This is a genomic window from Bacillus sp. Root131, from assembly GCF_001429475.1.
GTDB classification, from domain to species: Bacteria; Bacillota; Bacilli; order Bacillales; family Bacillaceae_G; genus Bacillus_A; species Bacillus_A thuringiensis_S.
In genome coordinates, this window is record NZ_LMJQ01000012.1 from 64254 (window position 1) to 120950 (window position 56697).

The following is a 56697-nucleotide window of genomic DNA, read 5'->3' on the forward strand; positions in this document are numbered from 1 at the left end:
ATGGAGCCGAAAACAAAGGTTTTGCTAGATGGGAATATAAATTCAAAGGATATAATGAATCTGGTCAAGAGCAAAAGATTGCGATGACTGCTTCAAAACATTTAAGAATAGGAGCATATTTAAAGATTAGATCTAAAGGAAGTTATGGTATGGAATGGGAAGAAGTGCAAGGTGATGAAATACCAGCTAAAGTGAAAGAAAAAGTAACAATAAAACATATTTAGTTATAGAAATGATAAGTTGAACGATCAAAATTTGAATGCAATGGCAGTATATGATAATTTCTAAATTTTTTATAAAGAAAATAAAGTTTATCTGAACTTTATCTAAACTGCATTTATTCTGTATACAATCACTAGTATCCTATAGTGTGTGGATAAAAATTGATAAGGAGTAGCAGGATAATTATGCAGGTTTCTAAGAAGAAAATATTATTATTTCTTTCAATTATTCTTTTGGCTTTATTGGCGGTGTATGTATGTACAAATAATAAGCATGTCCAAAATATTGTTCATAATATAGAAGACATTTATAAAGTATATAAAGAGAATCAAGCATTGAAAGGGAAAATTGAACATCAAGAATCATTAAAGGGTAAAGTGCAAATGTTAAGTGAGGAGAAAGAAAATCTTACTAAACTTATCAATAAAACGAAAGAATTAAAGGAACAAGGAAAATACAATCTAATTCAAGCTACAGTAGTAAGGCGTGAAGCAGAAGATTGGTATGGAAAAATCTCTCTTGAGAGAGGGGCACAACATGGTGTAAAGGTTGGTATGGCTGCTATTACAGTGAACGGTTTTATTGGAAAGGTAGATAGTGTAGATCAATATACATCTGTTGTGAAATTAATTACGAGTGATGAACGAACGAATCGTTTAGCAATCACCCTTCAAAATAATTCATCCATTTTAGGATTTGTTACAGGGTATGATAAGAAAAAACAGGCCCTTCGAATTGATAATATCCCATCAGATAAAGTGAAAGAAATAAAAATAGGTGATAGCATTATTACCTCTGAATTGAGTCAGAAAATACCACCAGGTCTTGAAGTAGCAGAGGTACTAGAACAAGAACAAGATCAATATGGTCTTACTTATACTATTTATGCAAAACCAAAGGCAAATTTATATGATTTAGAATATGTTATTTTAATACAACCTAAATAATAGTTTTATATAGAGTCCATCAGAGGTGGATTAGAAACGAAGAGAATTAATGTAAAGTAAAGAGTGAGAGGGATAAGGAAAGGTAAAACGGTACTAAATTTAATAACATATGGGTATATCTTTATATCGTTGTTATCTTATCTTTATCTTGGACAATTATAATGAAGAGGTAAACTGATGATAAGTGCAAAGTTATTAAGTATTACAGAGGGGCTTTTTTTGTCCATTTCTAATGTTAATGATTTATATAACTTTTTAAATAGACTAGAAAACCTATAAAATATCCTTCGAATTTATATTTATAAATATATTATTTAAGTGTGAGAATATTGATGTCATCTTCGTGAGAACAAAGTAAAGGTATATGAATCGGATTATGAAAATAATAATTTTAATATAATGATTTTAAGGTATTGTACATTACAAAAATGTAAGGATAATGTAAGAGGAATCAATATTGCTGTTTGTCGGGAAAAGATAAAATGATAGTTAGTGGCTATGAAAATAGCATGATCGTAGCACTAGCCACATGACAGGAGGCAATATGAAAACTTTAATATTTGAAGAGAACGTTGTACAAAGAGGGGATAGTAAAAAGGTGAATGTAGTATACCACGCTGTAGAGAATCGTGGGTGTAAAGTGTGTTATTAAAACTTTCTATTTCCAGTATGAAAAAAATGATAAAGGATTACATCGTTTTACTAATAGGTCTTGTAATCTCAATTTCTATTTTTTATATGTTTCAAACGCTTGCGTTAAATAAAGAGTTTACAATGAATAACAGTATTATTGGTTCAATTGTATTTGTATTTCAAATAGGCTCTGTTTTGGTAGCGTTTATTACATTCTTTTATATTTTTTATGCAAACTCTTTTCTACTTTCACTCCGGCAGAAAGAGCTTGGTATGTACCTTGTATTAGGGGCGAAAAAGAGTAAAATTAGTCAACTTTTATTTTTTGAGACGTTCATTATGGGAATGATTTCACTAGTGCTAGGTAGTGTATTCGGAGCCATTCTTTCTAATTTCGTTAGCAAATTTCTAACGAAACAATTGGAAATTTCAGCGGAAGGTTATCAAGCATTTTATGGTCCTGCATTCAAAATAACATTTATATTCTTTAGTGTGTTATTTCTACTTACATCCGTTGTGAATGTGATTCGTATAGCACTTAAAACAGAACTAGATTTAATTCGTACAGAGGAGCAAACGGAGCGCATACGAATGAAAGGACCAGCCACAATATTGTTACTTTTATGTAGTTTGCTAGGACTAGGTGTAGGGTATTATTTCGTACTCTTCGTAGGAATAAAGGGCGCTGGAGCCATTATGCTTCCACTATTCACGATTACAATCGGGACATATCTTATATTTATTTCGTTCTTACCTATGATTGTTAACAGGTTAAAGAAAACGCGCTATTTAAATGAGAAGAAATTAAATGCATTTACATTTGCACAATTGCAGTTTCGTGTAAGTAGTTTGGCGAAAATATTAGGCACGGTAACGATGCTAATTGGACTGGGTGTGGGGGCAATGGCTGGTGGCATGTCTTTACAGAAAAACGTAATCCTTACAGCAGAAAGAATGTCAGGTTATGATATTACAATTCATGATCCAGAAGCAGAGGATTATAAAGCTATGGAAAAAATGAAAATTGTAGATAAAAAACAATATAAATATAAAGTTAATAATGAGGCTGTTTACTATTTAAAAGAAGAATTATTGGAGAATCCTCCACTGTTGTTTGGAAAGAAAGAGACAACACATATTACTGAACAACTTCCATCTTCGAGCTATAGGATGTTTAAGGGGGAGGAAGTTGATCCATCTAGTTCTACGTTACCACTGAATTGGGATAAGAGTATGGATAGTGATTTTAGATCGAATATTTCTGTATATGATCGTAAACCTGTCTATATCGTCGATGAAAAACGTTATGAAGCAATTCAAGGGAATGAGCATACATTTTTTATTGCTAAAGTAGATAATATTTTAAGGTATAAAACAGAGTTAAAAGAGATGGATGATCGTCAAATCGAAAAAATAGCCGCTACTATTAATAAGCCTAAGGAAGATGTATATTTACCGACAAACTATAGTGATTATGAATCTATGCGTGCCTTTTCAAAAGGAACTTCCTTTATGGGATTCTTTTTAGGCCTTGCTTTTTTAGCTATGATGGCAAGTTGTTTAATGTTTAAGATCCTTTCTGGAGCTACGAAAGATATAGGGCGTTATGAGATGCTTCGGAAAATGGGGGTACGTAAAGAATTACTTATAAAATCTATGTATAAAGAATTAGGCATTGTATTTCTATTTCCAGCTATATTGGGTCTTATACACGTTTTGGTAGGAATGAATGTATTTACATTTGTTAAATTTTTTGTGAATCCATATGTGAATATTGGACTTCCGATTTGTATATTTTTAATTATTTACGTTGTTTACTATTTGATCACTATTCAATTATATAAGGGGATTGTCCTCCCAAAGAAAAAATAGAATATAGAATTCAAGGGTCTCAAACTTATTATAGTTTGGGACTTTTGAATATTATTAAGGAGAAATCAAGGAATCCCTCTACTATTTTTAAGGAAATACATCTATACATAGAGATTAGTGTAATTAATTACACTAATTGAATTTTTAAGTGAAATATATCGTATCTGCATCTTATATTTATATAGCTTGTTTAGTCTATAAATACCCCCAAGCTGGTATTTAAAAAAGTATACAGGGAGAAAATGAAATGAGAAAGAAAATTTTACCAATTTGTGCGATGGCACTTTTATCAATAGGATATTCATCGTTAGCTAGCGCATCTACTGGAACAACGTCAAAGGGAGAGGTATCAGCACAAGCATTAGAAAAAAAGGAAGCAGAATTTCATGCTTGGCAAAAAGAGGCGTTAGAGAAGAAGAAAGCAGCAATGCAGGAGTAAAAAAAATCATTAGAACGAGCAGAAGCCGTGATTCAGGATCAATAAAAAGAAGTAGCGAAACAATGATGATACCAAGTGCATGTTTTGTGGTATTAGGATCTGTATTTGGATTTATTCGTCGTAAGATTAAAGTATAAAATTTGTATTAGCCTATAAAAAATGGATGAATTAAAAGTGAAACTTGTAAATTTTATTGGATTTCCTTTTATATTAATTTGGTTATTGAGCATATAGGTGAACAGTAATCATTTGGATAGGAACTATGGTTGGAATGAGTTTGAGATATTGAAAAAGCTTTGCGAGGATACGCAAAGCTTTTTGTATAGTTTATTTTCTTTCGATTCACATTGCAAATAAGGAGAAAGAGGATCCTCTATGTTTGAGTTTATAAAAGGTGAAGAGGAAAATTTATTATAACTTTTGTAATAAGCGTTCGCTGCTTTCCATATCTCCTTTACATAAAGGACATTGCGGCTCTTCTTCTAACGAAAAGTTTTTACGCATCCACCCACGGCAGTTTTCTTCTTGGCATTCCCATACAGCAATTGCTTCTGGTTCTTCTACAGGTTTATCATTTTTTCTCCAATACATGTGATCGCTCCCTTAAATTGAAAAGTTTTTCGGAAAAAACAAAAAAGGTTGTTAACGATTTTGTTAACAACCTTTTTATATTAGTTCATTATACTTTATTTTTTGAAAAAATGCGAAGTTTAGTAATTGTTAAAGTATAGCAAAATAAGGATTATAAATCACTGTTGAAAGCTTTGATAATAATTCAATTTGACACGGTGTATGCCCCGTCAACCTTCTCGATATTTTTCTAGCTCTTCTTCATGCTATTGTTTTGTTGACTTTGGAATTTCTATATCATCAATTAGGCGTCGCTGCTGTTGTGTCTTCCAGAATATGCTCGTTGTATGGAAGACTTTTTGTTTTGAAAACACTATGAAGTTTAATAAATTTATCCAGCATAAACGGGTAGTAGGGATCCCAGCTCAAAATTTGGTTGGAGCGAGGAAGTTAGGTGGAAATAAAGGTTTTGAATATACAGTTAAAGCTTATGATGAGAAGGGAGAAGAGAAAGAAGTAACATTTGATGGCGTAGATAAATTACAAAAAGGCTCGTACTGGCATGTCATTACAAGAGGGAAGTTTTTACATGATAAAGTAGAAATAGAGGTAGATAAAATTCCTGATGGTGCGAAGGCGAAGTTAGGATTATAAAGATAAAACCGATTCTCAATGTGGGAATCGGTTTTGTTATTTTATGGTAAAATATAGAAAGGGAGTGAGAGATATGCTACTCGTTGTTAGCCTTATATTAATTGGGGTTATGTGCAGTATGAGAATAGTATCCTTACATATGATAGAACGAGAAAAGATAGAAGAGAGAGATGTATATTGTCCAAAACGTAATGCGAAAATTTGAAGAGGAAATTCTGCTCCTTTTTGTTCGAAATGTAATTTAATATTTTAACTATAGGAAATCCGAAATCATTTTGTATGGTTTCGGATTTTTTATGCTGAAAATAGAAGAAATAAAGAGCGGAAAAAAGTTTGAACAAGGGATTGAGTATATGAATATTATTGAAGGATATCCCATTATTATGAAGTATTTCGTAGAGATGAATCGAGAAGTTTTGAGGGTTTTATTACCTGATGAAAGAGGGATTCTTCCTACGAGGCCAGAGTGTGATGAATGTTATAAGACTCAATTGGATGGTATTGAGGAGAGTTGATAAAAAAAGAGCTTGAAACTATTCAAGCTCTTTTTTATGACTATTTATGTCCTAAAATATGCTCAATCTCATGCAAACTTAATTTACTTGCCTTAGCAATCGTTTCAAGTGGTATACCAAGATCATACATATTTTTAATCATTTGAATTTTTCCCTGTTGGACTCCTTCTTTTCGACCTTTTTCAATGCCCTGTTGAATGCCTTTTTCAATGCCTTTTTCAATGCCTTTTTCAAGCCCTTTTTTTATCCCTTGTTCCATCCCTCTTTTTATTCCTTCTGTCTCTGCGTGGGCGAATTTTGCTGCTTCATCCATTAAAACTTTCTCCCTTGCGTCATAGGCTTGTCGGAAAGAAGAATCTTGACTCATACGTTCCCATTTATTTATCGCTTTTTGTAAAATAGGGTCTTGGTTCATAGCAATATCCTCCAATAGTTTAGTTAAGTGCTCATCCTCATTTGCTGAAAGCAATAAAAGCCAACGAACAAATGGATCTTTCCACGGATTTACTTTTTCTTCATACCATTGTTCAGTTAACTTTGGAATTTCTATAGTGTGGATTTCTATGTCGTCACTTAGGAGTTTTTTTTGTTGTGTATTCCATAATATGCTCGTTGTATGGAAGGCTGGGTGTTCCGAAAACATTACGAAGTTTAGTAAGTTTATGGTGATGGTTTTGTGAAGTGCACTGTAGGGCATCCCTTTTTGTAGTTGAGATGTGTATAGTCTTCCCCAATAATATAAACTGCGTTTAACCATATCGTGATTATTATTGAGTTGTATTTCTACATTGACTTTTGTTCCTGTGTTTAATGTCACTGAAATGTCTAAAATAGATAACTTATCCTCTTCATATTCCCTGTGTAAATGTGGATCTTCTAGTTGTAGAGAAGCAATGGGCGACTCTAAAGAATCTTGTAACATAGCGTTTAAAAATGCAATTAGAATATCTTCACTACCATTCGTACCAAACAATTGTTTAAATGCAAAATCAATGCGTAAATTAACTAACTGTTGGTTGAACAAAGTTTGTCCTCTCCCTTATATGAAGGTGCTTCTTTCCTTCATTGTACATAAAAAGAACTAGAGTATGCAAACTAGTCATTCTACTATTTTTTAGTAATATTATTAGAAAATGAAAGGTAAGTATGTTTATGGTATACTCTAGTGAAATTGTAAATAAGGATGCTAATACGAACTGGGAAAATTGGGTGGAGTTTGGTTGTGACTGAAAAAGATAGGAGAAAGAATAATAAATGAAAAGAAGAAGAAAATCTGGAGAAAAAGTACAAATGAGTCATTTTACACTTCCTTTATGCTACGGAAGTGAAGCACCATATTATTATTACGAGGTAGCGCCCCATGAAAGAGAGGGACGCTTCCATTTAACATCAGAACTTTGCGTAATGGACGATGAACATTACTTTATTAGAGGTTGTTTAGAGATTCCTATCATTGATTACCACGAAAATTTCATATGGACTGTGTGGGTATCGCTTAGTAAAGAAAGTTATGATGAAGTATTAGAAAAGTGGGATGAGAGAGGCCGAGAAAATAGTGATCCTTATTTTGGGTGGTTATCTGTAGAAATACCAGTTTATCCAGAAACATTAAATTTAAAAACAAATGTACATATAAGAGAAGTTGGAATGGCACCGTATGTTGAATTAGAGCCAACCGACCATCCTTTAGCAATTGAACAAAGAAATGGAATTACTTTAGACAGAGTTAAAGAAATAGAGGAAATTATTCAACGACATAACTAGATTAGAAGAGAAAAAACGAGTGCTAGCACTCGTTTTTTTCTTTACACAACCGCAGGATTATAAATCATCGTAAAGTGTCCTGGTAATAATTCAATGTGACAAGGTGTATGAAGCGAACTTTCTCCATCTGTATCTACTTCTTTTTCTTCCTCTGTTTCGATATGAATGGATTTCGCTTTTACGTGGAAGATGTCATTTTCATTTGAGTCTTCAAATAGTTTCTTTCCGATATAATCTTTAAACGCTTGAATACCTGTTGATTTGACTACGAAAATATCAAGTGTTCCGTCATCACATTTTACGTTCGGAATAAAGGACGGGATACCGCCAAGATATTCACCATTTCCAACCATGACAAGGACAGCTTCGTCTTCATATACTTGTCCGTCATAAGTGATTTTTACCGGGAATGTTTCAGCATTTTTTACAGTTCGAATTGTACTTAAATAGTAACCGATTTTACCAAGCTTTGCTTTTTCTTCTGCATCGATATTGTTTGATACTTCAGATACGAGACCAATCCCCCAGAAGTTTAAGAAATGTTGTCCATTTGCTTTTGCAACGTCAACTGGTTTTATATGTTCTTTTGTAATAAGTTTTGCCGCTTCTGCAATGTTTTGCGGAACACCAAGTGTGCGAGAGAAGTCATTGCAAGTTCCACCTGGAATAATTGCAAGTGTAGGTCTAGTTTCGAGAGGTGCTAAGCCATTTGTGCATTCAAATACTGTTCCATCACCACCAAAGACGATAATTAAATCTACTTTACTAGCAAACTCTTGGCAATATTTTGTTGCATCACCTTGTTTTTTCGTATGAAGGATATGTAGATCAGGAAAAGCTGCGGCAAGAGGTGGTACGATTTTTGTTAAATTTGTATGTAAGTCACCTTGACCAGCTTTCGGATTTACGATGAGGAGTACTTTTTCAAATTTTGTCTTTGTCATTTTTATTCTCTCCCTTTGTCTTTTACGAATCGTGATAGAAAATAAACTTCCATCAGTAATTGATGGAAGCTTATTTTATTATATTATTCCGTTACAACTGAAGCAATAAATGGTAAGTTACGATATTTTTCCGCACAGTCGATACCGTATCCAACGATGAATTCATCTGGAATTTGGAAGCCAACATATTCAGCTGTTAAGTCTACTTTACGGCGTTCTGGCTTATCAAGTAATGTACAGAACTTGAGTGCCTTTGGTTTATGCATAAAGAAGTGGTCTTTTAGGAAATGAAGTGTTAAACCAGAATCGATAATATCTTCTACAACAATTACGTTTTTTCCAGTAATGTTTACGTCAATATCTTTTAGTAGTTTCACTTTTCCTGTTGTTTCTGTTTGATTTCCGTAGCTAGATGCAGAAATAAAGTCAATTGTTACATCATTTTTAATGTGACGAATTAAATCAGCAGCAAATACGAATGAACCTTTTAATACTGCGATAACTACGATTTCTTCTCCTTCAAAGTCACGTTCGATTTGAAGTGCTAATTCTTTCACTTTTGCTTGTAATTGTTCTTCAGAAATTAAAGTGTCTTTTATTTCAATATTCATTGTAATCCTCCTACAGTGTAAAACTTGCGAACATTTCGACTGTAAAGGATAGAATAGAAAAAGTCAAAGGAGATAGTAATTTTTTACAAAGATAAAGACAAAATCATCTGATGATATGATATACTAAGTACATTAAGAAAACGCTTCCAAAAAGGGTGGATATGATGAAGAAGAAACAGTACACAAGTGTAACATTTATAAAAGCATTACTTTTAACAATTGTTCTTGGCCTGTTGGCTTACGTAATTGATGTACCTGCGATTCGTATTTCATTAATTGGAATGACTTTAGTGTTAGGAGCAATTTCGCACGGTATGATGTCGCAGCTAAAAGAAGCTGGACTTGATGATATGAGAAATCATATAGATAAAAAGTAAGAAACCTTCATTATATAGAGTGAAGGTTTTTTGTTTCTTACAAAAATGTAAGGTAGTTGTAAGGCAAATCGATAGTTGCATAATAGCATTTTGGATAAACTATGGGTGTAAGGTAAAAGGCAAGCATATTTTAGGTAAATTAAGTTTTAGGCACTCTATATGTGAAAAAGGAGTAGGAGGGCATGGAGAAACGTTGGACGACCTTTTCTTTTTTAGCGACTAGTAATACCGTAATGCTAGATGGAAAAATGGATTTTTTGCACTTGTTTGATCGTGAAGATGATCATTCTTCTTCTAAATTTACAATGAAATGGAATAAATGGAGCGAAAGTTGTAGGTTTGAAGAAGAGGCCCCTAACGAAGAGCAAAAGATTATTTTGACAAACCCTATTAAAGCGTGGGTTGTTCAACGTCGTAAGTGTAACGTCAAAAATCACTTCAAGAAAACTGAGCCGAGACAATTAGTTATCGCTCCGGCCCGTTCTACTTCCAAATCGCGCGAAAGTAACATGTAAATATTGAGACACACACCCGAAAAAAACATCGTATATATTGCGATGTTTTTTTCTTTTTCTACAATGAAATCTTTAAATGAATTATATTTCATCTGCATCTTATATTTATATCTCTTGCTTATTCTAGTAATACATCCGATGCGAGTTGATGTGAATAAAATATAAGGAGAGAATGAAGATGAAAAAGAGACTATTACCAATTTGTGCAATGGCACTTTTAACAGTAGGATATTCTTCAGTAGCGAGTGCTTCAACAGGAACATTGACAAAGGAAGAAGCAGCGCAAATGCAGCAAGATAAAGCTAAAAAAGAAGAAGCAATTAAGGAACAGCAAAAAAGTGAAATAGAGAAAAAGGAAGCGGCACAAGTACAAGAAAAAAATGATATGGCTAAAGAAGAGGAAGCAATAAAAGCTGAGAAAAAAAGTGAAGAAGAGAAAAAGAGAATAGCGCAAGAACAGTTAAAAAACGATATGGCCAAAAAAGAAGCAGCTATAGAAGCTGGGCAAAAGAATGAAGTAGCTAAAAAAGAAGTAGCCAAGCCAGTTGTACAAGGTGAAAAATTGCCAAACACGGCATCAAATAACGTGGTAATGATGGGATTAAGTGCAGCCCTTGTAGCACTAGGTACATTATTTGGTTTGAATCGTCGCAGTAAGTTTAAAGTGTAAATAAAATATTGTCCTATAAAGAATGGGATAATTTCATATATTAAAAATGGTAGGTTACTCCTACCATTTTTGGCATGGAGGGATGAAACATGAAGTTACTCAATTATATCGGTATCATATTGATGGCTATAGGGCTATTCATGGGATCCTATTACGCTGTGGAATGGTATAAAGGAAAGAGCTCTGCCGGGCAATTAACAGCAGAAGAAATAAAGAGCCTTAAAAATATACAAGATACTCAACTTTCTCATGAAACACCTGTAACCACTCAAGTGCCTTCTTCTCAAACAGAACATAAAGAAGGAGAAAAGGTAGCGATGTTAAACATACCGAAAATAAAGAAGAAGTTTTCTATATATTGGGGAGCGGATGATACGACTCTGAAAAAAGGAGTTGGTATGTTTGTTAGTGATTTAACGACAACTCCATCTGGAGGGGGACATACTGTACTGAGTGGACATCGAGATACTGTATTTACAGATTTAGGAGAGTTGAAAGAAAAGGATACCCTTGTTTTAGAGTATGATAATAAAACGTACACATATGAAATTCAAAAGACATGGATTACTCATGCGGATGATCGTAATGTTATTATAAAAAAAGAAGAACCGATATTAACACTGACAACTTGTTATCCATTTGATTATATAGGGGATGCACCAGATAGATATATTATCGAGGCGAAGTTAACTGGCAGTTATTCAAAATGAAATTATAGTTTCTGAAAGCAGGAGGGGGATATATAAGTTATGTCAAAAAACATTTTAATTGTTGAAGATGAAGATATATTACGTGAAATATTAAAAGATTATTTTTTAAGTGAACAATATGTAGTGTTTGAAGCGAGGGACGGGAAAGAGGCTTTAGTTGTATTTGAAGAAGAAGAAGAAGTTGATTTAGTTATTTTAGATATTATGTTGCCAGAACTCGATGGATGGTCTGTTTGCCGAAGAATTAGGAAGACGTCCGAGGTGCCTATTATTATGCTGACGGCGCGCGTAGATGAAGATGATACGTTACTTGGTTTTGAACTTGGGGCAGATGACTATGTGACGAAGCCGTATAGTCCACCCATTCTATTAGCAAGAGCGAAACGATTATTAGAAAGTAGAAAGGCATCGAAGAAACCTTTAGAGAATGAAGATGATACGTTATCGATTCATGGCATCCAAGTTCATTTTCCGTCACGTACTGTTACTGTTGATGAGGCAGATGTTAGTTTAACGCATACGGAGTTTGAAATATTAGTGTATTTCATGAAAAACCAAGGAATTGTACTAACAAGGGAACAATTAATTTCAAGAATTTGGGGATATGAATTTGCTGGTGATGATCGAACGGTTAATAGTCATATTCGTAATTTAAGAAATAAATTAGGAGAGAAGGCAAAGTACATTACAACTGTAGTACGAACAGGTTATAAATTTGAGGGAAATGTATGAAGAAAGGAATTGTACTAAAATTATTTACTCTTACAACAGCATTATGTATGTTGATTTTAGCGACGATATTTATTGGACAAACGATATTTTTTAAACAATATTATGCGAATCGAAAAGTGGAAGATATTAAAGTGAATTTAAATTCCTTTGAGAAGAATTATCTAAACTACACAGGAAATGCAGAAGGAATTCAGAAACTTGAGCAAGACTTTTTTAGGGAAAATAATACGTGGATTACGACACTAGATCAGAATGGGAATTTAAAACATGTGGATGATTTTTATTTTGAGGTAACGATAGATCGTAGGCAACAAAAGAGCTTTGGACAACAACTATTCAAGATACCCTTATACAATCTCGTCAATATAGAGGAGATTGATAATAAATCATTAGAGCAGTTTTTAGGACAAGAGATTTATTTTTCTGGAGTGAGAAAAGAAGATAGTTTTATTCCATTCTCTTTTTCTTTATCTAAGCAGAATTTAAGTGGATCTAATAAACCGTTAGAAAAAGCATTTCAGGAGAAAATAAAATTAGATGAGGAGAAAAAGAGAGCGGCTGGGGAGCAACTTGCTAAGGAAAAGAAACCAGCCGTACAGGAAGAAGCTGCTCAGGAATTAGGCGTTTACATAGGAGGACGTGTTACAAAAGTACAGTTACCAGATGTAAACGGTCCTGTGAATCCAATTTATAAAAATAGCATATTTTTAGATAATATTAAGGGTTTTCAAACCGATTTATTATTAAAAGAAAGCAATAAAATACGATATACAACACAAACAATAGATTATGAAAAGAATGATATAAAATATAAATTATTAGTTAAGCCAATAAAAGAAAAAGACGGATCAGTAGCATATATATATGCAATGGCTTCTTTACAGCCTGTAGATGAAGCTGTACAAATGGTGCAAGATTATTACATATACATCATTGCATTTGTAGTCGTTCTTATTTTTTTAGCTTCGTTTTATTATTCAAAGCAAATTGCCAAACCGTTATTAAAAATAAATGATACGACGAAGAAAATAGCGCATTTAGATTTTACAGAAAAAATACCGATTACTTCAAAAGATGAAATTGGTGATTTATCGAAAAATATTAATATACTTTCTAACAAATTAAATTCTCATATCGGACAGCTTGAACAAGATATTGAAAAGGAAAGAAAGTTAGAAAATACACGGAAAGAATTCATTTCTGGTGTTTCGCATGAATTGAAAACACCGCTGAGTATTATGAAAAGTTGTATTTCCATTTTAAAAGACGGGGTAGCTGAGCATAAAAAAGAGTATTATTTTCAGGCGATGGAGAGAGAAGTAGACAAAATGGATACTTTAATTTTGGATATGCTTGAGTTAGCTAAATTTGAATCTGGTACATATAAAATGAAAAAGTCTTCGTTTTATATTGATACAGTAATTGAAGATATATGTGAACATCTATCTGTGGAAATAGAGAAAAAAGAACTTCATGTTCATAAAAATATACGTTCATTTGAAGTGATTGCAAATCAAGGCCGAATTGAACAAGTCATTGTGAACTTCATTACGAATGCAATACGTTATACACCAAATAAAGAGGATATTATTATTTCGACAATAGATGATAAAGATCGTATAAAAGTGTGCATTGAAAATAAAGGTACTCACATTGAAGAAGAACAATTAGATAAAATTTGGGATCGCTTTTATCGCGTGGATGCAGCTCGGCAGCGTTCACAAGGTGGGACGGGACTTGGGCTTGCTATTTCTAAAAATATTTTAGAATTACACGATGCTGAATATGGAGTAAAGAATACAGGAGACGGTGTATTATTTTACTTTTACTTACCGAAAAAAGCGTAGATAATGCATGCTACGCTTTTTTTAATTTATTTTCATACTATCTTTACCTAATCTTTATTTTTAAACGATATAATCTGGTTAGAAAACGAGGTTATGTAAGGAGTCGATGAACCGTGCATAGCAATTGGCTAAGTATAATGGTATTTATTTTCTTTTGTGCATTTATTGTATTTTTAATTGATATTACGATATGAAAAAAGAGCGCTCATTAAGCGCCCTTTTTTTGTGTATTCATTTGATAAGCACTGATGCTTTTGAATAAACGTGGTGAAGTGATAAATAAAAATATAAGTAAAACGGTACATAGAATATAGGAACCAATCATTGTACTACCGTTAAATATTAAAGAATATAGAACTGCTGATTGTCCTTTTGGTGCATATTGTCCCCAGAAAATGATACCAGCGATAAAGTGACAGAAGTAACGAGCTAGACTACCGATAAAAGTAGCGACGATAATATATCCAATTACTTTCTTCCCTTGGTTTGGTTTTGATGAAGGTTTGTCTTTACGGCTACCTAAGTTTGATTGTTCTTCGTTATTTTCATTGGATGTTAAAAGCGCCTTTTGAATTGGACGATAGAATAAACCAGCAAACCCAATGAATGCGAAAGCAATGAAGTATTCAATTAATACTTGAATTGGTGTTACGATAATGGCATCGCCTACGACAATTTGTAATAATCCCCAAATTAAGCCTCCTAAGAAAGCCATTTTGAAACCCCAGCGATAAGCGATAATAAAAATAGGAATCATTGCAAAAGATATAGAACCGCCTGTAGCTGATATTTTTATTGAAAGTGGTAAAATGTCGATGACCATGGCGAAGGCTGCAAGAATAGCAGATTCAATCATCGCTTGTAAATTGGTGTTACGCATGTTGTCTCCCCCTAAATCCAAGTTGTACAAAAAAGAATAGATATCATAGGAGGATACGAAATACGTAAATGAAAAGAGGTATGTATTTCGGACGTTTGCACAATCCCTGCGTTAGCATTAACTAACAGGTTCGAAGGGTCGGAACGAAGTGTTCCCTCTCAGCGGCATGGCTCCCCCAGTGATAACGAGATTCTTTATTTGTTATTGTTTATTGTAAGCGAAATGGATGGGAATGGCAAACGAATCTGTTATGACAATTATTGAAATAGAATTGTAGCGAAATGTTAATAAATATGAAGCAAAAGGGTATAGTACAAGAGAAATAGAGTGTGCTATAATTCTTCTGAAAATAATTATCATTCTCTTCGGAGGGGGAAGGTTATGAGCTTAGTAGATATTAAAATCGGTGAGAAAGTGCTAGTGAAAAGTGTTCAGTCTTTAGATTATTTACTAAAGAGAAGATTGGCTGCTTTCGGTCTTTCTGAAGGAAGCGAACTTCGTATGAAGCAAAAGGCGATGTTCAAAGGTCCTTGTACATTGGAGTGTCGTGGACAGTTAATTAGTATTCGTCATTGTGACGCGAAAATGATAAAGGTGGAATTAGCGTGAATAAGGTTGCTTTGCTAGGGAATCCAAATACAGGAAAGACATCATTATTTAATGCACTTACTGGTTCTTATGAATACGTAGGAAACTGGAGCGGTGTAACAGTAGAAAAAAAGGTTGGTAAATTAAAAGATAGACAAGGAACATTAATTGATTTACCAGGTGTTTATGATTTAAATCCAGTTTCACGTGATGAAGGTGTTGTAACAAACTTTCTATTAACAGAAGAATTTCAGCATATGTTAAATATTGTGGATTCTTCGCAGTTTGAACGAAATATGCATTTAACGTTGCAGTTGCTCGAATTTGGCAAGCCAGTTTCAATTGGTCTAAATATGGTTGATGTGGCGAAGCAAAGAGGAATTGTGATCGATGTAAAACGTTTATCCGAATTATTAGGCGTAACAGTCGTTCCTGTCGTTGCAAGAAGTGGAAAAGGTTGTGAAGAACTACTTGCGACCCTTAAAGAAAATGACAAAAACGAGAAAAAACCATTCATTATTTCATATGGTGTACAAATGGATGAAGGAATTGAAGAGGTAATTTCTCTTTTAGAGAAAGCGAATTACGAGCATCCGAGATGGTTAGCACTTCAATTTTTAAGCAATAACGAAGTAGTAGAAAAAGAAATAAAAGCATTACCAATTTATAAGGAACTTGTAGCCATTCGATCTCGCCTAGAGGGAAAACTTGATTGTACGTTGGAAGAGCACATTTACAAAACTCGTGAAGCGTATATTGAAAAGTTAAAAACAAATGTTATGAAGCATGAGAAAGAAGGGGAAATTCCTTTTTCGGAAAAAATTGATAGACTAATTACGCATAAAATTTTAGGACTTCCAATCTTTTTAGCAGTTATGTTTTTTATTTTTCAGGTTACGTTTACGTGGATTGGGACACCTTTATCGGATATGTTAGATGAGTTTTTTGGTGGCCAGCTTACGGATTGGGTGACGGTTGGACTTACAAGTATTGGAGCTTCTCATTTTATTCAAGCGCTCGTTACAGAAGGTATTATTGCCGGTGTTGGTGCTGTATTAGTATTCGTACCACAAATCTTTGCACTATTCTTTTTCATTTCATTATTAGAAGACTCAGGATATATGGCGCGAATTGCAGTTGTTATGGATCGAATTATGGAGTTCTTCGGTTTAAACGGAAAAGCGTTTATTCCGATGATTATCGGTTTTGGATGTAACGTTCCAGGTATTATGGCAGCGAGAACGATTGAACAAGAAAAAGAACGTTTACTTACAGTTCTTGTAACACCATTTATGTCTTGTTCGGCACGTTTGCCTGTATACGCATTATTTGCGGGCGTATTCTTCCCTCATAGTCAGGCAACTGTTGTATTTTCTTTATATGTTGCAGGTATTGTTCTTGCATTACTAGTTACAAAAATTATGTCTCTTACAATTTTAAAAGCGGAAAAGTCTATTTTCGTAATTGAACTACCTCCTTACCGCGTGCCACAAGCGAAAACGTTATGGCTAAGCACGTGGGAGAAAGGGAAAGGATTTGTTCGTAAAGCAGGTACATTCATCTTTGGTGGTTCTGTTGTCATTTGGTTATTAAACTATGCAGGTCCATCAGGATTTGGTGTTGATATGGGAGACAGTTACTTAGCGATGATTGGTGGGTTTATCGCACCGTTATTTGCACCGCTCGGCTTCGGAACGTGGCAAGCTGCAGCATCCCTTTTAACAGGATTTTTAGCAAAAGAAGTTGTCGTTTCTACAATGGCAATTATTTATGCAGTTAAAGAAGATGTGCTTGGAAACGTAATGGGAGCACATTATACAGCATTATCAGCTTATGCATTTATGTTCTTTATTTTATTATATGTTCCATGTTTAGCGACGGTGGCTGTTATTAAACGTGAAACAGGATCAGCCAAATGGACGATTTTCTCAGTCGTTTATCCACTCGTTGTTGCTTATGTATTAACGCTTATTATATACCAAGTTGGATCTTTACTAGGATTCTAAAAGGAGATGTATAATGATGGTCAATATTATAATTGGAGCTATCATTTTTGGTTATGCAGCATACACGTTAGTTAATTTTGTAAAGAGAAGTAAAAAAGGAAAATGCGCAGCATGTTCTTTAAATAAGTCATGTCAGTCGAAAACTTGTAGTCCGGATATGGAACAAATTGCTCATAATAAATAGAAAAAAGCTTTGCGAATTGCAAAGCTTTTTTGTTTTACTTTTTAATTTTTACAAGTTGAGAAGCTTCGACGCCTTTGTAACCAGGGAACTCTTTACTTGGGTCTTTATCAAATTTTAATACACCTACAGATTTTTCATCACCTTTTACATTGTTGTAAGTTGCGTCATCGACAATCGCATACATATCTGTATATGCACGGCCACTTCCGATAATTGTGTTGCCTTCATATTTTAATTTTGCCCCATCAAGTGTAGCATTTTCTACTTTTTCTTTTGCAAATAATAAACCTTGTTCTGTTGTTACAGCTGGTAATTTATCAAGTGGTTTCGTGTTGTCTTTTTCATCAACTTTGCTAAGTAACTCTTTTTTCACTAGTTCTTCACCAGTTTTCTTATCCATTACAAGAACTTTTTTACCATCTAATGTTGTCATTTTCATTTTATAGAAGTCTTTTTCTTTCACTTCTTTTTTGTTTTTATCTGTAATTTGCTGAACTTGTTCTTCTGAGCCGTACAGTACAAAACCGTTCGCTTTCTCTCCTAATAAAGAACAACCTGATAATGCACCAAATGAAATTGCTGCTGCTAATCCGATTCCTACTAATTTTTTCATGATGATTTCTCCTTTTATATGTTTTATAGTAAATACAATTTTTGTATTATTGCTTACATGTGAAGAAGCTTGTTTGTTGCTTCTGGTATTAGTGTATAAGAAATATCAGAATGCAACTATCGAGTTAGCTTACAGTAACATTACACTTATGTAATTTAGTGAAATCGCACAAAAGTAAGTTAATTTCAAAGAGGGATAATGAGAATATATTATAAATACAATATTGTATATAGAATGTCATATTATAATGGATGTATTTTGGAAATAACATGTAAGGACATATTAGTTTTGTTATAATAAACAAATAGGCTGTAAAATGAATATTCTTTACTGTAAAGGGAGATTTTTCAGTTTTCCAAGTAGTGAATTTGAAATATGAGGTTTATCATAGGAGGAATTTAGATGTCTGTATTTAAACGATTAAGAGATTTAACAATGTCAAATGTGTATTCATTAATTGAAAAAGCGGAAGATCCAGTTAAGATGACTGATCAATATTTACGCGATATGCAAGCCGATGTACAAGAAGCTGAGAAAAGTGTAGCAGCTCAAATCGCACTTGAGAAGAAATTCAAAATATTATTTGAAGAGCAAGAAGCACTTGTGAAAAAACGTGAAGAGCAAGCTCATATGGCTGTTCAAGCTAATAACTTAGATCTTGCGCGCCGTGCATTAGAAGAAAAACAAAATGCAGAGCAAAAAATGAATGAATATAAAGCAAGCTATGAGCAAAATAAAGCTGCTGCTGATAACCTGCGCCTTAAGCTAGAAGAAATGCGCAAGCAATTAACAGAGCTGAAAAATAAACGTGAAACACTTGTAGCACGTGTAAATGCAGCGAAAGCACAGAAAAATATTAATCAGGCAATGTCTGGATTTGATTCAAATTCAGCAAAAGCTGGTTTAAGCCGTATGGAAGAGAAAGCTCTTCAATTAGAGGCTGAAGCGGAAGCAAGCGGTGAAGTTTATAAGAAAGAAAAGTCATTAGATGATGAATTCGCAAGCTTAAACAAAAATTCTGCTGTTGACGATGAATTGGCTCGTATTATGAAGCAGTATGAGAAATAATATAGAATAAAGACAAATGAACCGACATGTCTAAACAAATTCATGTCGGTTTTCTATTATATTTTTGAGGAGGTTTTGCAATGACATGGATGAATGTAGTTGCCATGCTTGTATGGACTGGAGCGAGTGCAGTACTTTTATTTGCAATTATGTGGGTTGATTCAATTTTTACAAAATACAATGATTTAAAAGAAATCAAAAATGGAAATACAGCTGTAACAACTCGTTTTATTATGAAATTATTTGCACAAGGGTACATTTTATCTCAATCAATCACGAAAGCAAATGACTTATGGCAGGCGCTTCTTGCTTCAGCAGTTTCTTTCGTTATTTTATTAGTTGTAGAAATGTTTATCGAATTTGTGTTAAAGAAAATGTCTGGCTTAGATTTAGAAGAAGGTACGAAAGAAGGTAGCGTTGCACATGCGATGTTAGCTGGATCATTACATATTGTTGGTGCACTAATTTTAGGTGCTTGTTTATAAAGAGAAAAGGAGGGGTAGATTATGAGTTTATTTAAACGAATTAAAAATATAATGAAAAGCCCAGAGCCACCGAAGCCGGAAAAGAGTCTTTTAACGTTAGCTCCTGGCGATATGATTGAAGTTTCATTAGTTATGTACGAATTGACTGGGAAAACGAGTATGCATTCTCGTAAAGAAATTGTTTTAACACTGCAAGATGGAAAAGATATTCGTTATTTAAAAATTGAAGATCGTGAAAATACGTATTACAAATTATATACTCCAATTGATGGTCGCTTAGATTCAATTGATGAAATTCCGACGACAATTGAAATGGATGATACTGAGTACCATATGGAAGAACAATATAACGGACGTGTTGTTGTGATGGGGAAAACACCATTCTCAGCTTCAGAGGAACAGTACGTATGGGAATTCCAATCAGATAATCGAAAATTATTGCGTATTGAATGGCAAAATGGTCGCACAATGATGTATGAGGGAGAAGCAATCATTCCTGCTGATGTACAAATTATAAGAGCAACGTAAGGGGGCGTAATCATGTCAAACCGATTGTTTACCATGATTAAATCGTTTGTGATCCCTATACTTGCTATCGTTATATTACTTGTTGTTGCTGGTTATGCCTTATCAGGTTGTCAAGGCGGGCAGACAAAGTCGATTCAAGACCGTTATCCACTTGAGTCTGTCGCAAAGGAAGGTAAACAAGAATCTTACGTGTATAGGGCCGCCAATCGGTCAGTTCCTGAAGTAGCGAAGGAACTCATTAACGAAAGAGAACCGAAGCAAGCATCTAAAGAAGACGAAAATCAAATGTTCCTCGTTTATTCTGACAAGATTTATAACTTGCAAAAGGATAAAGAGAAACCATCGGATACGTTAATTGAAATAAGTAATAAAGAATTTGTCCGTCAAAATTATCAACCGTCCTTCTTGCAAGGATATATTATGGGTAGCATATTAAACGATATATTTGGTTCACGAAAATCATCATACGGTGATTATCGAGGATATAACGACAGACAAAATCATAAACCAGTCATTCCAGAGAGACCACCTACGAAAGAAGAAAAGAAAACCCCACCTCCAATTACGAAGGAAGGGAAAGGGTCTATTATTAAGCGAGGCGATAATGTAGATTCGAAACCATCAGTAGGTGATAAGGGAAGTATTACTGAAAAAGGAAGTAATACGACGCCCCCACCCTCTACTGGAAGCAAGGGTAAAATTACAAAAACACCAGGCGGTTCAAGCGGATCAGATGTGAAGCCGAAATCATCTATTAAAACTCCGCCAAGGAATACATCTCCCCCGAAAACGAGGGTCGGTGGTTCAGGAAAGATTACGAAGAGAAGATAGTGTAGAGACCGAAAAGTGTAAATTACTTTTTGGTCTTTTTTTGTTATGGGAATTAATTCCTTATAACTGGTACAATTGAAGTATAAGGAGGGGATAGTATGACTACGTATAAAAGATTTAGTGTAATTATGTTCCTTGTATTATTCCTCAGCTTGTTTATTAGCACGACAATGAAATTTCATTTTGTAGTAGGTATTCTATGGATACTGTGTACATGCACTTTATTTTTGTATATCCCGCTGCGTTTTCAACATGAAGTGACGGCTTTTCAAAAGTATGTAGCGTGGATTAAACGTGGGAGTCGGTGGGGCGAGTAAAAATATATCTACGTACTGGGAAAAACTTACAACTATAGCAATTTAATAATAAGAAGAGGGTGTGCCAAATTGTTGGCCCACCCTCTTTTTCATAATGATTAATGAATATCACGTTTCTTGAAATTACCGCCTTTTACTTCTGCTACGTCATAAACTGTAATAAAGGCGTGTGGATCGATTTCATTAATAAGTTCTTTCATTTTACTTTCTTCTAAACGGTTAATTACACAAGAAATTTCTTTGAATTTCTCTCTTGAATAACCACCGTATACTTCGTTATATGTTGCACTTCGGCCTAAACGATCGCGAATTGTTTCTACCATTAATTCAGGCTCTTTTGTGATAATTTTAAATGCTTTTGAACCACTTAAACCAACTTCAACGATATGAATCACTTTCGAAGCGATAAAGTAAGCAATTGCCGAAAGGATAGCTCCTTGAAGGCCGAATACCGTTGATACGAAAATAAATACGAACATGTTTAAGAATAAAATAAGGTCACTCGTTCCAAATGGTAACTTACGAGAAAGCAATACAGCTAGCATATCGATTCCATCTAATGCCCCACCGTTACGTAATGCTAGTCCCATACCAAAACCGATAATAATACCACCAACAACTGTAACTAATAATGTATCGCCTTCGATAATAGCTGGTATTCCGTGCATGACAACGGTACCTATTGCTAATGAAGCGATTCCAATAATAGAATAAATTGCAAAGCTTTTACCGATTTGCTTATATCCTAACCAAACGAAAGGAATGTTAATAACTGCGATTAGAGCTCCTAATGGCAATCCAAATAATCTTGAACTAACGATACTTAAACCAGTCACACCACCGTCTGATACGTTATTTGGAATTAATACTGCTTCTAATCCGTACGCTGTGATAAATGCCCCAATAATAATCATCAAAGCTTTCGAAGCAATTTTTAGCTTATTGGGCTTGTTTTTGATAATTTTCTCCATATAATTTCCTCGTTTCAAACTAGTTTCTTGTTTGTTACATAATTCACACCTAAATTTTATTTTAACATTTAATTTGAAAAAATTCTCCTTTAATGGATGTATGCAGGGAATATTATGACCATATTATTATTTTAAATACAACTGTAGAAGATTAGAGAGTGGTCATAATTTTAATATGAAAAAGTAGAATGAATAGTATGGATATATACATTTGGGGCACTAACCTTAGGGAGGGGGTTATGTGGGATACTGTACGAAATGTGGAAATGAAACGAACGAGGGCAACAAGTTTTGCGGGCAGTGCGGGGAGAGTCTTAGCTATAAAACGGTAGGGGGAAGTTTTCCGAATAGCAGTTCTAATAGTAGTATAGAAATTTTTTCTTTAGTCGGTTTCATCACTGGATTAATATCTTGGTTTATAAACTTATGGGGGCTTATTGGTAGTGTAGCTATCGTATTTTCTATATTGGGTTTAAACAAAAAAGTGACGGGTACGAGTAAAACATTTGCTATTGTTGGAGTGATTTCTGGAATAATTAATGTGTTGTATGCTGTTACGTTATTTATTTAAATTTGATGAACAAAAAGGTATAAAAAAGTCCCCTGTGCATAAAGCATTCAGAGGAATTTTTATTTGATAGCTATTAAGAAACAATAAAACTAATTACTGTTAGGAATAAAGCGAAGCCTAAAATAGTTCCACATATTTTCATATGGCGCTTACGTCCCATAACAACAATTGCGACATATTCACGAATCATTGCGTTAGGCCAGTAATAAAATGCAGTTTTTGATCCGATTCCTTGGCTATTAAGGCCAGCTTGTCTTGCATATATACCAGCGCGGAAAAGATGGAAATTATTCGTTGTAAAAATACTTCTATACTTACCTTCTGTTTTTAAAGAATCCATAATTTCTTTAGAGAACAACATATTTTGATATGTGTTTACAGAGCGATTTTCTTGCACTGTATGTTCAAGAGGAATTCCTTTTTCAACAGCATAATTTTGCATCGCTTCCGCTTCTGGAAGGCCTTCATCTGGACCTTGACCACCAGAGAAAATAATTGTTGGTGGTGTATTCACAGCTGCTTGTTTCCAATAAAAGTCGATAGCTTTATTAATACGACTTGCAAGTAAAGGTGGTACTTTATCATTAATTAAGCCGCTACCGAGAACGATGATGAAATCTTGATTACGTCTTGGTCTGTTGAATTGATATAAAAAATATGCACTTAAGAAGTTAGATAAATGCACAAAGAAATACATAGTTATAAGAGAGATAGCAGCAAAGATAAATTGAAAATGCTCTGAGAATAAATTTGCTGGATTTATGATAGGGAGCATTATAAAGAATAAAATCCCTAAAGCAGCAATTAAAGTTAAAGAGTTTGTGAAGCGTCTTCCTTCACGTTGCATTAAAATTTTTGCATTAAGAAAGAGTCCGAACATTAAAGCGACTATAGCAAAAGGAATCATTACAAGTAGTGCTAACATGGGGATGATAACGATAAAATGTAAATCGTTATTACCAGACTCAAATGAGGCTATAGCGCAAAATAATAGAAATGAACAGATAAAGGCATTAAATAAAAAGCCGTTTATTATTTTCCGCGGATCTTTTAAATACGAGATAAGAAAAATAATAAACAATATAAGAGGAATAATTCCAAAATACAGCATAAATATAGTACACCTCAACTTGTATAAGAATTTGACATACCTTTTATATTACATGATTATATAAGTAAAAATGAAAGAAAAAGGATTTTGAATTTTCTCAATAAAATATATGGATACATATGTTACAATATATTCAAAGCGATATATTAAAAGTAAAATGGTTGAAGAGGCACTCAGTAGAGTGCTTTTTCTTTTTGTATGTAATTGTGCATATTATATTTTTTTTCAAATGAAGAGGATTACAATATAAGTTGTAGACAGACTTTATAAAGCAGAATTTAATACAAACATTTCCCTCTACTTTTTGTATCTAACAATCGTATAACAATAAATAATTCTGTTTTATAGTGTCTGTTTTTGAAAGGTGGCTTCTTTGAAGGCACTTTTTTTTTATTAGTATAGATAGTTTTCACTGTTAGCATAGTGTAAACTATCTATACTAAACATTAGCAATCTTCCGTATAAATATTATCAATTTACTATATATTCCAGTGGTGTTAACCTACATATGAAAGGCTTTCTTTTTCAAAATATTACCCCTAATAAAATTTTGAAGAAGTCAACTGTCTCCAAACTTGTCTTTATGCTTAAGGAAAAAGCACTCAATTTGAGTGCTTTTTCTTATTAAAACATGCTATTTTTCTAGGCGATTTTCATAAAATAAAAGTAAAGAAATGAAAGTGGGTGACAAAATGCCAGCAGTTGTGGAAGGTGTTATTATTGAAAACTGCAATGGAACAATTAATGTAGGTGATAAATATAACGTACAGCCGATTGAAAAGACGAAAGCTTACAATGGATCGGGATCATCAAATACAGGAATGAAAGTACAAACGTTTAGCGGAATTAGTACAGCTGATGTATGGGATAATGATGTGAATGATCAGGGGATACAGTTTACTTTATAGCACAATATGTAAAATTGCATAAAATGATGAAGTTGCCCTATGATACAATCTAGCTGTGAGCTGTTAATGATTCTTCTGTATTATAGTTGTTAGATTAGAAATATAACATCTTATTAAAAATCATACGTATAAAAAAGACACTTCAACCGAAGTGTCTTTTTTTATTTTAGTGATACCCTTTAGCAGAGTCTTTATGAATTTTATTTTTAAAGATACTGTAGCTCCAAAGCTGATATCCAATAACGATTGGTACCATGACCATTGCAACGAAGAACATAATCTTTAAGTTTAATTGACTACCAGCTGCGTTGTATAACGTTGTACTGTATGCATCGTTAATACGAGATGGTAACATTCTTGGGAACATACCTGCAAAGCCAGTTGTCATAAACATTGCGATTGTTAGGCAAACGAATGTGAATGCAAGGCCAATTTTATGTTTGTACACCATAATAAGTGCGAGTACACTCATTAACATTGCAAGTACTGGAAGAATGAATAGTACCGGATATTCCGTAAAGTTTTGGAACAAGTTTGTCCGATTAGCAGTTGCTACATAGAAGATAGCTAAAATAATAGCTGCTGCCATTGAAAACGGTCTCGCGATTTTATAAGCACGGTCGGATACTTCACCAGTCGTTTTAATCATGACCCAAAGGGCACCGGATACGACAAATATAGCAGTGAAGAACAATCCTCCTAAAATACCGTAATGGTTTAATAAGCTAAGTAAATTTCCTTCATAACCATTTTTTCCGATTTGTAGTCCGTAATAAAGATTAGCGAACGTAACACCGAATAGGAAAGCAATTAAAAAACTCCCAATTGCAAATGCCCATTTACAAGTTTTTTTCCAAATCGGTGAATCATCTTTATGCATGAATTCCAGCCCAGCGGCACGAGCAAATAGTGCAAGTAATACTAAGAATAACGGTGTATAGAGATAACTAAACATATTTGCATATGTGACTGGGAAGGCAGCAAATGTTGCGCCACCAGCTGTAATTAACCATACTTCATTACCGCCCCAGAATGGGCCAATTGCTTCTTGTAATTGATTTCGTTCTTGTCGATCTTTCGTAACGAAAGGGAAAATCATTCCGTTACCAAGTGCATACCCATCAAGAATGAAGTAAACTGTCCAAATCACGCCCCATAAACCAAACCAGATGATTGCAAGCATATCATGAGACATGAGCCACACCTCCCTCAGTAGCAGGTTCTTCTAATGCTGCAGGTCCTTTTTTCGCGAACTTCAGCATTAAGTATACGTCTGCAATTAAAAGTAAAGTGTAGAACAAAATTAAACTAATTAATGAGAACCAAATTTGTGGAACTGATATAGGCGATACAGATTCTGCTGTACGCATTAGTTTATATACTGTCCATGGTTGACGACCTACTTCAGCGACAATCCATCCTGCGTTAATCGCGATATAAGGAAGTAAGACAGACCATATTGTAATTTTTAAATAACGTTTTGAGTTTTCTAGTTTTCCTTTTCGGTTTAAATAGAAGCCGTACCAAGTTAATGCCATAAAGAACATACCAAGTGCAACCATTAAGCGGAAGCTATAATACACGAGGTTAACATTTGGACGTTCATCTTTCGGAATATCTTTTAAACCAACAATTTCGCCATCAAATGAGTTTGTATAGAAGAAGCTTCCGAGTTTTGGAATCGTAAGGAATTCAAAGTTCTTCTCATTTTTTACATCAGGAATTTGAACAATTGAGAAGCCTTGTCCTTTTCCAGTTTCCCAAACTGCTTCCATCGCAGCTCCTTTTGCTGGTTGATATTTAGCTGCTGATACACCAGATTGATGTCCCATAAACGGTGTAATTGTTGCGGCGAATAAACCTAGCATTAAACCAAACTTAAATGATTTTTTGAAGAATTCCACTTCGTTTTTACGTAATAAGTGATAGGAACTAATTGCCATAACGAAGAAAGCACCTACGATATAACAACCAATGACAGTATGGAAGAACATATTCCAAGCATATGGATTTGTAACGAGTGCCCAGAAGTCATTTAATTCAGCGCGGCCGTTACGTACTACGTAGCCAACAGGGTTTTGCATAAAGCCGTTTGCTGTAATAATCCAAAGTGCGGAAATATTTGTTCCAAGTGCAACCATCCACATACAGAAGGCACGGAACTTTGGTGAAATTTTGTCTTTACCGAATAACCATATTCCCATGAAAGTAGATTCTAAGAAGAAGGCAACAAGTGCTTCAATTGCGAGAGGTGATCCGAAAATATCTCCCATATATTTGGAGTACTCAGACCAGTTTGTTCCAAATTGGAATTCCATCGTAATCCCGGTTATAATCCCCATTACGAAGTTAATTGTAAATAATTTACCCCAGAAATTTGCCATTTTACGGTATGTTGGATTCAATGTGCGGGCGTATTGAGTTTCCATACATGCTACTAAAATGACAAGTCCGATTGTCAAAGGTACAAATAAAAAGTGATAAAAAATAGTAATTGCAAATTGAAAACGACTCAGTAACAGAACGTCGGACATAATGAATATTCACTCCTTTTTTACATTATCTACAATCAGTTTATAGTGAAAATACGTTTGAAATAGAGGGGACTTGTTACAAAGGTGTGTGTATATTTTGAAAGAATTATGTCGATTATCTGAAAATATCCTTTTTTTACTATAAAGCGATATCCTTTTTGAGTTTTTCATATTTTGGTACACTATATAAGTAATGTAAATGAGAGAAAAGAGGGTTTTTTACTATGAAGTCATTAGAAGAGATTTTACAATACAATGAAAAATTTGTTGAAGAGAAAAGATACGAAGAGTATGAAACGGGAAAATTCCCGAATAAAAAAATGGTAATTATCTCTTGTATGGATACTCGTCTTGTTGAATTATTACCAAAAGCAATGAATATGCGTAACGGTGATGTGAAAATTATTAAAGTAGCAGGAGCTGTTATCTCACATCCATTCGGAAGTATTATGCGTAGTATTTTAGTTGCTGTATATGAACTTGGTGCTGATGAAGTTTGTGTAGTTGGTCACCACGATTGCGGTATGGCAAAAATTCAGGCAAGCAGTACAATTGAGAAGATGAAAGAGCGCGGTATAACAAATGAGAAATTAGATACACTCCGTTATTCTGGAATCGATTTAGAAAGATTCCTACAAGGGTTCTCTAGTGTAGAAGAAAGTGTAGAACATAGTGTATCAATACTTCGCAACCATCCATTACTTCCAGAAGAAGTACCTGTTCACGGTCTTGTTATAGATCCTGATACAGGAAAATTAGATTTAGTTGTGAATGGTTACGACAATTAAGAATTTACTTTGTCATCCTTTTTATCTGGGACAGGATCAAATCCTCCCGGGTGGAAAGGGTGACATTTTAATATACGCTTACAAGTAAGCCAAAAACCTTTGAGTGCACCATGTTTTTGAAACGCCTCTAATCCGTAATGAGAACAAGTTGGATAAAAGCGGCATGTTGGTGGTGTCATCGGAGAAATGAACTTTTGATAAAAGCGTATAATCCCAATAAAAATCTGTTTCATAATGGTCTCCTTTTCAGCATACTCTTAAAGTATTATAGCACGACTGTACATAATACTTTACTAATGTGCATTTCCGTTATATCATATTGGATATAACGGAATTAAATTAAAAGCGGGAGAGATGTTGTATGCCATCAGTAGAAAGCTTTGAATTAGATCATACGATTGTAAAGGCACCTTATGTAAGACATTGCGGAGTTCACAATGTAGGTAGTGACGGTATTGTAAATAAATTTGATATTCGTTTCTGCCAACCGAATAAACAAGCAATGAAACCAGATGTTATTCATACGTTAGAGCATTTATTAGCATTTAATTTACGTAAATATATTGATCGTTATCCGCATTTTGATATTATCGATATTTCACCGATGGGCTGCCAAACAGGATATTATCTTGTAGTGAGCGGAACACCGACAGTTCGAGAAATCATTGATTTATTAGAACTAACATTAAAAGATGCGGTTCAAATTACAGAAATTCCGGCTGCAAATGAAACGCAATGTGGTCAAGCGAAGCTTCATGACTTAGAAGGAGCACAACGCTTAATGAACTTCTGGCTAAGCCAAGATAAAGATGAACTTGAGAAAGTGTTTGGATAAAGAAAAACTGCCTGTTAAAGGGCAGTTTTTTTATTTGTAAAACAGGAGTTTTTTGTGTGAATGGAGTATTGACTTTAACGTATACGTCAAAGTTTATAGTGAAGATAAATAAGGCGTGAGGAGGAAACGATGGATAAGTATAGCATTGGTGAAATTTCAAAAGAAACGAATGTAACGACGAGAACACTTAGATATTATGAGGAAATTGGATTATTAAAACCGTCGTACGTTGCTGAGTCAGGATATCGTTACTATTCAAAAGATGATGTAATTACATTGCAACAAATAACAACGTTTAAAAAGCTTGGTTTTAAGCTTTCGGAAATAAAAAAAGTGTTAAAAGAGGAAAAGGGGAATTCAGAAGAAAGATGGAAAAGTGCAATTCAAAATGAAATTCAAACAATACAAGCGGAAGTAAAAAGATTAAAGGACTTAGAAAAACTATTATATACAGCATTTCATTCCATTGAATTAACAGGAGAGCTTAAAACAGAAGATTTAATGTTATTCATAAAATCAGTACAGGGAATTGAGCAGAGAGAAAATTTCCGACAAAAATATTTTACGGAGGAAGAACAGAAGGTTATAGAGGATTTACCAACACTTGAAGAAAACGATGAAAGAACAAAAGAATGGTTACAAGTATTAAGAGAAATTCGTCAGCGTATAAATGAACCAGTAGATTCACCGGAAATTCAAATGTTAGCGGAAAGGGTAGTGGCTTTTTCAATGCACGTATTTCATGAAGATGAACAATTAATAAATAAGTATTGGGATTTAATTAAACCTGAAGAGGGAGAGATTGCAAGAGTATACGGACTTGATTTAGAAACGATGAATTATATAGAAAAGATGATAGATTGTTATTTAAAAAAGGAGGAGGGTAAATGACTGGCGCGGGAAAAGAGAAGCTATATGGAATTAAGCATGCGCGGATGGAGAGGCAATATTTTTATAAGCATCTGGGGATTTTCATTTTTGCACAGATTCTATTTATTTTTATAGTAGGGCTTGTACCAGCTCAAGAGTTGCCAAGCGGTTCCTATTTCCTTCATATGAAAGAGTGGATTTTAAATAAACAAATTGGATTTTATAAAAATGAAACGATTAATACGATTACAAGTGTCTGGACATCAGTGCTTATTATTCATTTTATATGGGCGATGTCTTACATTCTTTTTCCGAAAAAGAAGCGTAATTCTTCGAAACAAGAAACAAGAGAAGAGATAAAAGAAGAAGTGAAAAAGAAAAAGGAGATTAGCATAAATAGGGCGTGGATGTATTTAGTATTTGGGGGCTTAATTGAAATATATTGGGCGACAGGATTAAAAACAAATTCAATGAGTATTTTGACACTCATTGCAATTTTAGTGAGCTTTCAACTACTAATTGAAGCAACTAAAAAAATTCCAATTGGTACGGCATATGCAGTATTTACTGGAATTGGTACAGTTGGAACGATATTGGTAGATATTTTATATTTCAAAGAACCATTTTCGCTCATCAAAATTTTCCTCGTTTGCTTATTGGCACTATTTATTATCGGATTGAAATTTAGTGGGAATAAGGAAGAGGTGAAATAAAGTGGCATGGATCTATTTAATTATAGCTGGGCTCTTTGAAATTGTCGGTGTAATTGGGATAAAGAAAGTAGCAAAAAATAATAGTTGGACGAATAATATTATTTTAATAGGTGGTTTTATTATTAGTTTTCAATTTTTAACGATGGCGCTTCAAGAAATTCAGTTATCGATCGCATATGCAGTTTGGACTGGAATCGGAACGCTCGGGGCAGCAGTTGTCGGTATTTTATTTTTTCAAGAACCTAAAAACGCTTTTCGAATTATTTGTATTGTTGGGATTATGGGGACGATTATTGGATTGAAAGTAGTGAGTTAAAGAAGAGCACACAAGCTCTTCTTTTTTATGGAAGTATGTCAGAAATCCCAACGAAGAAAGTGATTATCCCAACTATAAAACAAAAGATAGCTTTCGATTTTTGCTTTTGTTGTATTTCAGCAACTCCCGAAAGAATAAATGTGATGCTTAAAAGGATAAATACATAAGAGAAAAGAATAGAAATTCGTGTAAAAAGACTAAAAAAAGCAAGAATAAAAGCAATAGCAGATAGTAAGATTCGAAGGTTTGTTAGCATAGTATCCTCCAATTTATTAACTGTTTAAAAAATCCAAATTAGTGAGAGGTAATGGTCAGTAGGTGATTGGAAATTACATGTTATCTTTAGTGAAAGTAGTTCGATATTACAATGAAGAGCATAAGACTAGAAACGAAAAAATGCGAGATACCCATTGATTTTCTTCCGGATTTCAGTTCATTAATTCCTAGAAGAATAAAGAAACAACTGAGAGCAAATTGCATGTATGGGAGAAGTGTGAAGTTGTCGGTAGCAAGAGAATAAGTGCAAAGAGAGAGTGTGAGAAGCATGAAAAAATAGCGTAATCCAGTTAGCATTGTATACCTCCTTTAAAGGGACTATTTATCGAAATATTTCTGAGAAGCCAAGAAATAAAGCACCAGCTCCTGCTAACAGAGCAAGTATACTACCACCTTTTTGCTGCTTTAAGATTTCCTCTATACTAATAACGAAAGCCATCATCCCTAAAAAGATGAACATATAAGGCATAATTTCTCTATTACTAGTAAAGAAACTATAGATTGCTATACATAAAGCAATAAGTGATAAAGTAATCCGTACTCCTTTTAGCATGCATGTACCTCCTTTTATTTTATATAGCTAATGATGAGAACAATCCAAATGAAAGCACCGGAAATAATACAAATAAGCCCAGTTGCTGCCTCCTTTTTCTTTATTTGTTCAAATGCGATGAGAAACATTAAAGCCCCTAATAGAAATTGTGAAAGAGGTAGAAAATTATTTTGACCTGTATATAATCCAATTGCCGACATAACGAACACAGTGAGTGCGATTGTGATGCGGAGTATACGAAGCATATTAGGAATTCTCCTTATTCTTTTTTGTATAAGGATTATCTTCTAGTTTATCGACGTAATGTTTATAAGCATAGCCTTTATTAATTGTCATGATGGAGAGTACGAGGATGATTAGGACGATGATAATACCGATAATTAATATTTTGAACATAAAACCCCTCCTTTTCTTTATTTTACATAATTTTGTAATTGATGAAAACAATAGAAAATAAAAGGATGAAAGAAGGGTGTTACATGGAAACGAAAAAAACATATTATATATCAATAGGAAATGGTCAAATTTCACAAGTGAAGACGGCGGATACGTATAATTTTGAAATTTATGCAAATGATGAGGAAATTACGGAATTAAGAGAGCACTTCGATCAAGCATATGTAGAAGATTTAGGTTCATTTGTACGCTCCCACGTTCCATTTGTTGAGTATCATCACGATTCAAATAATGACCGATATGATGAACAACTACAAAAAGCATATAAAATGATTTACGATTTAGGAAATCATGAGACGAAAGAATTAGTCGCGCAAATGGGAATAATCAATGGATTGTAATTGGATAATATTATGCAGAAAAGCGAGAATATGCTACAATTTGTGGTAGGAAAAACTTGTAACCATCAATAGGGGAGTAATGGCATGTACAAATTTAAAGATTATTACCACAACACTGTACAATTATCGTTTGAACGTTATCCATTTTCTCCTGAGCCAAAGCATGTTTGGGTTGTATGCCGGTACGGGGATCAATGGTTATTAACACATCATTTACGTCGTGGTCTTGAATTTCCAGGTGGTAAAGTAGAACTAGGGGAAACACCGGAAGAAGCGGCAGTTCGAGAGGTTCATGAAGAAACTGGCGGCATAGTTTCTGATTTAACTTACTTAGGACAATATAAAGTATCTGGAAAAGACAAAATAATCATTAAAAACATTTATTTTGCAACAATTAGTGCGGTAGAAGAACATACGCATTACGAAGAAACGAAAGGGTCTGTTTTATTAAAAGACATTCCTGACAACATTAAAACGAACAGAAAATTTAGCTTTATAATGCGCGATGACGTATTAGCGCGTACGATGAAACATATAGAAGAAATCGGCTGTTTTACGAAGTAAAGTAGCCGGTTTCTTTTTTTGTATGTAATAATAAATGTAAATATATCTTTATGTTATTTTTGGGTATATTATACAATTTTGCGAAGATATACTTACATTTTAGGAGGGGGAAGATGGATAAAAGAAAAGAAACGACTGTTACTGTTTCGATGGTTAAATTAAACTTTTCTTTATTTTTTATAATAATTGCTTTGTCGTTTGGAATAGGTTATTTGCATATATTTCTTTCAGGTGGGGTCCAAGTTGAAGTTACATTATTAACGATGTTTCTGTTTATTATTGCAATGATTGTTCTCGTCTGTATTCATGAAGCGATACATTTAATAGGATTTCGCTATATCGGAGGTATTCCGTGGAGTGAACTAAAATGGGGCGTTAATTGGAAATTAGGTGTTGCATATGCTCATTCTAAACAGGCGGTTACAGTAAAGCAAATGAAGAAAGTGTTAATGCTTCCGTTTTTACCAACTGGAATTTTGCCAATTGTATTGGGATTAGCTATGAATCTGGAGCCACTCTCATTTTTAGGAATTCTACTAACAGCAGGTTGTATCGGTGACATTGCCTTATATCAAAAAGTTTCAAAGTTTCCAGATGATGCGCTAGTAAAAGATCATCCGAGTAAACCACAGTTTACAGTATATGAATAAAGAAAGAGGAGGCGTTTTTGAGCAATGGCCTCCTCTTATTATGGTCACTTTTTGTTGGTAAATCGCTGATATAATTTATTTGCTATTATTGTATTTTTATCTCTACCTCTAAAAATGAAAGAACCTCTAATAAATCATCTACGATACGTGAATGCTTAAAATCACCCCAAAATGAATCTTTTTTCCAAACACCAAGAATCCCTACTTGTTCAGAACCAAGCACATCGTTTTCTGGATGATCTCCAACATAAAGACATTCTTCTGCCTTAACATCTAGTCTTTGCAAAGCACGTTCGAAAATTTCAGGGTGAGGTTTTTTAATTCCTTCAGTTTCTGAAACGAGAATGGTGTTTGTATACGTATGTATATGTAGTGCTCGAAGGTTGCTCATCTGAAATTCAGTAAAACCATTTGTGATAATACCAATTTTAATGTTTCGCTGTTTTAACTGTTGAAGTAGTTCATGCGTGTTTTTGAAAGAAATACAATGATGTTGGAAGTTTGTAATATAGTCGTGTAGCAGTTGCTCTTGCGTTAAAGTAGTAATGTTGTATTCGGAAAGGAGAGTAGCATACACTTTATCCTTCCACGTATAGCCATTATTATCAAGTTCAAGAAATCGAGAACAATACTCGGATTTTTCTATGCCCATCAAATGTGAGGCGAAGCGATTATATTGGTCACAAATAAATTGTTCTAAAGATTGGCGCCGATCTAATAGTGTGCCATCTAAGTCGAATAAGATTGCACGAATCATGGGAAACCTCCTTGCAGTTTTTATAATTAATTATCGCATATTCACAAAAAAATGATTATGATATTTTGTAGAATGGAATAATGGGGGATTGTATGAAGAAACTGTATGGCAAGTTAATGTGTTGTATGATAGCAAGCAGTTTAGTTGCAGGATGCGATAGTGCTATTGAGGTTACGAAAGAAAAAGAAATTTGTAAAACAGAAGAAGAGTGCACGCAAATAGGAGATAAAACATTACAAAAAGTATATAAAAAGATAGAGGGACTTTCAGAACTTGAAAAAGTAGAGGATTATGACATAGAAGAGTATGAAAGTATGAATATGAAAGAGGCGGAACAGAAAAAAGAAGAGGATGACAATTATTTCTTTTTAGCTTCTTATTATATCGATGATGATGAAATTGTAGATCCTTATTTTGAGAAATTGGATCGTAAGAGATTGAATAAAGCTTTTGCAGATGACGAAGTAGCAAAAGATGATTTGTTAAGCCAGCGGCAAGATAGAGAGTATCATGAAACTTTATGGGACATGTATCGCACTCTCATTCCAGTGAAATATCGTGAGAATATAACAGGGTTTGATCTAATAACGGATGGTTATGATGGCGTTGTTGCTCATGTCATGCCAAGTATGGATGACCCGAGAGATTGGTTGCTTAGTTTAGACGTGCTCGATTCTGGGGTGAATATAGATGAAGTGATGAAAACATTAATTCATGAAACGGCTCACGTATTAACGATTGGGCATAAACAAGTACCAGTGGATAGGAAATATTTAGAGGCGTTTGATGAAGAGAAAGACATTTCATCATATCGAAATAAATGTAAAACGGTGTTCTTGAAAAATGGATGTGCGAGAAAAACTTCGTATATTAACCAATTTTATAATGAATTTTGGAAACCAATTGAACAAGAGTGGACAGAAAAGAAAGTAGAAGAAAGTGAAGAGGCACAAATTAAATTTTATAAAGAAAAGCATGATGAGTTTGTATCGCTGTATGGAACAACAAATGTAACGGAAGATATCGCAGATACATTTACAGCGTTCATTTTACAAGATTCAAAAAAAGTGAAAGAAGGAACAGAGTTAAAATATAAGAAAATTGCTTTCTTCCATCAGTTCCCTGAGCTTGTAAAAATGAGAGCGGAAGTGCTGTCAGGATTATATGATGTTTCGAAAACGATAGAACAACAAGGTGGAGACTAATGTGAGTTATGCGTTCGATATAGTTTCGTTAAAGTAAAGCGTGAAGAATTTTTAATTCTTTACGTTTTTTCATGTTGATAAAATTGAAAATTCTGTATTTTTATCGAAAAGAAGAAGGAACTGGCGGTATAAAATAGAATTAGTATAAAAATGTCACAATTTAGACACAATTATAATGCGCGTGTTGTAGGGACTATAAGTTTACTCTCGAGGAGGTAATGAAACGTATGAAAACGATTCTTGCTGTTGCTGGTCTCATTTGGGTAATGTCTCACGGTTTTCCGATTTTTGAAGGGGAGCAAATTCGTAGTGCTTTGAATGAAAAGTTTAATGATTATCATGTGATAGATCGAAAAGATAATGTCGTTACAGTACGTGTGAAAGAATGTTTCCATACAGTTACGGTTGCGGATGGAAACATTACAAATGAAACGAAAATGTGTGATAAAAGGTAAAAGAAAGAAGCTGACTATAGCGCACTGTTTTGAGTCAGCTTCTTTTTCTTTTTCCAATTAGAATTTTTTCAAATGCCTCGACAAATACATACATAAGAGTTGCGAGAACACATGTGAGTAGTACGCTAAGTAAGACGAGTGTGAAGTTAAAGACTTGGAATCCGTAGCTAATTAAGTAGCCAAGTCCTTGTTTGGAAACGAGAAGTTCTCCGAAAATAACACCGACCCAGGATAAACCAACGTTTACTTTTAACGTTGAGATAATTGCTGGAAAGGATGCAGGGAGAACGACTTGCTTATAACATTGCCATTTATTTGCGCCAAATGTGTCCATCACTTTTATATAGTTAGAATCGACTTCTTGAAACGCACTGTAAATAACGAGAATGGTAATGATGATGGAAATGATTACTCCCATTGCGATAGAAGATGAAATGTTTGGACCGAAAATAACGATGATGATTGGACCGAGTGCAACTTTTGGCATTGCATTTAGGACGACGAGATAAGGATCAAGTACGCGGGCTAGAAGTGGCATCCACCAAAGAAACGTTGCAATAATAGCACCAAGTACTGTTCCGAGAATGAAGCCTACTCCCGTTTCCAGCAATGTCGTCCATATGTGGACCCAAAGTGAACCGTCGATCCATTTCGTTAAGAAGAGATCCCAAATACTTGAAGGAGAGCTAAAGAGTAAAGGATCAATCCATTCTCTTTTGCTAGATATTTCCCATAGTGCAAAGAAAAGAATAAGTAGTAAAAGTTGTAGAGAGCGAGCAATCCAAGCACGCCTACGTTCTTTCTTTCGAAATTGTTCATGTAGTTGTTTTATATTATCCAAGTCGTTCCAGCTCCTTCCATATATCTTGAAAGAGGGCTGGGAAATCGTAGTGATGGCGTGCTTCTAACGGTGATAAAGAACGGATACTTTCCGGGACGATAAAGGTTTTTGCGATTTTTCCAGGATTCGCTTGCAGTAAATAAATACGATCACTCATCGCGATCGCTTCTTCAATATCGTGAGTAACAAGTAGTGATGTTTTCTTATATTTATTTAGCAAGTTGAAAACGAGTTCTTCTAGTTTTAATTTCGTTTGATAATCGAGTGCGGAGAATGGTTCATCTAGTAATAAAATTTTTGGATCAGTCGCTAATGTTCGAACGAGAGCGGCACGTTGACGCATACCGCCGGATAGTTCACGAGGATATTGTCCTTCTACCCCATATAGACCGACTTGTTTTAAAAGATTTAAAGTATGTTCTTTCATCTGTTCATCATAAATCTTTCGAATATGAAGTCCAAGCATAATATTTTCTTCAATCGTTTTCCAAGGGAATAAGTAATCTTGTTGCAACATATATCCCATAGATGAAGTTTTCGTTGTAATCGGTTCACCATCTAAAAAGACGATACCGTCAATTGGATCAAGTAGCCCAGCAATGATTGAGAGGAGTGTTGTTTTACCACAACCACTTGGACCGAGTATAGAAATAAATTCGCCTTCTTCCACTTGTAAGCTCATATCTTCGAGAATAAGTTTGGCATTCTCTTTTGCAAAAAAGCAGTGAGAAACGTTACGTATTTGTAAAAAACTCATACACTTCGCCTCTATTTCTTAATAACGCTTTCGGCAATTTTTGTATTGACGAGCGCTTCATGTGGAACTTCTTTTTGTAATTCGCCAGCGTCTTTCATAATAGTTTGGAGCTGTTTCCATTCTTCCGCATCTAGTAGTGGATTTGTCGCATAAGAATGCTGTTTTTTATACCGTTCAATTACTTGTATTGTTATGTCTTTTGAAGTGTCTTTAAATAGCGGAGAAACAGCATCAGCAATCTCTTCTGGGCTATGTGTATCAACCCATTGCTGTGCTTTATAGAGCGCACGTGTGAACTTTTCAGCAGCAGCTTTATCTTTCTTTAAGAAACTTTCTTTTGCCATGAACGTTGTATAAGGAACAGTACCAGATTCATTTCCGAATGAAGCGACGATATAACCTTTACCTTCTTTCTCAAGTATACTTGCAGTCGGTTCAAAGAGCTGCACAAACTCTCCAGTACCAGATGCGAAGGCATTTGCAATATTAGCAAACTCAATATTTTGAATTAAGTTTGTATCTTTATGAGGATCAATGCCATTTTTCTTTAAAACGTATTCCCCAACCATTTGCGGCATGCCGCCTTTACGCTGTCCTAAAAATGTAACACCTTTTACGTCATTCCAATTAAAAGAGTCTAGTTTTTTACGTGAAACTAAAAATGTCCCATCTGTTTGTGTAAGCTGTGCAAAGTTAATGATAGGGTCTTTCGCTCCTTGTTGATGAACGTAAATAGACGTTTCAGAACCGACGAGAGCAATATCAATTCCGCCAGATAATAGGGCGGTCATCGTTTTATCGCCACCGGCTGTTGTTTGTAGGTCAATATCTAGTCCTTCATCTTTAAAAAATCCTTTTTCAATCCCGACATATAACGGGGCGTAGAAGAGAGAATGGGTAACTTCGCCGACACGAATGTTTTGAGTTTGTTCTTTCGTACCTTCTTTTTTATTACTACAAGCAGCAAAAGTAAAAACAGCTAGTAACATGATGCAAAAAATCGCGATTAATTTTTTCACTATATAACACCTCCTAGAAGTCACTCTACAAGCATGATATGTAGGTAAGTGCCTATATGTGAGTGTAGATAGCAGGAATTTTTTGGATGGTAAAGAAGTACAAATATAAGGGGTGATAAAATGGAGTACGAATACGATGATAGCGTACATTTACATCTTGATTATTTTGGGACAGAATGTGACATGGGATCGATTGCTTATAAGAGGAAGAATGAAGACGTATGGGATGTGTATTTTAATTTTGGAGTATACGGTATTCAGAAAGACGATGTAGAGTTAGGGAGGTTTATGGACGAATATGCTGGTCATTACGTTTTTTCTGTACATGCTCGCGATCTTAGTTGGGAATTTGGAAGTGCCCAGTTTGAAGAGTGGGTTTTGAAAAATCGGATAGTAGAAAAAACGCTACAAAAATAGGAGGAATTTTGTGATTGGATTTCTCATCTTATTATTTATTTTTGTGGCCGGATTTTTTATCATGCAAATGCTTATTTACCGATTTGCCAAGAAAAACATTCATAAATATACGAAAATAAAATGGTTTCATATGTGGCTACATATGAATATGAAAAAAGGTCCGAGATTAGATTTTTTTGATTTTGTAGTTATAGTACTCGTATGTATCGTATGGAAAATATGGCTGCTTCCTTTTATATAATACACATGCTAATCATTTTCTCTTTTATCATAAAATAACGAAAAGAACCTGTCTTGTGGCAGGTTCTTTTCGTTATATTAATAGTTGTTAAAAACTTGTATTTATACGTAAAGTAGCACTTGTAAAAATGATTTTGGAATATGAATTTTTTCATGTATTCATATCATAAATCTTGTCTTTCTAAGTATAAGTTTTATTTTAATATAATAAAATGAATATATAAGACGAATTTTGACAAAAGAATATATATACTTTTGTTATGCTATGAAAGTTATTAATTTGTAATATATATAGGATGATTTTTTCATGTAAAAAAAAGTATTATTTTCTGTACTTATGGGCTTATATGTAATTGCTTTAAGTGCTTGTAAAAGGTGAGGAAGAAAAAGTAAAAGCAACAACAGATGAGCAAAAAATAGAAGAAGATAAAAAAGTGGCAGAGGAAGAAAAACGTAAGCAAGAAGAACAGCAAAAAGCAGAGGAAGAAAAGCGTAAGCAAGAAGAGCGACGAAAACAAGAGCAACAGAAAGCTCAGCAACAACCTGTACAACAAGAGAGAACACAAAAGCAAGAAAATACAAAACAAACAACGGGCGGGAAACCAACACGATCACAAATTTCAGTTGGTTCACATGTAGTTATCCAATTAGATAATGATTATAGTAAAACAGTGAGTGGTGTTGTGAAAGATATTTTGATAAATACAGAAACACATACATATGGAATTAAAGTGCGATTACAGAATGGACAAATGGGCCGTGTGCAAAGTGTTGGGTAATAAGAAAGAGGTCGGCCACAGATGGCCGACCTCTTTCTTATTATGCTTGGTTAGTGCGGAAGAATGGAAGCTTATGCGCAATGTGAATTAATCCGTATGCAAGAATTAAGCACATAAGAGGATTAATGAAAAATCCGTAGCGGTTAATTGCTAAGAATAAGTTTGAGAAGATAATGTAAATAATAGAACTTGCTACTAGCATCATAACGCGTTTATGTTTAAATGAATTTAGCATGAGGCAGAAGCTGCTCAAGAATGTACCAATGATAAACACTCTATGACATAGTTGCATAAAATTATGAATACGGTATTGGTCTACAGCAGGAGCTGTTTTGAATAACTCAATTGTTTTACCGACAGTGAACCAAGAGAACCAATAAGTGAAGTCCGTCTTAAATCCATTCTTGATTAATTCCTTTGCGTATGCACCTTTGTCATCTAAGCCTTTAGCTCTCATTTCATTTACTATATTTTCATAGCCAATTTTATTGAATGGATCTGCACCGGCAATCAGTGGATCTGCACCTTGGGTTGAGAATAAAATAAATTGGTTGAGCGCTAAATAGTTACGAACAACCCATGCGCCAATAATCAAGAACGGTCCGATAAACCATAACAATCCGATTCGAATGGAGTCTTTAAATCCATATGTAAATAACACAACAAGAACAGGAATGAGCATCATTGGAGCTGGATTTGGACGGAACATAAGTAAAATTGAAACGACAATTCCAAACCATATATGGAATTTCGTTTTATTGTATTTCCATGCGAGAACAAATACATATACACATAATGCCAATAAGAATATGGATGGAACTTCTGTTAGCAATGTACGGAAGTATGTATAGTTACTTGGATAAATAGCATATAAAATACTTGCAACAATTCCATAAATGTTTTTTTCGAACAATTCTTTTCCTATTAAGAATACTAATAGCACTGTGCAAAGGTTCATGATCATGTTAATAACAGTTGCTACGTAATAGTAAGGAATTGATGTAATATCAGAAATAATCATAGCGCCAGCTAATAGTAATGGCTGACCTGGTGTGATATATGCATTTTTCCCTGGAACTTCACTAGGTTCTAAATACACATAACCAAATACACCATGTTTTAATAGTTGTTCAGCTGTTAACGAATAGTTAAAGGCATCATTTGCACCATATGTTACTTTGACTAACTCTCCATCTAATCCTGGCTGTTTTACTAAACAAAAAACGTGCAACAGGAAAGAAAGCGCCAAAATTGCATATACCGCTTTAGGCAAACTCTTAAACTTAGTAAGCAAAAATGAGCAACTCCTTTTTTATTAATTCTTTCGTATTTTTATGTGAAATCTTTAATAGTATTAAGGATTTCCAAAACATAGTTATTATATCATAAAGTAGAATATCAAAATTAAGTTTTTCAAGAATGAGTAATTTGTATGTCACAATTTAACTGTTGATTAAGGGAATATTAAGACAATACATTTATAATAGAAGCAAGTATACAGACGAAATATGTAATATATGTTATTTTAATAGAAATAGTTCTTTCGATGCGGGGGAAATTAAGACATAGAAACGAGGGAATGAATTGAAGTATGGTTCTACACTTTTTCATCTTCCGAAAAGAAGTATATTAATTTCTAGCATTATAAGTAGTATGGTGACTTTATTAGTAATAACTATGCTGTTTATGATTTTAAAGGTTTTTAATTTAGACATGATGAAAGATCATTTAAATCAAAAGCTTGTTTTAAGTGTTATGATGATTTTCATATGGGGCATAACATTTTATATTACGCATTTCAATAAAAAAGAGATGTCTATACCTAGGGTATCCCTGCGAGTGCATTTTATATTATTTTTGCTAGCTCATGCAGTAGCATTATTTTATATTGTAATGCAAGTTAATATGAGTTTCATAGAGACAATGAATTGGATTTACATTTATAATATGCAGTTTATATTAAGTTTTGTAGTAATTTATGCAATATATATTCTTGTATATAATTTAATAGGTAAGGTTTTTCTAAGTATGGTTTTATCTAGCTGTACGTTAGTCATTTTAGGTATTGTGAATTATTTGAAGCTTATTTTCAGAGGGGATCCGTTATATCCTTCTGATTTCACACAAATTACGCATATGCAATCTGTTATACCGATGGTGATGGACTATTTTAGCTGGAGTTATATTTTAATCATTATCGTAAGTATCGTGGCTTGTATTGTAGCAGGGATATATATGAGAAGGTATATTCAAAATGTAAAGATTCATCTAGGAATAAGAGCCTTATTAGTAGTAGGATCTATTTTTGTTCTATATGCGTACGGTAATTTTGCGAATACATTTATGAATAAAGTATTTCAAAAATCAGGTGTAGATTTTGTTTTGTGGAATCAAAATGAGAACTATGCTTCAAATGGTTTTGTACTGGGGTTTATTAGCAATTTAGATACAACAGTTATGGAAAAACCAAAAAATTATTCTAAAGAAAATATGCTTGAAATAGCAAACGATATAAAAAAACAATATAGTGGAAATATAGGGAACGAAAAGAAAAAAGAGAAACCGAATATTATTTTTGTAATGAGTGAATCGTTTTGGGATCCGACGAAAGTAACCAACCTTTCTTTTAGTGAAGATCCTGTACCAAATTTACATCATTATATAGAAAACTTTCCTGGTGGACAAACTATTTCTCCTACATTTGGGGGAAATACGGCGAACGTTGAATTTGAGGCATTAACGAGTTATTCAATGAGTTTGTTAAAGCCAGGTTCTATACCATATCAGCAGGTTATTACAAATAAGAAAGAAATTCCATCAATCCCGACGGCTTTGAAAAAAGAAGGCTATTACACAAGTGCAATTCATTCATTTGGACGCACATTCTTTAAACGTGATGATGTATATAAGGTGTTAGGATTTGATAAGTTTAATGCAGAGGACACGATGGAAAATGTGGATATTGATGGAGATTATATTAGTGATTTAGCGATGAGTGAAGAGATAATTGCTGAGTTAGAGAAACAAAAACAACCTACATTTATTCATGCAGTTACGATGCAAAATCATTTTCCATTTACAGAGGGCCGATTTGGTGAAAATCTAATAGAAATTAGCGGGCTAGAAAATGAAGAATCAAAGGGAGAATTAGAGACGTATACAGAAGGGTTAAGACGTTCAGATGAGGCTCTTCAATATTTAATAGAGCAACTAGATAATTTAGATAGACCTACATTATTAGTATTCTTTGGAGATCACCTTCCATCATTAGGAACAAATAAATCTTTTTATAAAGAAAATGGGTATATAACGAATGAAAAAACACCGAGTGAACGTTTAGCAATGGCGCAAACGCCGCTATTAATGTATGCAAACTTTGATATGCCAAATGATAATTTAGGTTTAGTAAGCCCAATTCATTTTTCTAATCTTATTTTTGATTATGCAGGGTTAAATAAATCCTCATTTTATCAATTTTTATCGGGACTTTACAAGGAAATACCAGTGCTTAGAGATGAATTAAAAGTTGATAAAAATGGGGAAGTAATCAATGATTTAACAAAGAAACAAAAAGAAATGTTAGAGCAATATAAAATGCTTCAATATGATTTACTCGTTGGAAATCAATATAGCAAAGAAATCCTCTTTTAATAAAAGAAACAAAAAGAACTTGTATAACGATACAAGTTCTTTTTTCATAGTATTTAACGGGGTAACCAGACAAGCTGGGTTTAGGGAGTATTACTTGTACATTTAGTATATATGAAAATGTAATCGTTTTATTTGTATATTTGTGAGAAATGTGTGAATTTTATGTTTTGTGAAAAATCGATTATGTTAACTTTCAATCTTGTATTGCAGTTGTTATGCATGTAAAAATTTTATCAGTTCTTTATTTAATTCATCCGCTTGATCGATTGGTGAACCATGGCCACTATTTGTAAGAGCATGTAACTGAGAATTTTTAATTCGTTGTTGCGTAAGCTCAGCACTTTTGTAAGGAATTAGTTGGTCGTGAACGCCGTGGAAGATTTTTGTTGGGACGTTAATTTTATTTAAATCTTTCGTTACATCTTCATTTGCAGCTGCTTGTAAAATTTTGATAAGGGCATAAGAAGCGGACTGCATACCGAGATAAGAAAACCATTCAAGGGTTGCAGCTCCTAAGTTTCTATTGAAAAAGGATAAAGATACATCATTTAAAAATTTTGGTAAATTAGCATACATTTGATTAATGAGAGCATCTGCTTGTTCTTTCGGTACACCGTAAGGGGACTCTTGATTTTTAACGAAAGAGGGGGAGACAGCGTCAATTAATGCGAGCTTAGAAATGCGGCGCCCATTATAGCGAGACATATAGCGAATAGAAAGAGCACCACCAACTGAGAAACCGACTAATGTAGCGTTCTCTACTTGGAGTGCTTCTAGAACAATTGCGATATCATCGGCTAATCGATCATACGTGTAACCAGTCCATGGCTTATCAGATTGCCCATTCCCTCGTATATCCATGGCGATACAGCGAAAGCCATGCTCTGGTAAAACATTGAGTTGATATTGATACATTTGATGATTTAAAGGCCATCCGTGAACGAAGAAAACAGTCTTACTACCTGGACCAGGATTAACGTCTTGCACAAAAATATGCACATCTTTCTCGACAGTAACAAACATAAATGTCCCCCTATTTTATGAATATGCTCTATCCCAAAAGCGTTGTTTTGTCATAGCTTTAATAAATTCATTTGCTAGTCGCGTAGGGTCTTGTTCTATTAAAACACCAGGCTTTCCTTCTATATTTAAAGATTGAATAATAGAAGAGCCGTTTTGGAAGGAGCCAATCGGCTTAAAGTGATTATATGATTCTACGACAAAGGAACTTGCTTTGTTAAGAAAATGATCATCCATCTTTCCGCCGATAAGAAGTAATCCATCATAAAGGAGTGGTGAGCCTGTTAAGAAAGTATCATTTACTTCCCAATGTCCATTTGACGTTCCCTGCACTATGCCTAATCGTTCGGAAACGATCACTGGTTGAAGACCTACTTGTTTGAACTGATTTATTATATATTGTGCGCTTGGCCCATCATATCCATTTGCAACAATGACACCTACTCGTAATGTATTAGGACTAAAGGTCGTATTTGCCATACTGAGTGCTGGAGATGATTTTGTAACGTTGGATTCTTGCACATTTGGGACTTTTGCTCCGAGAGCTTCTGCAACTAAAGTAGCCAATTCTGTACTAATATGTCCAATCATATCAACGACTTGTTGGCGGACAGATTTACTTTTGACTTTTCCTAATTCAAAGGAGAAAGCTTGTATAATATGGATTTTTTCGACGTGACTCATACTATTCCAAAATAAACGAGCTTGAGAGAAGTGGTCTTTGAAGCTAGCAGCAGTTTCCCTTGTTTTATGACCAGATACAGTAGAAGGATATGTAACGAACCCCCCCTTTGTCCCAGGTACAGTATAAGGAGAATTATTTGCTAAGGAATTGTTATGGTAGGCAACGTTTCCTTTGTCGATTATATATTTAGATGCACCATCTCTTTGATTGTTATGAAATGGGCATATTGGACGGTTAATCGGTAGTTCTTGATAATTTGTACCAACGCGTGCTAATTGTGTGTCTGTATAAGAAAAGAGTCTACCTTGTAAGAGAGGGTCATTGGTAAAGTCAATACCACGAATGATACTTCCAGGGTGTAGTGCCACTTGTTCAGTTTCAGCGAATACATTATCTACATTGCGATTTAAGGTCATTTTCCCAATGATTTTAACGGGAAAATCTTCTTCAGGCCAAATTTTCGTTGCATCTAATATATCGAAGCCGTATTTAAATTCGTCCTCTTCTTCTAAAATTTGAATGCCAAGTTCGTACTCAGGATAGTTTCCAGCATTAATATTTTCCCACAAATCACGGCGATGGTAATCTGGATCAGCACCACCTAGTTTTTGTGCTTCATCCCAAATTAACGAATGAACGCCGAGCTTTGGCTTCCAGTGGAATTTCACGAATCGTGACTTTCCATTTTTATTAACGAAACGAAATGTATGAACGCCAAATCCTTGCATCATTCGAAAGCTTCTTGGAATTGTACGATCGGACATAATCCACATCATCATTGCAGCTGATTCTTGATTATTGGCGATGAAGTCCCAAAAAGTATCATGTGCTGTTTGTCCCTGTGGAATTTCATTATGCGGCTCTGGTTTAAGGGCGTGAATAAGATCAGGGAATTTAATGCCATCTTGAATAAAGAAAATGGGAATATTGTTTCCTACTAAATCAAAATTTCCTTCTTCTGTATAAAATTTAACGGCGAATCCTCTTACATCTCGATTCGTTTCATTTGCTCCTTTTGATCCAGCTACTTCAGAGAAACGAATGAAAAGCGGTGTTTTTTTTGAAGGGTCTTGTAGAAAATGGGCCATTGTTAGCTCTTCTAAAGATTCATATAACTCAAAAATGCCATGTGCTCCGTATCCTCGTGCGTGAACGACTCGTTCTGGAATTCGTTCACGGTCAAAGTGAGAAAGTTTTTCTCGCATAAGGAAATCTTCTAGAAGGGTAGGGCCACGATCTCCAGCTGTTAAAGAGTTTTCATCATTTGAAATTTTAACACCTGTATTTGTTGTCATCTCCTTTCCTTCATTTTCACGCGTGAAAGATTGGAGTTGTTCTATCTTTTTATTTTTTTTGCCGTCCATAAAAACACCTCCCATAATATACGTATTATTGTTTATGGTTTTTATGCTTGTATATAGCATGAAGATGTTGCATCGTTGGGATGATTTTCCTCAAATGTGCGATTTATCTTTGTTTGTCTATGAAAATCATTTATTATAATAAATGGTATTCTTCGAGATATTATTTTGAAGGGGTGTTGAAGTGAAAGAAAGTTTTCTATCATATAAAGAAGAAGAAAGGAATGCAAAAATCCTTTTATGGGTGTTATATGTTATTGTTATTGTATATCAAATTTTCTATGCAATTGTATTAGACAATAAATCAATAATGGATAAGGGATACAACATAGTATGGCAAGTTATTTGCGGAGTAGCAATACTGTGCGTGAATATATATTTAATGAAAAAAGAGAAGGCAAACCTTGTTAAATATGCATGGATATTTGCATACATAGGGATAGAAATCGCTAATATATTTTCGTATATTTTTTATAATAAGGCGGCGTTTGATGCGACAAATATAATAGAAATTATTCTCATTTTCTTTGTACCCATATTTTTAAATAAAAAATTTTATGTAATCTTACTTTCTTCTATTGTAGGAAAATATTTAATTTATTTATTTGTATTAGAGGAAATAAAAGCATTTATGTTCCTTATTATGTGTACACTTATGTTAATAGCTGCATATATCATTTTAAACCGATTTTTACAATATCTTTCAGCTGTAAAGGAAAGTATTGCGATTGCTAGTGAATCACAAAAATTAGCAGTAATCGGAAAAATGGCAGCGACGGTTGGACATGAAATTAAAAATCCACTCGCTTCATTAAAAGGATTTACGCAATTACAAAGAGAGAAGCATGAAGAGGATCCTGTTTATAAACGTATGATCTTTGAAATAGAAAATATGAATAATATGATAAGTGAGTTGATGGAAGTTGCTACATGCAAGCCTTCTATTTATAAGAAACATGATCTAGGAAAAATTGTATTACAAGCAACAACAACTCTTCGCGAAAAAATGAATGAATTAAATGTGCAGCTTATTTCTAATGTGGGAGAACAAACAATAGAAGTTGAATGTGATGAACGAAGAATAAGAGGAGTCTTTCTATATACGATAAAAAATGCTTTAGAAGCAATGGAGCAAGGTGGCATATTACATTTACGGTTAGAAAATAAAGGGAAAGAGTATGTGATGATCAGCTTAATTGATAATGGTCATGGTATTAAGCAAGAAAACTTAACCCGTGTTACAGAGGCCTTTTATACAACGAAACAAGATAAAATTGGTCTGGGTCTTACAGTAGCGAATCGAATTGTCGCCGAGCACCTTGGTGAGTTACATATTTCAAGTGAAAGAAATACTGGAACGAGAATAGACATTATTCTGCCAAGGAAGTGTGGAAATACTGAAATTCAAGTGGAAGAAAAGCTAGGAGTTACCATATGAATAAAGGCTATATATTTAAAAATGAAGAAATAAAGGCGTTGAAAGTATTTTTAAGTTTATTTTTTATTATATTTTTTGTGTATGATCTTGCCTATGAATTTATCGTACCTTTAATCGCGGGAGAGCAAGAAGGCGTAGGAAAGTTTGAAGATGGTTTAGGTTTATGGCTTTACTTTTTGATGGTAGTATTGTTTTGCATTGGAATATACTTTATGAAATGGAAGAATGTTTTTGCGGTAAAGTATATTATTCTAATTGGCTATAATGTATTAGATTGTATCCACAACATTATGATTTATTATGGTAGCGATGCGGAATTTGACGGTGGAAATATAGTAGAAGTATTTTTTATTTTGTTTGCACCAATCTTTGTGAATAAAAGATATTTCTGGTTAGTTCCAGCGATACTTGTCGGGAAGTACGCTTTTACAGGAATCATTATTCAATCTTCTCTCGTTTTAATCCCAATGGCATTATATAGTGTATTTACTATTATATGTTGGATTATATTTTTGAGGGTTCAGTCTTACGTTCGTACGCTTGAGATGATGGACAAAGAAATAAAACAAACAGAAAAACTAGCAGCTGTTGGAAAGATGGCAACGGTTATTGGTTATAAGATTAGAAGACCTTTAGCAAACTTAAAAAAACTTGTGAATAAACAAGCAGACAAGCATCCAGAGGATAAAATTTATAGTGATATTATGAAACAAGAAGTAGATCGGATTCATATAATTGCTACAGAACTTAGTGGATTTGAGAAATCTAAATCACTAGAATCAGAAACTCATAACATACAAGAAATTATCTCTTATGTTATTCGAGTTATGGAAAAGCCTGCTTTAAAACAAGGAGTCCACATACAAGGTATTTACAGTAAAGACTTACCATCAATTACATGTGATGAAAAACGATTAAAACAGGTCTTTTTTAATTTAATTAAAAATGCAATTGAAGCAATGTCAGTTGGCGGAACAATTACGATTAAAGTTACTGTAAAAGAAGGAATCATCGTTCAAGTGAAAGATGAGGGATGCGGCATTCCGAAAGATAAAATTCCAAAGTTAAACGAAGCCTTTTATACAACGAAAGAAACAGGAACTGGTCTAGGTTTAGTAGTTACAGAAAAAATTATTAAAGATCACAACGGTAAAATGAGTTTTGAAAGTGAAGTTGGGGTTGGAACGACGGTTGAGGTTATGTTACCACTGCATTAACTACAAAAAACATCACTTATTTGGAAGTGATGTTTTTTTATTTTATCCCGCTATTTGCCGGGCAGCCCGATTGGTGAGGGCTGATTAAAGTTTCACTTTATCTATAAAGAATGTATGATGTGTTTTTAATATCAAAATGTTTTTTGAAAGTTTTCATTATGGATTTTCCGGGGGGAATTTAGACTATAAAAATTAATTATTTTTTCTAAAAAAACTATTTTCTTTTTTGGGTTTTAATGGTATATTCAAAACACGATAAATAAATTCCTATATTTGGCACACTATTCGAAAGGATAGGTCGCAAAGCTAAGAGTCTAAAGTAATGAAAATTACTATGATAGTCTGGTTGCAGTTTGGATTTTCACACATAGTTGTATGTATGAAAATCGAAGAGGCAACTGGACTTTTTGTTTTCTTAAAAAAAAATAAATGGGCACACTGTTCGAAAGAATAGGTCGCAAAGCTAAGAGTCTAAGGTAATGAAAATTACTATGATAGTCTGGTTGCGGTTTGGATTTTCACACATAGTTGTGTGTATGAAAATCGAAGAGGCAACTGGACTTTTTGTTGTCTCAAAAAAAATAAATAGGCACACTGTTCGAAAGGATAGGTCGCAAAGCTAAGAGTCTAAGGTAATGAAAATTACTATGATAGTCTGGTTGCAGTTTGGATTTTCACACATGTTGTGATATATGAAAATCGAAAAGGCAACCAGGCTTTTTATTTTTTCAGAATACACATTATGATTGTAAATTTAGTCGATTAATACATTTAATGTTCGGAATATTCGGTGTATAAAAAGCGAGGGAGGGAAGTACATTGCAAAATCAAATAGGGAAATTTGGGCGTATACTTCTCGCTGGAGGAATATTATTTACACAAGTTGGTGTGCTAGACTACTCTGCAACGAAAGTTTATGCGGTTACAAATGACGAGCAAGGACGTTTTATCGTTCATATGGATAAACAAGAAATAAAAGTTGATGAAAATGTAGTATTAAAGATTACAAATACAAATAAACAAGATGCTAATATCGAGCTGAAATTATCTAATGAGCAGCTCTTTAATGAAGAAGAAACGAAAAAAATGAATGAAAATAATAAAGCGATTCAAAACATTTCAGTAACAGAAGATCACATTGTAAAAATTGAAAAGAATGAACAAAGTAATTTTATCGGTGACGTATATGTAGTCATTCAAATGAAAAAAGCTGGAGAGTACAAATTTGAACCGATAGTGAAGTTTGAAGGGAATGAAAAGAAAATTGAATCTCCTTCTCTACATGTTGTAGAGAAAAAAGAGGCTTTAAATGTAGCTATTTCTGATGAAAATCCAAAGGCTTCAGAGGAAGTTGTGAAAAAAGAAAAAAATGAAAAAGTAAAAGTATCGGAAGAAAATAAAAAACAAGAAATAAAGCCTACTAATGCTGAAGTTCCAAAAGAAACGAATACTTTAGAGAAAGAAAAGGTTAATGAAGAACTCGTATCAAAGGAAAATGAATTAAAAGAGAGCAATAAGGTAAACGAAAATAATCAGGAATTACCTGCTATTCAAGCTGAGAAGGTATTAAAGAGCCAATCTCTACTAGCTGCTAGTCCTGTTACAAGTATTCTTAGATATCCAAATGTAAAGGTAATAAATAATAGAACAGGTGAAGGGCCTTCTATCCCGGGTAAATATGCTTTTAGATTTGTTTGGAGCCCACAAGTAACATATGAGGTAAAGGGTAGTAGCAATGACAGAACTGGTCAAAGTCAATATACATTTAGAAATTCAAATAGAGAACAGTACGTATTAGTAAAAAAAGCTGGTGAATATCAAGGGAAATGGATTGATGTCCGTATTAATATTCACTCTATGACAGCTTCATCTGTAGATGTTAAAACACCAATAACTAAAGGTGATGCAAAAAACTTTTTACAATTATATGGGAACGGAAGGTCAGGACAAACTTATAATGCTTCCTTTGAATTTTATGAACACGGAACAAGTAAAAAAGTACCATTAACGGCAATGTGGAATTTCAAAAGGATAAATAGTTATAAAAATGTAACGTTACGTAATGATGGTAGTCATTTAACGAATTTATACGTGTATGATACGAGTTCAATTAGGTATCAAGACAAAGGGAATAATAAAATAGAGTTTTCTGGAACAGCAGGCCCAGTAGCTACTCCAGAAGCAGATATGACAATTACATTTGATAATTTAACAGAATTACCGCTAGAAGTTAGATTAAATGCTTCAGGTGTTAATGTATCATACGACCAATTAGCGATTGCACAAATTGAAATTCCAGCTCCAAGTGTAATAGGAGATATCGTGGAAGATAATTCCCGTCAACTTTCTTATAAGGTATATCAAAATATGCCTGCTCAATCGAAAGATATTCACTATGCGAAATCTTTTGTATTAGAAAGTGAAGTGAATAAGGATTTTACTGTGAATGATGTTTCCATTCAAGATGTGGAAAGTGGAGATGATGTAAGTAGCTTCTTTGATATTAGCAGGAAAAACAATAAGGTCACTGCGGTTGCGAAAGCAAATGCGCTAAAAACAGAAGAATTCAACGGGAAAATTTACGAGATGACAATTACAGGTTCTCCTGTAAAAGGTGCTGATGTAATGAAATATTATAAAGATGGTTATCTTGAAATACCGGTGTCAGCTAAAAACTATTTAGATGACGATAAGAATGGGCAAGATAGTAATCGAGATGGAATCGCAAAAATAAGGTATAAAGGTATTCCGACTGGGAAACCAGTCCCACAAAAAGTAGTGCAAGGAACAGATTTAACAAAAATGGATATTTCTAAATTTGTGACAGATTTATCTGTAGATACGAATTTGGATGTAGATAAACCAATATCAGTAATGAAGTTAATCAATATTCCGGATACAAAAACAATAGGGAATCATACTGTAACGGTTGTAATTGAAACGAAGCAAGGTGTACAAGCGGAGATTCAAGTACCGGTTACTGTCGTTGATGGGACTTTAAAGTTAGTAGACGTACCAAAAGAAATTACCTTTGGAGATGTAACAATTCCATCGAAAACAACGACATACACACCGAAGGCGATTTCAAATTCTTTAAAGGTAACCGATAATCGTGTTAAAAAGCAAAAATGGAGTGTATATGTAAAGGAAATTACACCATTAACTTCAGCGCAAAATGACACATTGACGGGAGCATTGATTTACAAACGAAATGGAAAGGATACACCTTTAAGTAATTCTAGTATAGAAGCATTCTCGTATACTTCTAAAAACGACGAGGAGGTTTCATTAAATTGGAAGGAAAACGAGGGAATTCATTTACAAGTAAAACCAGGGCCGAATGTCAAAGCAAATACAAAATATGCTGGACAGCTAGAATGGACATTAACCGATGCTCCTCTCTAAAAATATATGAAATATATATATTTTAGAAAGGAGAGAGTAATGAAAAAAATAGTTGGTATTATCGTTTCCACAGTTATATGTGTGCCGTTTCTTATGGCAAATGTAGTAACGGCTACAAGTACGAATTCAAAAGCGGGTATTACATTTTCGAATAGCTATACACCAAATACATCAACTGATCCGACAAAGATAAATACAAAAAAAGAGACAGTTGATAAAAATAAAAATGGAGATAAATATTTACCGAAAACAGGAGGCCAGACACGGGACTTCAAACAATATATAGGATTGTTTTCGATTGTTTTATCTCTATATGTATTCAAAAGAATTAGGGGAAAGCAAGTGTATTCAAAATAAAAAATAGATGAAAACAGAGAAAAGGGGAAGGTACATATGAAACTAGCAAAATTAGCATTAATCGGTGCAGTATCATTAACATCAGTTGCAGCAGTAGGAACTTCAGCATTTGCGGAAGAGAAAGCAAATATGAAATCAAAAACCGATGTAACGTTTATTGAAGATACAAGCACAACAGATCCAAACAATCCAGAAAATCCAAATGAAAAAGTTACACCAGAGAACCCTGGTGACCATGAAATAGGAACAAAAGGCCCATTAAGTATTAACTACGTTTCTAACTTACACTTCGGCGAGCAAGTTATCTCTGGTAATGATCAAACGTACTTTGCAAAATTGGATAAAGTGAAACAAGGGAGCAAAACAGTTGAAGTACCTAACTTCGTATCTGTAACAGATAACCGTGGTACAAATGCAGGATGGAAATTGAAAGTAAAGCAAAATGCACAATTTAAAAGTGGTAATAGTGAGTTAACAAATGCAGCTTTAAGCTTAAGTAACCCAGCTGTAAATTCTGTAACTGATGCACAATATGCACCTACAACATTTAAAAATAAAGTAACGCTAGCTCCAGGTGGAGATGCGGTGGAAATTACTACTGCCGCAAAGAATAAAGGTATGGGTGATTGGACGACTGCATTTGGTAAAGGAACAGAACAAGGTAAACAGAGTGTGAGCTTATTCGTACCAGGTACGACGGCGAAAGAAAAAGGTGCGAAATATTCAGCTGAGTTAACTTGGACTTTAGAAGATACACCAAACTAAGCTTATACAAGATTGAAAATTAAGAATGACTGAATTTTAAAAAATGATTATAAAGGGGTATAAAACTATGAAACTAGCAAAAATAGCATTAATTGGAGCGGTAACATTATCATCAGTATCAGTAGGGACGTCTGCATTTGCAGCTGAGAAAGATGGCGGGAAAGTAGACTCAAAAGCATTCATTAAATTCGAGAAAAATACAGATAAAATTGATGTTGTTAATCCAGAGAATCCAGATGAAACTGTAGATCCAGTTGATCCAGATAAAAAAGGTACAGATGGTCCACTAAGTATTGATTATGTATCTAACTTCAACTTTAAAACACAAAAAGCATCAGGGAATAACGAAATCTACTTTGCAGAATTAGATAAAGTAAAGAAAAAAGTAGACGGTTCTGTAATTGACGTGCCGAACTACGTTCAAGTAACAGATAATCGTGGTACAAATGCTGGATGGCATTTAACAGTAAAACAAAATGGTCAATTCAAAACTGCAGATGATAAAGCGTTGGATGGTGCGGCATTAACATTAAAAACTTCAGCTTTGAAATCAAATGCAGGTAGCGACGCACCAACAGCAGAACAATCTATCACATTAAATCCAAGTGGTGCAGCATCTGATTTAATCGATGCAAAAGAAAACCAAGGTATGGGTACATGGGTAAATACGTTTGGTAAAGATGCAACAGAAGCGAAACAAAGCGTAGAGTTATCTGTACCAGGTAAAACGAAAAAAGAACAAACACAATACACAACTTCACTAACTTGGGAACTAACAGACGCTCCTATGTAAGTAAGAGGAATTTTAAGATAAAAGAGGAAAATGAGAAGAGATAAGGGAATGGCTTTAACCTTATCTCTTTCTTGTCTATAAAATGGATATGAAGGGGACTACATAAGAGATGGTAAAAAAACTATTTACTAGCTTACTATTAATTACATTCTTCATGGTAAACGCTTTTTCAGTATATGCGGCTGAAATGAAATTCGCTGTGACAGCAGTTATACCAGAAAATCAAATTGATAAAAATCAAACGTATTTTGATTTGAAAATGCAACCTGGACAAAAGCAAACAATTCAAGTCCAAATGAAAAATGATACGAATAAAGAAGTTGTGGTAGAATCGTTTGCTAATACAGCAATTACGAATAGCAATGGTATTACAGATTATAGTACAGTAGAACCAAAAACGGATTCTACTTTGAAATATCCGTTTTCTAAAATTGCTAAAATGCCAAAAGAAACGAAAGTCCCAGCTAACAGCATAGTGACAGTTGATATAAACTTGGAAATGCCAAGTGAGTCGTTTGATGGTGTTATTTTAGGTGGTTTATACTTTAAAGAAAAAGAAGATGAGAATGCAAAGAAAAAAGATGAAGGTGTGCAAATTGAAAATAAATATGCATACGCAATTGGCGTTGTTTTAAAAGAGACGGATGCTGAAGTAAAACCAGACATGAAATTAAACGAAGTAAAGCCAACACAAATTAACGGGCGTAACGTTGTTACTGCAAATTTACAAAACGTAAAGCCAGCAATGTTAAAAAATTTAAGTGTTGATGCAAAGGTATATAAAGAAAAAGGTACAGACGTTTTATTTGAAGCGAAAAAAGAAAATTTAAGAATGGCGCCAAACTCAAACTTTGATTACGCTATTAGCTGGGAAAACAAAGCGTTTGATCCAGGAATGTACCGAGTAGAAGTGAAAGCCACTGATGGCGATCAAAAGTGGGAATGGACGAAGAAATTTACAATTGAAGGAAAGACAGCCGATAAGTTAAATGATACAGCGGTAGAAGCGAAAAAAGACTACACGCTATATTACATTATCGGCGGAGTACTACTGGTAATTATATTATTAGTTCTTGTGTTCTTCTTAGGTAGACGTTCTAAAAAAGAGGACGATAACGAAAAATAATATATTGATAGTGTAAAAAGAAATTAATGGATGTTTTACTACGAAAAATATATAATGGCTTTGTCTGTTATTTGTTGTAGTTCATTTATATTTCTATTTGTTGACCCGAATCTCGGGTCTTTTTTTATGAAATGAATTGCTATATGTTAGTAATTAGAAAAACAGAATATACAGCACTTGCAGCATGAATATAAAGAGGGGTTGTATACTCTCTCAAAAATAGGTTTCCAGCTGTAATACTGTTAGCACCAGTAAATTCGGTGCTAACAGTAGGTTCGTTTTCTGGCACAACGAAAGCATTTACGTTGGTACATGTACTTTCTCATTTATCTATTTTTCTGTGGTCAATTGTATTGTGTATATAAATTTAAAAATGATAGCGTTAGAGCCACCATTTCTCCTGCGGAAGCAAAATAACATCCACATCAAA

General features: G+C 34.0%; 65 protein-coding genes, 3 pseudogenes and 4 riboswitches (2 of these 72 running past the window's edge). Of the genes and pseudogenes, 44 read left to right on the plus strand and 24 right to left on the minus strand.

Translation table 11 applies throughout. The annotated features are described in order from the left end of the window. From ASE54_RS21155 to ASE54_RS21170, 4 genes are all read left to right on the plus strand, one after another. Nucleotides 1–224: the 3' portion of a YxeA family protein gene (locus tag ASE54_RS21155; RefSeq protein ID WP_000723891.1), read on the plus strand. It extends 142 nt beyond the left edge of the window; 224 of the gene's 366 nt are visible here — the last part of the coding sequence; its start codon lies beyond the left edge, outside the window; it ends in the stop codon at nucleotides 222–224. A 183-nt stretch (nucleotides 225–407) separates the two neighbouring features. Continuing rightward, nucleotides 408–1169, plus strand: coding sequence for a rod shape-determining protein MreC (gene mreC, locus ASE54_RS21160; RefSeq protein WP_001198147.1), 762 nt, complete (start codon nucleotides 408–410; stop codon nucleotides 1167–1169). Nucleotides 1170–1811: 642 nt separating this feature from the next. Then, on the plus strand, nucleotides 1812–3674 hold the full coding sequence (locus tag ASE54_RS21165) for an ABC transporter permease (RefSeq protein WP_000924816.1): 1863 nt from the start codon (nucleotides 1812–1814) through the stop codon (nucleotides 3672–3674). A 247-nt stretch (nucleotides 3675–3921) separates the two neighbouring features. Next, nucleotides 3922–4113, plus strand: coding sequence for a hypothetical protein (locus ASE54_RS21170; RefSeq protein WP_002162460.1), 192 nt, complete (start codon nucleotides 3922–3924; stop codon nucleotides 4111–4113). Between the two features lie 411 nt (nucleotides 4114–4524). Here ASE54_RS21170 and ASE54_RS21175 read toward each other — a convergent pair whose 3' ends face one another. Together ASE54_RS21175 and ASE54_RS37190 are read right to left on the minus strand one after the other, a co-directional pair. Further along, nucleotides 4525–4704, minus strand: coding sequence for a cold-inducible protein YdjO-related protein (locus ASE54_RS21175; protein WP_000289928.1), 180 nt, complete (start codon nucleotides 4702–4704; stop codon nucleotides 4525–4527). A gap of 248 nt (nucleotides 4705–4952) precedes the next feature. Continuing rightward, nucleotides 4953–5078: pseudogene (locus tag ASE54_RS37190) on the minus strand (ATPase); the annotation flags it as partial. Between ASE54_RS37190 and ASE54_RS21180 the strand changes: the two are divergent. Together ASE54_RS21180 and ASE54_RS21185 are read left to right on the plus strand one after the other, a co-directional pair. Continuing rightward, entirely contained in the window at nucleotides 5059–5337 is a 279-nt protein-coding gene (locus tag ASE54_RS21180) for a YxeA family protein (protein ID WP_000671213.1), read from the plus strand. The pseudogene ASE54_RS37190 and the gene ASE54_RS21180 sit on opposite strands and share 20 nt — an antisense overlap. A gap of 296 nt (nucleotides 5338–5633) precedes the next feature. Beyond that, on the plus strand, nucleotides 5634–5852 hold the full coding sequence (locus ASE54_RS21185; protein ID WP_033795307.1) for a hypothetical protein: 219 nt from the start codon (nucleotides 5634–5636) through the stop codon (nucleotides 5850–5852). A gap of 40 nt (nucleotides 5853–5892) precedes the next feature. Here the strand turns inward: ASE54_RS21185 and ASE54_RS21190 are convergent, their stop codons facing one another. Beyond that, entirely contained in the window at nucleotides 5893–6876 is a 984-nt protein-coding gene (locus ASE54_RS21190; protein WP_000483093.1) for an Rpn family recombination-promoting nuclease/putative transposase, read from the minus strand. A 230-nt stretch (nucleotides 6877–7106) separates the two neighbouring features. On the opposite strand from ASE54_RS21190, the gene ASE54_RS21195 reads away from it, so the two are divergent. Then, nucleotides 7107–7616, plus strand: a complete 510-nt coding sequence (locus ASE54_RS21195; protein WP_000830226.1) for a DUF2199 domain-containing protein — start codon at nucleotides 7107–7109, stop codon at nucleotides 7614–7616. Nucleotides 7617–7657: 41 nt separating this feature from the next. Here ASE54_RS21195 and ASE54_RS21200 read toward each other — a convergent pair whose 3' ends face one another. Together ASE54_RS21200 and hpt are read right to left on the minus strand one after the other, a co-directional pair. Continuing rightward, complete coding sequence (locus tag ASE54_RS21200; RefSeq protein WP_000167900.1) at nucleotides 7658–8560, minus strand: diacylglycerol kinase family protein; 903 nt, start codon at nucleotides 8558–8560, stop codon at nucleotides 7658–7660. Between the two features lie 83 nt (nucleotides 8561–8643). After that, a complete protein-coding gene (gene hpt / locus ASE54_RS21205) occupies nucleotides 8644–9171 on the minus strand; it encodes a hypoxanthine phosphoribosyltransferase (RefSeq protein ID WP_001019295.1) in 528 nt (175 codons plus the stop codon). A 161-nt stretch (nucleotides 9172–9332) separates the two neighbouring features. Between hpt and ASE54_RS21210 the strand changes: the two genes are divergently transcribed. From ASE54_RS21210 to ASE54_RS21235, 6 genes are all read left to right on the plus strand, one after another. After that, complete coding sequence (locus ASE54_RS21210; RefSeq protein WP_002081963.1) at nucleotides 9333–9548, plus strand: hypothetical protein; 216 nt, start codon at nucleotides 9333–9335, stop codon at nucleotides 9546–9548. A 182-nt stretch (nucleotides 9549–9730) separates the two neighbouring features. Further along, nucleotides 9731–10063: a hypothetical protein gene (locus ASE54_RS21215; protein WP_000415613.1), complete on the plus strand. Its 333-nt coding sequence runs from the start codon at nucleotides 9731–9733 to the stop codon at nucleotides 10061–10063. Between the two features lie 178 nt (nucleotides 10064–10241). Continuing rightward, entirely contained in the window at nucleotides 10242–10733 is a 492-nt protein-coding gene (locus ASE54_RS21220; RefSeq protein ID WP_000746712.1) for an LPXTG cell wall anchor domain-containing protein, read from the plus strand. Nucleotides 10734–10822: 89 nt separating this feature from the next. Then, nucleotides 10823–11443, plus strand: coding sequence for a class D sortase (locus ASE54_RS21225; protein ID WP_000771573.1), 621 nt, complete (start codon nucleotides 10823–10825; stop codon nucleotides 11441–11443). Between the two features lie 39 nt (nucleotides 11444–11482). Continuing rightward, entirely contained in the window at nucleotides 11483–12175 is a 693-nt protein-coding gene (locus ASE54_RS21230) for a response regulator transcription factor (RefSeq protein ID WP_000041845.1), read from the plus strand. Next, on the plus strand, nucleotides 12172–14022 hold the full coding sequence (locus ASE54_RS21235; RefSeq protein WP_000715419.1) for a HAMP domain-containing sensor histidine kinase: 1851 nt from the start codon (nucleotides 12172–12174) through the stop codon (nucleotides 14020–14022). The genes ASE54_RS21230 and ASE54_RS21235 overlap by 4 nt, the downstream gene beginning before the upstream one ends. A 208-nt stretch (nucleotides 14023–14230) precedes the next feature. Here the strand turns inward: ASE54_RS21235 and thiT are convergent, their stop codons facing one another. Continuing rightward, nucleotides 14231–14902: an energy-coupled thiamine transporter ThiT gene (gene thiT, locus ASE54_RS21240; RefSeq protein WP_001246589.1), complete on the minus strand. Its 672-nt coding sequence runs from the start codon at nucleotides 14900–14902 to the stop codon at nucleotides 14231–14233. 85 nt (nucleotides 14903–14987) lie between these two features. Next, a riboswitch (TPP riboswitch) is annotated at nucleotides 14988–15089 on the minus strand. Between the two features lie 194 nt (nucleotides 15090–15283). Between thiT and ASE54_RS21245 the strand changes: the two genes are divergently transcribed. From ASE54_RS21245 to ASE54_RS21255, 3 genes are read left to right on the plus strand one after another with little or no spacing between them, the layout of a single operon-like run. Then, nucleotides 15284–15511: a FeoA family protein gene (locus tag ASE54_RS21245; RefSeq protein WP_000060521.1), complete on the plus strand. Its 228-nt coding sequence runs from the start codon at nucleotides 15284–15286 to the stop codon at nucleotides 15509–15511. Continuing rightward, on the plus strand, nucleotides 15508–17496 hold the full coding sequence (feoB, locus tag ASE54_RS21250; RefSeq protein WP_001044861.1) for a ferrous iron transport protein B: 1989 nt from the start codon (nucleotides 15508–15510) through the stop codon (nucleotides 17494–17496). Before ASE54_RS21245 ends, feoB begins: the two co-directional genes overlap by 4 nt. A 13-nt stretch (nucleotides 17497–17509) precedes the next feature. Then, nucleotides 17510–17680 (plus strand): FeoB-associated Cys-rich membrane protein, encoded by a 171-nt coding sequence (locus tag ASE54_RS21255; RefSeq protein WP_000989592.1) that lies wholly within the window; start codon nucleotides 17510–17512, stop codon nucleotides 17678–17680. A gap of 34 nt (nucleotides 17681–17714) precedes the next feature. Here ASE54_RS21255 and ASE54_RS21260 read toward each other — a convergent pair whose 3' ends face one another. Further along, nucleotides 17715–18293 (minus strand): lipoprotein BA_5634 family protein, encoded by a 579-nt coding sequence (locus ASE54_RS21260; protein ID WP_000737466.1) that lies wholly within the window; start codon nucleotides 18291–18293, stop codon nucleotides 17715–17717. A gap of 402 nt (nucleotides 18294–18695) precedes the next feature. Between ASE54_RS21260 and ASE54_RS21265 the strand changes: the two genes are divergently transcribed. The 5 genes from ASE54_RS21265 (at nucleotide 18696) to ASE54_RS21285 (ending at nucleotide 21522) form a co-directional block, all read left to right on the plus strand. Beyond that, on the plus strand, nucleotides 18696–19361 hold the full coding sequence (locus ASE54_RS21265) for a PspA/IM30 family protein (protein WP_000110281.1): 666 nt from the start codon (nucleotides 18696–18698) through the stop codon (nucleotides 19359–19361). 80 nt (nucleotides 19362–19441) lie between these two features. Next, complete coding sequence (locus ASE54_RS21270; protein WP_000220087.1) at nucleotides 19442–19846, plus strand: DUF350 domain-containing protein; 405 nt, start codon at nucleotides 19442–19444, stop codon at nucleotides 19844–19846. A 21-nt stretch (nucleotides 19847–19867) separates the two neighbouring features. Further along, nucleotides 19868–20374: a DUF4178 domain-containing protein gene (locus ASE54_RS21275; protein WP_000051750.1), complete on the plus strand. Its 507-nt coding sequence runs from the start codon at nucleotides 19868–19870 to the stop codon at nucleotides 20372–20374. A gap of 12 nt (nucleotides 20375–20386) precedes the next feature. Continuing rightward, complete coding sequence (locus ASE54_RS21280) at nucleotides 20387–21205, plus strand: DUF4247 domain-containing protein (RefSeq protein ID WP_000071190.1); 819 nt, start codon at nucleotides 20387–20389, stop codon at nucleotides 21203–21205. 98 nt (nucleotides 21206–21303) lie between these two features. Then, nucleotides 21304–21522, plus strand: coding sequence for a hypothetical protein (locus ASE54_RS21285; RefSeq protein WP_000214757.1), 219 nt, complete (start codon nucleotides 21304–21306; stop codon nucleotides 21520–21522). A 98-nt stretch (nucleotides 21523–21620) separates the two neighbouring features. Here ASE54_RS21285 and ASE54_RS21290 read toward each other — a convergent pair whose 3' ends face one another. Beyond that, nucleotides 21621–22493 (minus strand): YitT family protein, encoded by an 873-nt coding sequence (locus ASE54_RS21290; RefSeq protein ID WP_000411240.1) that lies wholly within the window; start codon nucleotides 22491–22493, stop codon nucleotides 21621–21623. Between the two features lie 197 nt (nucleotides 22494–22690). Here ASE54_RS21290 and ASE54_RS21295 point away from each other — a divergent pair. Continuing rightward, nucleotides 22691–23064: pseudogene (locus tag ASE54_RS21295) on the plus strand (zinc ribbon domain-containing protein). A gap of 73 nt (nucleotides 23065–23137) precedes the next feature. Here the strand turns inward: ASE54_RS21295 and ASE54_RS21300 are convergent. After that, nucleotides 23138–24172 (minus strand): YdcF family protein, encoded by a 1035-nt coding sequence (locus ASE54_RS21300; RefSeq protein WP_057187512.1) that lies wholly within the window; start codon nucleotides 24170–24172, stop codon nucleotides 23138–23140. A 677-nt stretch (nucleotides 24173–24849) separates the two neighbouring features. Here ASE54_RS21300 and ASE54_RS21305 point away from each other — a divergent pair. Continuing rightward, nucleotides 24850–25083 carry a spore germination protein gene (locus ASE54_RS21305; protein ID WP_002005871.1) on the plus strand — a complete coding sequence of 78 codons (234 nt, stop codon included), beginning with the start codon at nucleotides 24850–24852 and terminating at the stop codon, nucleotides 25081–25083. Nucleotides 25084–25249: 166 nt separating this feature from the next. Here the strand turns inward: ASE54_RS21305 and cydB are convergent, their stop codons facing one another. Next, the gene (cydB, locus tag ASE54_RS21310) at nucleotides 25250–26278 is read right to left on the minus strand and encodes a cytochrome d ubiquinol oxidase subunit II (RefSeq protein ID WP_000017653.1); all 1029 of its coding nucleotides are present in this window, start codon (nucleotides 26276–26278) and stop codon (nucleotides 25250–25252) included. Further along, nucleotides 26268–27617, minus strand: coding sequence for a cytochrome ubiquinol oxidase subunit I (cydA, locus tag ASE54_RS21315; RefSeq protein ID WP_001286178.1), 1350 nt, complete (start codon nucleotides 27615–27617; stop codon nucleotides 26268–26270). Before cydA ends, cydB begins: the two co-directional genes overlap by 11 nt. A 224-nt stretch (nucleotides 27618–27841) precedes the next feature. On the opposite strand from cydA, the gene ASE54_RS21320 reads away from it, so the two are divergent. After that, on the plus strand, nucleotides 27842–28405 hold the full coding sequence (locus tag ASE54_RS21320) for a carbonic anhydrase (protein WP_000838173.1): 564 nt from the start codon (nucleotides 27842–27844) through the stop codon (nucleotides 28403–28405). On the opposite strand, the gene yidD is transcribed toward ASE54_RS21320, so the two are convergent. Beyond that, nucleotides 28402–28638, minus strand: a complete 237-nt coding sequence (gene yidD, locus ASE54_RS21325; protein ID WP_000809334.1) for a membrane protein insertion efficiency factor YidD — start codon at nucleotides 28636–28638, stop codon at nucleotides 28402–28404. The genes ASE54_RS21320 and yidD overlap by 4 nt on opposite strands. A 128-nt stretch (nucleotides 28639–28766) precedes the next feature. Between yidD and luxS the strand changes: the two genes are divergently transcribed. The 4 genes from luxS to ASE54_RS21345 all read left to right on the plus strand — a co-directional run bounded on the left by luxS (nucleotide 28767) and on the right by ASE54_RS21345 (nucleotide 31139). Beyond that, nucleotides 28767–29240: an S-ribosylhomocysteine lyase LuxS gene (luxS, locus tag ASE54_RS21330; RefSeq protein ID WP_001141371.1), complete on the plus strand. Its 474-nt coding sequence runs from the start codon at nucleotides 28767–28769 to the stop codon at nucleotides 29238–29240. Between the two features lie 129 nt (nucleotides 29241–29369). Further along, nucleotides 29370–30131 (plus strand): MerR family transcriptional regulator, encoded by a 762-nt coding sequence (locus ASE54_RS21335; protein ID WP_000362242.1) that lies wholly within the window; start codon nucleotides 29370–29372, stop codon nucleotides 30129–30131. Continuing rightward, nucleotides 30128–30823, plus strand: a complete 696-nt coding sequence (locus ASE54_RS34990; RefSeq protein ID WP_000145220.1) for a multidrug efflux SMR transporter — start codon at nucleotides 30128–30130, stop codon at nucleotides 30821–30823. Before ASE54_RS21335 ends, ASE54_RS34990 begins: the two co-directional genes overlap by 4 nt. Before the next feature lies 1 nt (nucleotide 30824). Beyond that, entirely contained in the window at nucleotides 30825–31139 is a 315-nt protein-coding gene (locus ASE54_RS21345; protein WP_000312334.1) for a multidrug efflux SMR transporter, read from the plus strand. Between the two features lie 25 nt (nucleotides 31140–31164). On the opposite strand, the gene ASE54_RS21350 is transcribed toward ASE54_RS21345, so the two are convergent. The 4 genes from ASE54_RS21350 to ytzI form a co-directional block, all read right to left on the minus strand. Beyond that, complete coding sequence (locus ASE54_RS21350; RefSeq protein WP_000957185.1) at nucleotides 31165–31395, minus strand: DUF3953 domain-containing protein; 231 nt, start codon at nucleotides 31393–31395, stop codon at nucleotides 31165–31167. 342 nt (nucleotides 31396–31737) lie between these two features. After that, nucleotides 31738–31968, minus strand: a complete 231-nt coding sequence (locus tag ASE54_RS21355; RefSeq protein ID WP_000912056.1) for a DUF3953 domain-containing protein — start codon at nucleotides 31966–31968, stop codon at nucleotides 31738–31740. 14 nt (nucleotides 31969–31982) lie between these two features. Then, complete coding sequence (locus ASE54_RS21360; RefSeq protein ID WP_000944462.1) at nucleotides 31983–32213, minus strand: DUF3953 domain-containing protein; 231 nt, start codon at nucleotides 32211–32213, stop codon at nucleotides 31983–31985. 1 nt (nucleotide 32214) lies between these two features. Further along, on the minus strand, nucleotides 32215–32364 hold the full coding sequence (gene ytzI, locus ASE54_RS21365) for a YtzI protein (RefSeq protein WP_000472793.1): 150 nt from the start codon (nucleotides 32362–32364) through the stop codon (nucleotides 32215–32217). An 83-nt stretch (nucleotides 32365–32447) separates the two neighbouring features. On the opposite strand from ytzI, the gene ASE54_RS21370 reads away from it, so the two are divergent. From ASE54_RS21370 to ASE54_RS21380, 3 genes are all read left to right on the plus strand, one after another. After that, a complete protein-coding gene (locus tag ASE54_RS21370; RefSeq protein WP_000448411.1) occupies nucleotides 32448–32765 on the plus strand; it encodes a hypothetical protein in 318 nt (105 codons plus the stop codon). A gap of 84 nt (nucleotides 32766–32849) precedes the next feature. Beyond that, nucleotides 32850–33329, plus strand: a complete 480-nt coding sequence (gene mutTA, locus ASE54_RS21375) for an antimutator 8-oxo-(dGTP/GTP)ase (RefSeq protein ID WP_000276385.1) — start codon at nucleotides 32850–32852, stop codon at nucleotides 33327–33329. Between the two features lie 113 nt (nucleotides 33330–33442). Continuing rightward, nucleotides 33443–33979: a DUF3267 domain-containing protein gene (locus tag ASE54_RS21380; protein WP_000361285.1), complete on the plus strand. Its 537-nt coding sequence runs from the start codon at nucleotides 33443–33445 to the stop codon at nucleotides 33977–33979. Between the two features lie 85 nt (nucleotides 33980–34064). On the opposite strand, the gene ASE54_RS21385 is transcribed toward ASE54_RS21380, so the two are convergent. After that, nucleotides 34065–34736: an HAD family hydrolase gene (locus ASE54_RS21385; protein WP_000617246.1), complete on the minus strand. Its 672-nt coding sequence runs from the start codon at nucleotides 34734–34736 to the stop codon at nucleotides 34065–34067. A gap of 92 nt (nucleotides 34737–34828) precedes the next feature. On the opposite strand from ASE54_RS21385, the gene ASE54_RS21390 reads away from it, so the two are divergent. Together ASE54_RS21390 and ASE54_RS21395 are read left to right on the plus strand one after the other, a co-directional pair. Next, nucleotides 34829–35941, plus strand: coding sequence for a hypothetical protein (locus tag ASE54_RS21390; RefSeq protein ID WP_000737814.1), 1113 nt, complete (start codon nucleotides 34829–34831; stop codon nucleotides 35939–35941). Between the two features lie 227 nt (nucleotides 35942–36168). Then, nucleotides 36169–36396 carry a hypothetical protein gene (locus ASE54_RS21395; protein WP_000849113.1) on the plus strand — a complete coding sequence of 76 codons (228 nt, stop codon included), beginning with the start codon at nucleotides 36169–36171 and terminating at the stop codon, nucleotides 36394–36396. Between the two features lie 34 nt (nucleotides 36397–36430). On the opposite strand, the gene ASE54_RS21400 is transcribed toward ASE54_RS21395, so the two are convergent. The 3 genes from ASE54_RS21400 to ASE54_RS21410 are packed head-to-tail and all read right to left on the minus strand — an operon-like array spanning nucleotide 36431 to nucleotide 39013. Next, entirely contained in the window at nucleotides 36431–37237 is an 807-nt protein-coding gene (locus tag ASE54_RS21400) for an ABC transporter permease (RefSeq protein ID WP_000368777.1), read from the minus strand. Then, nucleotides 37230–37994, minus strand: a complete 765-nt coding sequence (locus ASE54_RS21405) for an ABC transporter ATP-binding protein (protein WP_000009027.1) — start codon at nucleotides 37992–37994, stop codon at nucleotides 37230–37232. Before ASE54_RS21405 ends, ASE54_RS21400 begins: the two co-directional genes overlap by 8 nt. An 11-nt stretch (nucleotides 37995–38005) precedes the next feature. After that, entirely contained in the window at nucleotides 38006–39013 is a 1008-nt protein-coding gene (locus ASE54_RS21410; protein ID WP_000733138.1) for an ABC transporter substrate-binding protein, read from the minus strand. A 120-nt stretch (nucleotides 39014–39133) separates the two neighbouring features. Between ASE54_RS21410 and ASE54_RS21415 the strand changes: the two genes are divergently transcribed. The 3 genes and pseudogenes from ASE54_RS21415 to ASE54_RS21425 all read left to right on the plus strand — a co-directional run bounded on the left by ASE54_RS21415 (nucleotide 39134) and on the right by ASE54_RS21425 (nucleotide 40449). Next, the gene (locus ASE54_RS21415; protein WP_000455582.1) at nucleotides 39134–39430 is read left to right on the plus strand and encodes a DUF3986 family protein; all 297 of its coding nucleotides are present in this window, start codon (nucleotides 39134–39136) and stop codon (nucleotides 39428–39430) included. 10 nt (nucleotides 39431–39440) lie between these two features. Further along, on the plus strand, nucleotides 39441–39671 hold the full coding sequence (locus ASE54_RS21420; protein WP_000578981.1) for a hypothetical protein: 231 nt from the start codon (nucleotides 39441–39443) through the stop codon (nucleotides 39669–39671). Between the two features lie 336 nt (nucleotides 39672–40007). Beyond that, a pseudogene (locus ASE54_RS21425) lies at nucleotides 40008–40449 on the plus strand (DUF2196 domain-containing protein). Between the two features lie 40 nt (nucleotides 40450–40489). Here the strand turns inward: ASE54_RS21425 and ASE54_RS21430 are convergent. Then, complete coding sequence (locus tag ASE54_RS21430) at nucleotides 40490–41743, minus strand: glycosyltransferase family 39 protein (RefSeq protein WP_000956214.1); 1254 nt, start codon at nucleotides 41741–41743, stop codon at nucleotides 40490–40492. A gap of 290 nt (nucleotides 41744–42033) precedes the next feature. Between ASE54_RS21430 and ASE54_RS21435 the strand changes: the two genes are divergently transcribed. Further along, entirely contained in the window at nucleotides 42034–44100 is a 2067-nt protein-coding gene (locus ASE54_RS21435) for an LTA synthase family protein (RefSeq protein WP_000873642.1), read from the plus strand. Nucleotides 44101–44313: 213 nt separating this feature from the next. Here the strand turns inward: ASE54_RS21435 and ASE54_RS21440 are convergent, their stop codons facing one another. Both ASE54_RS21440 and ASE54_RS21445 read right to left on the minus strand, forming a co-directional pair. After that, complete coding sequence (locus ASE54_RS21440) at nucleotides 44314–45123, minus strand: alpha/beta hydrolase (RefSeq protein WP_000498278.1); 810 nt, start codon at nucleotides 45121–45123, stop codon at nucleotides 44314–44316. Between the two features lie 15 nt (nucleotides 45124–45138). Further along, complete coding sequence (locus tag ASE54_RS21445) at nucleotides 45139–47169, minus strand: catalase (RefSeq protein ID WP_000348754.1); 2031 nt, start codon at nucleotides 47167–47169, stop codon at nucleotides 45139–45141. A gap of 181 nt (nucleotides 47170–47350) precedes the next feature. Here ASE54_RS21445 and ASE54_RS21450 point away from each other — a divergent pair, with 181 nt between their 5' ends. The 7 genes from ASE54_RS21450 (at nucleotide 47351) to ASE54_RS21480 (ending at nucleotide 56267) form a co-directional block, all read left to right on the plus strand. Further along, nucleotides 47351–48604: an ATP-binding protein gene (locus ASE54_RS21450; RefSeq protein WP_000664883.1), complete on the plus strand. Its 1254-nt coding sequence runs from the start codon at nucleotides 47351–47353 to the stop codon at nucleotides 48602–48604. After that, on the plus strand, nucleotides 48601–49821 hold the full coding sequence (locus ASE54_RS21455) for an ATP-binding protein (RefSeq protein ID WP_001032631.1): 1221 nt from the start codon (nucleotides 48601–48603) through the stop codon (nucleotides 49819–49821). Before ASE54_RS21450 ends, ASE54_RS21455 begins: the two co-directional genes overlap by 4 nt. Nucleotides 49822–50086: 265 nt before the next feature. Then, nucleotides 50087–50175: riboswitch (cyclic di-GMP riboswitch) on the plus strand. 68 nt (nucleotides 50176–50243) lie between these two features. Next, a riboswitch (cyclic di-GMP riboswitch) is annotated at nucleotides 50244–50332 on the plus strand. Between the two features lie 67 nt (nucleotides 50333–50399). Further along, nucleotides 50400–50488: riboswitch (cyclic di-GMP riboswitch) on the plus strand. Nucleotides 50489–50640: 152 nt separating this feature from the next. Next, nucleotides 50641–53226, plus strand: a complete 2586-nt coding sequence (locus ASE54_RS21460; protein WP_001180906.1) for a WxL domain-containing protein — start codon at nucleotides 50641–50643, stop codon at nucleotides 53224–53226. 39 nt (nucleotides 53227–53265) lie between these two features. After that, a complete protein-coding gene (locus ASE54_RS21465; RefSeq protein ID WP_000724871.1) occupies nucleotides 53266–53583 on the plus strand; it encodes a hypothetical protein in 318 nt (105 codons plus the stop codon). 36 nt (nucleotides 53584–53619) lie between these two features. Continuing rightward, entirely contained in the window at nucleotides 53620–54348 is a 729-nt protein-coding gene (locus ASE54_RS21470; RefSeq protein WP_000761532.1) for a WxL domain-containing protein, read from the plus strand. 67 nt (nucleotides 54349–54415) lie between these two features. Next, entirely contained in the window at nucleotides 54416–55141 is a 726-nt protein-coding gene (locus ASE54_RS21475) for a WxL domain-containing protein (RefSeq protein WP_000761509.1), read from the plus strand. 109 nt (nucleotides 55142–55250) lie between these two features. Then, nucleotides 55251–56267, plus strand: a complete 1017-nt coding sequence (locus ASE54_RS21480) for a DUF916 and DUF3324 domain-containing protein (protein WP_000239426.1) — start codon at nucleotides 55251–55253, stop codon at nucleotides 56265–56267. 382 nt (nucleotides 56268–56649) lie between these two features. Here the strand turns inward: ASE54_RS21480 and ASE54_RS21485 are convergent, their stop codons facing one another. Then, nucleotides 56650–56697: the 3' portion of a Nif3-like dinuclear metal center hexameric protein gene (locus ASE54_RS21485; RefSeq protein WP_001111118.1), read on the minus strand. It continues 873 nt past the right edge of the window; only the last 48 of its 921 coding nucleotides appear in the window; its start codon lies beyond the right edge, outside the window — the gene reads right to left on this strand; it ends in the stop codon at nucleotides 56650–56652.

Coding starts and splice junctions, on each gene's coding strand:
- ASE54_RS21285 (WP_000214757.1), top strand. CDS start 21,304: ATGACTACGTATAAAAGATTTAGTGTAATTATGTTCCTTGTATTATTC.
- ASE54_RS21380 (WP_000361285.1), top strand. CDS start 33,443: ATGGATAAAAGAAAAGAAACGACTGTTACTGTTTCGATGGTTAAATTA.
- ASE54_RS21465 (WP_000724871.1), top strand. CDS start 53,266: ATGAAAAAAATAGTTGGTATTATCGTTTCCACAGTTATATGTGTGCCG.
- ASE54_RS21335 (WP_000362242.1), top strand. CDS start 29,370: ATGGATAAGTATAGCATTGGTGAAATTTCAAAAGAAACGAATGTAACG.
- ASE54_RS21360 (WP_000944462.1), bottom strand. CDS start 32,213: ATGCTTCGTATACTCCGCATCACAATCGCACTCACTGTGTTCGTTATG.
- ASE54_RS21480 (WP_000239426.1), top strand. CDS start 55,251: ATGGTAAAAAAACTATTTACTAGCTTACTATTAATTACATTCTTCATG.
- ASE54_RS34990 (WP_000145220.1), top strand. CDS start 30,128: ATGACTGGCGCGGGAAAAGAGAAGCTATATGGAATTAAGCATGCGCGG.
- hpt (WP_001019295.1), bottom strand. CDS start 9,171: ATGAATATTGAAATAAAAGACACTTTAATTTCTGAAGAACAATTACAA.
- ASE54_RS21180 (WP_000671213.1), top strand. CDS start 5,059: ATGAAGTTTAATAAATTTATCCAGCATAAACGGGTAGTAGGGATCCCA.
- ASE54_RS21195 (WP_000830226.1), top strand. CDS start 7,107: ATGAAAAGAAGAAGAAAATCTGGAGAAAAAGTACAAATGAGTCATTTT.
- ASE54_RS21220 (WP_000746712.1), top strand. CDS start 10,242: ATGAAAAAGAGACTATTACCAATTTGTGCAATGGCACTTTTAACAGTA.
- ASE54_RS21445 (WP_000348754.1), bottom strand. CDS start 47,169: ATGGACGGCAAAAAAAATAAAAAGATAGAACAACTCCAATCTTTCACG.
- ytzI (WP_000472793.1), bottom strand. CDS start 32,364: ATGTTCAAAATATTAATTATCGGTATTATCATCGTCCTAATCATCCTC.
- ASE54_RS21290 (WP_000411240.1), bottom strand. CDS start 22,493: ATGGAGAAAATTATCAAAAACAAGCCCAATAAGCTAAAAATTGCTTCG.
- ASE54_RS21415 (WP_000455582.1), top strand. CDS start 39,134: ATGGAGTACGAATACGATGATAGCGTACATTTACATCTTGATTATTTT.
- ASE54_RS21225 (WP_000771573.1), top strand. CDS start 10,823: ATGAAGTTACTCAATTATATCGGTATCATATTGATGGCTATAGGGCTA.
- ASE54_RS21200 (WP_000167900.1), bottom strand. CDS start 8,560: ATGACAAAGACAAAATTTGAAAAAGTACTCCTCATCGTAAATCCGAAA.
- ASE54_RS21305 (WP_002005871.1), top strand. CDS start 24,850: ATGAAAGTGGGTGACAAAATGCCAGCAGTTGTGGAAGGTGTTATTATT.
- cydA (WP_001286178.1), bottom strand. CDS start 27,617: ATGTCCGACGTTCTGTTACTGAGTCGTTTTCAATTTGCAATTACTATT.
- ASE54_RS21405 (WP_000009027.1), bottom strand. CDS start 37,994: ATGAGTTTTTTACAAATACGTAACGTTTCTCACTGCTTTTTTGCAAAA.
- ASE54_RS21280 (WP_000071190.1), top strand. CDS start 20,387: ATGTCAAACCGATTGTTTACCATGATTAAATCGTTTGTGATCCCTATA.
- ASE54_RS21350 (WP_000957185.1), bottom strand. CDS start 31,395: ATGCTAACAAACCTTCGAATCTTACTATCTGCTATTGCTTTTATTCTT.
- ASE54_RS21390 (WP_000737814.1), top strand. CDS start 34,829: ATGAAGAAACTGTATGGCAAGTTAATGTGTTGTATGATAGCAAGCAGT.
- ASE54_RS21385 (WP_000617246.1), bottom strand. CDS start 34,736: ATGATTCGTGCAATCTTATTCGACTTAGATGGCACACTATTAGATCGG.
- ASE54_RS21395 (WP_000849113.1), top strand. CDS start 36,169: ATGAAAACGATTCTTGCTGTTGCTGGTCTCATTTGGGTAATGTCTCAC.
- ASE54_RS21170 (WP_002162460.1), top strand. CDS start 3,922: ATGAGAAAGAAAATTTTACCAATTTGTGCGATGGCACTTTTATCAATA.
- ASE54_RS21475 (WP_000761509.1), top strand. CDS start 54,416: ATGAAACTAGCAAAAATAGCATTAATTGGAGCGGTAACATTATCATCA.
- ASE54_RS21175 (WP_000289928.1), bottom strand. CDS start 4,704: ATGTATTGGAGAAAAAATGATAAACCTGTAGAAGAACCAGAAGCAATT.
- ASE54_RS21235 (WP_000715419.1), top strand. CDS start 12,172: ATGAAGAAAGGAATTGTACTAAAATTATTTACTCTTACAACAGCATTA.
- luxS (WP_001141371.1), top strand. CDS start 28,767: ATGCCATCAGTAGAAAGCTTTGAATTAGATCATACGATTGTAAAGGCA.
- ASE54_RS21440 (WP_000498278.1), bottom strand. CDS start 45,123: ATGTTTGTTACTGTCGAGAAAGATGTGCATATTTTTGTGCAAGACGTT.
- thiT (WP_001246589.1), bottom strand. CDS start 14,902: ATGCGTAACACCAATTTACAAGCGATGATTGAATCTGCTATTCTTGCA.
- ASE54_RS21255 (WP_000989592.1), top strand. CDS start 17,510: ATGATGGTCAATATTATAATTGGAGCTATCATTTTTGGTTATGCAGCA.
- ASE54_RS21265 (WP_000110281.1), top strand. CDS start 18,696: ATGTCTGTATTTAAACGATTAAGAGATTTAACAATGTCAAATGTGTAT.
- ASE54_RS21210 (WP_002081963.1), top strand. CDS start 9,333: ATGATGAAGAAGAAACAGTACACAAGTGTAACATTTATAAAAGCATTA.
- ASE54_RS21355 (WP_000912056.1), bottom strand. CDS start 31,968: ATGCTAAAAGGAGTACGGATTACTTTATCACTTATTGCTTTATGTATA.
- ASE54_RS21370 (WP_000448411.1), top strand. CDS start 32,448: ATGGAAACGAAAAAAACATATTATATATCAATAGGAAATGGTCAAATT.
- yidD (WP_000809334.1), bottom strand. CDS start 28,638: ATGAAACAGATTTTTATTGGGATTATACGCTTTTATCAAAAGTTCATT.
- ASE54_RS21470 (WP_000761532.1), top strand. CDS start 53,620: ATGAAACTAGCAAAATTAGCATTAATCGGTGCAGTATCATTAACATCA.
- ASE54_RS21455 (WP_001032631.1), top strand. CDS start 48,601: ATGAATAAAGGCTATATATTTAAAAATGAAGAAATAAAGGCGTTGAAA.
- ASE54_RS21275 (WP_000051750.1), top strand. CDS start 19,868: ATGAGTTTATTTAAACGAATTAAAAATATAATGAAAAGCCCAGAGCCA.
- ASE54_RS21260 (WP_000737466.1), bottom strand. CDS start 18,293: ATGAAAAAATTAGTAGGAATCGGATTAGCAGCAGCAATTTCATTTGGT.
- mutTA (WP_000276385.1), top strand. CDS start 32,850: ATGTACAAATTTAAAGATTATTACCACAACACTGTACAATTATCGTTT.
- mreC (WP_001198147.1), top strand. CDS start 408: ATGCAGGTTTCTAAGAAGAAAATATTATTATTTCTTTCAATTATTCTT.
- ASE54_RS21245 (WP_000060521.1), top strand. CDS start 15,284: ATGAGCTTAGTAGATATTAAAATCGGTGAGAAAGTGCTAGTGAAAAGT.
- ASE54_RS21215 (WP_000415613.1), top strand. CDS start 9,731: ATGGAGAAACGTTGGACGACCTTTTCTTTTTTAGCGACTAGTAATACC.
- ASE54_RS21230 (WP_000041845.1), top strand. CDS start 11,483: ATGTCAAAAAACATTTTAATTGTTGAAGATGAAGATATATTACGTGAA.
- ASE54_RS21185 (WP_033795307.1), top strand. CDS start 5,634: ATGCTGAAAATAGAAGAAATAAAGAGCGGAAAAAAGTTTGAACAAGGG.
- ASE54_RS21270 (WP_000220087.1), top strand. CDS start 19,442: ATGACATGGATGAATGTAGTTGCCATGCTTGTATGGACTGGAGCGAGT.
- cydB (WP_000017653.1), bottom strand. CDS start 26,278: ATGTCTCATGATATGCTTGCAATCATCTGGTTTGGTTTATGGGGCGTG.
- ASE54_RS21320 (WP_000838173.1), top strand. CDS start 27,842: ATGAAGTCATTAGAAGAGATTTTACAATACAATGAAAAATTTGTTGAA.